Origin of the sequence: Mycolicibacterium parafortuitum, from assembly GCF_002086815.1 — a bacterium.
Lineage (GTDB): Bacteria > Actinomycetota > Actinomycetes > Mycobacteriales > Mycobacteriaceae > Mycobacterium > Mycobacterium parafortuitum.
The window spans coordinates 1-54,159 of record NZ_MVID01000037.1; the positions used below are offsets into that span (position 1 = coordinate 1).

Annotated in this window: 44 protein-coding genes; 24 read left to right on the forward strand and 20 right to left on the reverse strand. The window is 69.5% G+C overall.

From position 1 onward, the window contains the following. Positions 1–127: 127 nt before the first annotated feature. Both BST38_RS26705 and BST38_RS26710 read right to left on the reverse strand, forming a co-directional pair. A complete protein-coding gene (locus BST38_RS26705; RefSeq protein ID WP_083146549.1) occupies positions 128–1,012 on the reverse strand; it encodes a DUF4344 domain-containing metallopeptidase in 885 nt (294 codons plus the stop codon). Between the two features lie 81 nt (positions 1,013–1,093). Then, positions 1,094–1,525 (reverse strand): nitroreductase family deazaflavin-dependent oxidoreductase, encoded by a 432-nt coding sequence (locus tag BST38_RS26710; RefSeq protein ID WP_083146587.1) that lies wholly within the window; start codon positions 1,523–1,525, stop codon positions 1,094–1,096. Between the two features lie 88 nt (positions 1,526–1,613). Between BST38_RS26710 and BST38_RS26715 the strand changes: the two genes are divergently transcribed. Both BST38_RS26715 and BST38_RS26720 read left to right on the forward strand, forming a co-directional pair. Further along, on the forward strand, positions 1,614–2,627 hold the full coding sequence (locus BST38_RS26715) for an acetamidase/formamidase family protein (RefSeq protein WP_083146550.1): 1,014 nt from the start codon (positions 1,614–1,616) through the stop codon (positions 2,625–2,627). 10 nt (positions 2,628–2,637) lie between these two features. Continuing rightward, the gene (locus tag BST38_RS26720) at positions 2,638–3,399 is read left to right on the forward strand and encodes an SDR family NAD(P)-dependent oxidoreductase (RefSeq protein ID WP_083146551.1); all 762 of its coding nucleotides are present in this window, start codon (positions 2,638–2,640) and stop codon (positions 3,397–3,399) included. 6 nt (positions 3,400–3,405) lie between these two features. Here BST38_RS26720 and BST38_RS26725 read toward each other — a convergent pair whose 3' ends face one another. The 10 genes from BST38_RS26725 to BST38_RS26770 all read right to left on the reverse strand — a co-directional run bounded on the left by BST38_RS26725 (position 3,406) and on the right by BST38_RS26770 (position 16,044). After that, positions 3,406–4,749, reverse strand: coding sequence for an aminotransferase class I/II-fold pyridoxal phosphate-dependent enzyme (locus tag BST38_RS26725; protein ID WP_165761662.1), 1,344 nt, complete (start codon positions 4,747–4,749; stop codon positions 3,406–3,408). Between the two features lies 1 nt (position 4,750). Next, on the reverse strand, positions 4,751–6,049 hold the full coding sequence (locus BST38_RS26730; protein ID WP_083146553.1) for an NtaA/DmoA family FMN-dependent monooxygenase: 1,299 nt from the start codon (positions 6,047–6,049) through the stop codon (positions 4,751–4,753). Then, on the reverse strand, positions 6,046–7,404 hold the full coding sequence (locus BST38_RS26735) for an NtaA/DmoA family FMN-dependent monooxygenase (protein ID WP_083146554.1): 1,359 nt from the start codon (positions 7,402–7,404) through the stop codon (positions 6,046–6,048). The genes BST38_RS26730 and BST38_RS26735 overlap by 4 nt, the downstream gene beginning before the upstream one ends. After that, on the reverse strand, positions 7,388–8,359 hold the full coding sequence (locus BST38_RS26740) for an LLM class flavin-dependent oxidoreductase (RefSeq protein WP_083146555.1): 972 nt from the start codon (positions 8,357–8,359) through the stop codon (positions 7,388–7,390). Before BST38_RS26740 ends, BST38_RS26735 begins: the two co-directional genes overlap by 17 nt. Continuing rightward, a complete protein-coding gene (locus tag BST38_RS26745) occupies positions 8,343–10,016 on the reverse strand; it encodes an ABC transporter substrate-binding protein (RefSeq protein WP_165761663.1) in 1,674 nt (557 codons plus the stop codon). The genes BST38_RS26740 and BST38_RS26745 overlap by 17 nt, the downstream gene beginning before the upstream one ends. 138 nt (positions 10,017–10,154) lie before the next feature. After that, positions 10,155–11,807: a dipeptide ABC transporter ATP-binding protein gene (locus BST38_RS26750; protein WP_083146557.1), complete on the reverse strand. Its 1,653-nt coding sequence runs from the start codon at positions 11,805–11,807 to the stop codon at positions 10,155–10,157. Beyond that, on the reverse strand, positions 11,804–12,676 hold the full coding sequence (locus tag BST38_RS26755) for an ABC transporter permease (protein ID WP_083146558.1): 873 nt from the start codon (positions 12,674–12,676) through the stop codon (positions 11,804–11,806). Before BST38_RS26755 ends, BST38_RS26750 begins: the two co-directional genes overlap by 4 nt. After that, positions 12,676–13,713, reverse strand: a complete 1,038-nt coding sequence (locus tag BST38_RS26760; protein WP_083146559.1) for an ABC transporter permease — start codon at positions 13,711–13,713, stop codon at positions 12,676–12,678. The genes BST38_RS26755 and BST38_RS26760 overlap by 1 nt, the downstream gene beginning before the upstream one ends. Before the next feature lie 19 nt (positions 13,714–13,732). Continuing rightward, complete coding sequence (locus tag BST38_RS26765; RefSeq protein ID WP_083146560.1) at positions 13,733–15,133, reverse strand: NtaA/DmoA family FMN-dependent monooxygenase; 1,401 nt, start codon at positions 15,131–15,133, stop codon at positions 13,733–13,735. A gap of 53 nt (positions 15,134–15,186) precedes the next feature. Next, complete coding sequence (locus tag BST38_RS26770) at positions 15,187–16,044, reverse strand: sulfurtransferase (RefSeq protein WP_165761664.1); 858 nt, start codon at positions 16,042–16,044, stop codon at positions 15,187–15,189. Positions 16,045–16,266: 222 nt separating this feature from the next. On the opposite strand from BST38_RS26770, the gene BST38_RS26775 reads away from it, so the two are divergent. The 6 genes from BST38_RS26775 to BST38_RS26800 all read left to right on the forward strand — a co-directional run bounded on the left by BST38_RS26775 (position 16,267) and on the right by BST38_RS26800 (position 25,294). After that, the gene (locus tag BST38_RS26775; RefSeq protein ID WP_083146562.1) at positions 16,267–17,097 is read left to right on the forward strand and encodes a sulfurtransferase; all 831 of its coding nucleotides are present in this window, start codon (positions 16,267–16,269) and stop codon (positions 17,095–17,097) included. Further along, positions 17,094–18,392 (forward strand): MFS transporter, encoded by a 1,299-nt coding sequence (locus tag BST38_RS26780; RefSeq protein WP_165761665.1) that lies wholly within the window; start codon positions 17,094–17,096, stop codon positions 18,390–18,392. The genes BST38_RS26775 and BST38_RS26780 overlap by 4 nt, the downstream gene beginning before the upstream one ends. Before the next feature lie 73 nt (positions 18,393–18,465). Continuing rightward, positions 18,466–19,197 (forward strand): TVP38/TMEM64 family protein, encoded by a 732-nt coding sequence (locus tag BST38_RS26785; protein WP_083146564.1) that lies wholly within the window; start codon positions 18,466–18,468, stop codon positions 19,195–19,197. 81 nt (positions 19,198–19,278) lie between these two features. After that, positions 19,279–21,822: a S8/S53 family peptidase gene (locus BST38_RS26790; protein ID WP_110782012.1), complete on the forward strand. Its 2,544-nt coding sequence runs from the start codon at positions 19,279–19,281 to the stop codon at positions 21,820–21,822. A gap of 14 nt (positions 21,823–21,836) precedes the next feature. Then, on the forward strand, positions 21,837–24,170 hold the full coding sequence (locus BST38_RS26795; RefSeq protein ID WP_083146566.1) for an AAA family ATPase: 2,334 nt from the start codon (positions 21,837–21,839) through the stop codon (positions 24,168–24,170). An 80-nt stretch (positions 24,171–24,250) separates the two neighbouring features. Beyond that, positions 24,251–25,294, forward strand: coding sequence for a threonine aldolase family protein (locus BST38_RS26800; protein ID WP_083146588.1), 1,044 nt, complete (start codon positions 24,251–24,253; stop codon positions 25,292–25,294). Positions 25,295–25,315: 21 nt separating this feature from the next. On the opposite strand, the gene BST38_RS26805 is transcribed toward BST38_RS26800, so the two are convergent. Further along, the gene (locus BST38_RS26805; RefSeq protein WP_083146567.1) at positions 25,316–26,284 is read right to left on the reverse strand and encodes a prenyltransferase/squalene oxidase repeat-containing protein; all 969 of its coding nucleotides are present in this window, start codon (positions 26,282–26,284) and stop codon (positions 25,316–25,318) included. Positions 26,285–26,428: 144 nt separating this feature from the next. Between BST38_RS26805 and BST38_RS26810 the strand changes: the two genes are divergently transcribed. The 12 genes from BST38_RS26810 (at position 26,429) to BST38_RS26865 (ending at position 37,719) form a co-directional block, all read left to right on the forward strand. After that, positions 26,429–27,097: a cysteine hydrolase family protein gene (locus BST38_RS26810; protein ID WP_083146568.1), complete on the forward strand. Its 669-nt coding sequence runs from the start codon at positions 26,429–26,431 to the stop codon at positions 27,095–27,097. After that, positions 27,084–27,776, forward strand: a complete 693-nt coding sequence (locus tag BST38_RS26815) for a GntR family transcriptional regulator (RefSeq protein ID WP_083146569.1) — start codon at positions 27,084–27,086, stop codon at positions 27,774–27,776. The genes BST38_RS26810 and BST38_RS26815 overlap by 14 nt, the downstream gene beginning before the upstream one ends. Positions 27,777–27,874: 98 nt before the next feature. After that, positions 27,875–28,663 carry an ABC transporter ATP-binding protein gene (locus BST38_RS26820; protein ID WP_083146570.1) on the forward strand — a complete coding sequence of 263 codons (789 nt, stop codon included), beginning with the start codon at positions 27,875–27,877 and terminating at the stop codon, positions 28,661–28,663. Positions 28,664–28,695: 32 nt separating this feature from the next. Further along, positions 28,696–29,508 carry an ABC transporter permease gene (locus BST38_RS26825; protein ID WP_083146571.1) on the forward strand — a complete coding sequence of 271 codons (813 nt, stop codon included), beginning with the start codon at positions 28,696–28,698 and terminating at the stop codon, positions 29,506–29,508. 28 nt (positions 29,509–29,536) lie between these two features. Beyond that, the gene (locus BST38_RS26830) at positions 29,537–30,532 is read left to right on the forward strand and encodes an ABC transporter substrate-binding protein (protein WP_083146572.1); all 996 of its coding nucleotides are present in this window, start codon (positions 29,537–29,539) and stop codon (positions 30,530–30,532) included. Beyond that, positions 30,529–32,064, forward strand: coding sequence for a gamma-glutamyltransferase family protein (locus tag BST38_RS26835; protein ID WP_237160934.1), 1,536 nt, complete (start codon positions 30,529–30,531; stop codon positions 32,062–32,064). Before BST38_RS26830 ends, BST38_RS26835 begins: the two co-directional genes overlap by 4 nt. A gap of 17 nt (positions 32,065–32,081) precedes the next feature. Further along, on the forward strand, positions 32,082–33,089 hold the full coding sequence (locus BST38_RS26840; RefSeq protein WP_165761666.1) for an LLM class flavin-dependent oxidoreductase: 1,008 nt from the start codon (positions 32,082–32,084) through the stop codon (positions 33,087–33,089). Continuing rightward, positions 33,089–34,210: a M20 family metallopeptidase gene (locus tag BST38_RS26845; protein WP_083146575.1), complete on the forward strand. Its 1,122-nt coding sequence runs from the start codon at positions 33,089–33,091 to the stop codon at positions 34,208–34,210. The genes BST38_RS26840 and BST38_RS26845 overlap by 1 nt, the downstream gene beginning before the upstream one ends. A gap of 4 nt (positions 34,211–34,214) precedes the next feature. Next, entirely contained in the window at positions 34,215–34,973 is a 759-nt protein-coding gene (locus BST38_RS26850) for a sulfite exporter TauE/SafE family protein (protein ID WP_237160935.1), read from the forward strand. A gap of 173 nt (positions 34,974–35,146) precedes the next feature. Continuing rightward, entirely contained in the window at positions 35,147–36,511 is a 1,365-nt protein-coding gene (locus BST38_RS26855) for a flavin monoamine oxidase family protein (RefSeq protein WP_083146576.1), read from the forward strand. A 29-nt stretch (positions 36,512–36,540) separates the two neighbouring features. Continuing rightward, entirely contained in the window at positions 36,541–36,699 is a 159-nt protein-coding gene (locus BST38_RS29505) for a hypothetical protein (protein WP_165761667.1), read from the forward strand. 108 nt (positions 36,700–36,807) lie between these two features. Next, a complete protein-coding gene (locus BST38_RS26865; RefSeq protein ID WP_083146578.1) occupies positions 36,808–37,719 on the forward strand; it encodes a quinone oxidoreductase family protein in 912 nt (303 codons plus the stop codon). A 94-nt stretch (positions 37,720–37,813) separates the two neighbouring features. Here BST38_RS26865 and BST38_RS26870 read toward each other — a convergent pair whose 3' ends face one another. Then, positions 37,814–38,560 (reverse strand): alpha/beta fold hydrolase, encoded by a 747-nt coding sequence (locus BST38_RS26870; protein WP_083146579.1) that lies wholly within the window; start codon positions 38,558–38,560, stop codon positions 37,814–37,816. Between the two features lie 38 nt (positions 38,561–38,598). On the opposite strand from BST38_RS26870, the gene BST38_RS26875 reads away from it, so the two are divergent. The 4 genes from BST38_RS26875 to BST38_RS26890 all read left to right on the forward strand — a co-directional run bounded on the left by BST38_RS26875 (position 38,599) and on the right by BST38_RS26890 (position 45,268). After that, entirely contained in the window at positions 38,599–39,555 is a 957-nt protein-coding gene (locus tag BST38_RS26875; RefSeq protein ID WP_083146590.1) for an NAD(P)H-dependent flavin oxidoreductase, read from the forward strand. A gap of 199 nt (positions 39,556–39,754) precedes the next feature. Continuing rightward, on the forward strand, positions 39,755–41,224 hold the full coding sequence (locus tag BST38_RS26880; RefSeq protein ID WP_083146591.1) for a DUF3375 domain-containing protein: 1,470 nt from the start codon (positions 39,755–39,757) through the stop codon (positions 41,222–41,224). Next, a complete protein-coding gene (locus tag BST38_RS26885; RefSeq protein WP_083146580.1) occupies positions 41,221–41,913 on the forward strand; it encodes a DUF4194 domain-containing protein in 693 nt (230 codons plus the stop codon). The genes BST38_RS26880 and BST38_RS26885 overlap by 4 nt, the downstream gene beginning before the upstream one ends. Next, positions 41,906–45,268, forward strand: coding sequence for an ATP-binding protein (locus BST38_RS26890; RefSeq protein WP_083146581.1), 3,363 nt, complete (start codon positions 41,906–41,908; stop codon positions 45,266–45,268). Before BST38_RS26885 ends, BST38_RS26890 begins: the two co-directional genes overlap by 8 nt. Here BST38_RS26890 and BST38_RS26895 read toward each other — a convergent pair. The 6 genes from BST38_RS26895 to BST38_RS26920 all read right to left on the reverse strand — a co-directional run bounded on the left by BST38_RS26895 (position 45,265) and on the right by BST38_RS26920 (position 53,966). Next, on the reverse strand, positions 45,265–47,580 hold the full coding sequence (locus BST38_RS26895) for an esterase-like activity of phytase family protein (RefSeq protein ID WP_083146582.1): 2,316 nt from the start codon (positions 47,578–47,580) through the stop codon (positions 45,265–45,267). The genes BST38_RS26890 and BST38_RS26895 overlap by 4 nt on opposite strands. A gap of 62 nt (positions 47,581–47,642) precedes the next feature. Continuing rightward, positions 47,643–48,434: an ABC transporter ATP-binding protein gene (locus BST38_RS26900; protein WP_083146583.1), complete on the reverse strand. Its 792-nt coding sequence runs from the start codon at positions 48,432–48,434 to the stop codon at positions 47,643–47,645. Continuing rightward, positions 48,431–49,456: a FecCD family ABC transporter permease gene (locus tag BST38_RS26905; RefSeq protein ID WP_083146584.1), complete on the reverse strand. Its 1,026-nt coding sequence runs from the start codon at positions 49,454–49,456 to the stop codon at positions 48,431–48,433. The genes BST38_RS26900 and BST38_RS26905 overlap by 4 nt, the downstream gene beginning before the upstream one ends. Beyond that, positions 49,453–50,466: an ABC transporter substrate-binding protein gene (locus tag BST38_RS26910; RefSeq protein WP_083146585.1), complete on the reverse strand. Its 1,014-nt coding sequence runs from the start codon at positions 50,464–50,466 to the stop codon at positions 49,453–49,455. Before BST38_RS26910 ends, BST38_RS26905 begins: the two co-directional genes overlap by 4 nt. Next, the gene (locus tag BST38_RS26915; protein WP_083146592.1) at positions 50,463–51,449 is read right to left on the reverse strand and encodes an ABC transporter substrate-binding protein; all 987 of its coding nucleotides are present in this window, start codon (positions 51,447–51,449) and stop codon (positions 50,463–50,465) included. The genes BST38_RS26910 and BST38_RS26915 overlap by 4 nt, the downstream gene beginning before the upstream one ends. A 342-nt stretch (positions 51,450–51,791) precedes the next feature. Next, positions 51,792–53,966 (reverse strand): molybdopterin-containing oxidoreductase family protein, encoded by a 2,175-nt coding sequence (locus tag BST38_RS26920; protein WP_083146586.1) that lies wholly within the window; start codon positions 53,964–53,966, stop codon positions 51,792–51,794. Positions 53,967–54,159 lie beyond the last annotated feature (193 nt).

Consider the following 54,159-nt stretch of genomic DNA (forward strand, 5'->3'; position numbering starts at 1 on the left):
GAATGATATTTCGCGGTCAGCCCGCCCCGGCCCCCGCGGGCTGACCGCGAAATATCATTCCGGGTCCCAGATCGGGCCCCGGGCACAACCCTGGGCGATATCTCGCGGGGCGAAGGTGTCGCGCTGACTACTTGAAGTACGGGTCCAACAGAGTCGACCAGGCCTGGTCGAGCTGCTGCCATTCGTCCTGACAGCCCACCGCACGGTCCTCGGGTATGACCCCGTTGGTGACCAGGTCGGCGAAGGTGTCCGGGTTGGAGCCGTAGATCCAGCACACCAGGTTGTACACGCGCTGCATGTCCAGCGAGTGCACGTCGGCCATGGCACCGTTGTCGATCTCGGGGTTGGCCTCGCCGCTGGCGGCGAACACGCGCGCGAAATCCGTGATCGCCTGCACCGACTCCGGGTCGACCTGGCCGTCATCACCGGGGGTCAGCAGGATGTAGGCGGCCAACTGGTCGGCGACGTCCTCCTCGCGGCCCGTCACCGGGAGGTCGTAGACGGTGATCGCCATGTGTCCGACCTCGTGATAGAACGTCGCCCATTCGGCGTTGATCGCCGACGTGGTCGCGTCCGCGTCGCCTGCTTCGGTGAAGATCCGCTCGCTGTTGGAGGTGTCCTCGTAGCAGATGGTGATGGTCTTGTCGCTCGGGCTCCAGAACGCGTTGGCCTGGTCGCACTGCGCCCCCAGCAGCGGGATGTCGTAGGGCAGGTTCAGCGTCTGGTTGATGTCGTCGGCCATGTCCTCAAGCGCGTGGTCGTCCTCCAGGAGTTCCTTGCCGCGAAGCGCGTCCGGGCTCTGGGTGTCCTGGTAGCTCGCGATCATCGTGCCGCCCGCGTCCGGCGGTGCCTCCGGAACCTGCTCCGGGTCGACCTTGCCCTTCGCGGGTTCGGCCTCCGCCGACTCCGAGGCGTCCGGAGGGTCAGGGGTGTCGGCTTGCTGTTCCTGGGTGCTTGCGCATGCAACGACGAGGAGACCGGCCGCCAGCAGCGGTAACATCCGTGTACGCATAGGCTCTGCCCCTTTGCTGCGAACGCCTATTGACACGGAAGCAGATTTCTGTGGCGAGCGGCGCGACTTCGCAGTTTTCGTTCAGGACAGCACGAGCTCGAAGATCGGGATGACCCGGTCGGTGCGCTTCTCGTACTCACCGAACCCCGGTGCTCGCTCGACGATGCGCGGATAGACGCTGTCCCGCTCGTCGCGGGGCAGCTCCCGCGCGGTCGCGTTCTTCGGCGGATCCGCGCCGATCTCGACGGTGACCTCCGGGTGCGCGCGAATGTTGAACGCCCACGCCGGGTCTCGGTCCCGCCCAGCCGAGGAGCCCACGATGTAGACGTGGCCGTCGATGTCGAAATACCCGGTCGGGGTGGTCCGTGGTTGCCCGCTCTTGGCGCCGATGGCGGTCAGCAACAGCAGCGGGAATCCCTCGAACTGGCCGCCGACCTTGCCGCCGTTGGCCCGGAACTCGTCGATGGTGCGCTGGTTGAAATCCCGTTCGCCGGCCCGCGCCTCGTCAGCCATGACCTCCATGGTGCCCCCGCCGGCGGTTCCGCACCCCCAATTTCACAACCGCGCTGCGCGCCCGCCGGGTCCGGACGAGGATGGCGGGATGGAGCACGTCACCTTCATCCCGACGCCTGAGCAGTTCCGGTACACGTTCGGCGGGGCGGAGCCGGTGATGCGGATCAAACCGCAGACGGTGCTGACGCTGTGGGCCGAGGACGCCTACGGCGGACGGATCACCAGCGCGGCCGACGTCGCGTCCGCGGTGCTCGACACCCCGGACCTGAACCCGCAGACCGGTCCGTTCTATGTCGAGGGCGCCGAACCCGGCGACACCCTGGCCGTCCACCTGGTCGATCTGACACCGGCACGCACGTGGGGCGCGTCCACGCTGATCCCGTTCTTCGGCGGCCTGACCAGTGTGCCGGTCAGCCCGACGCTGCAGGACGCCCTGCCGGAACGCACCTGGATCTACGAATATGATTCCGCAGCAAAAACATTGGCGTTCAACGCGCACGGCAGCGAGTTCAGCGTCGCACTGCCGTCCAACCCGATGCTCGGCACCATCGGCGTCGCACCCGACCGGCGGGAGGTCCGTACCTCGCTGGTGCCCGACATCTTCGGCGGCAACATGGACACCCCCGAGATGGCCGCGGGCGCAACGTGTTATCTGCACGTCAACGTCCCGGGAGCGCTGTTCTCGCTCGGGGACGGGCACTACCGCCAGGGCGAGGGCGAGTCGTGCGGGACCGCGGTCGAGGGCGCGATGCACGTCACCGCGATCGTCGACCTGATCAAGGGCGGCACATCGGCGTGGCCCCGGCTGGAGACCGACACCCACCTGATGTGCATCGGCTCAGGCCGCCCGATGGAGGAGGCGTGGCGGGCGAGTCAGGTCGAGATGATCACCTGGCTCGGCGAGCTGTACGGCCTCGACCGGTACGACGCGTACCAGCTGCTGACCCAGATCTCGCTGTGCCCGATCGCCAACGTCGTCGACACCAACTACAGCACCGTCACCAAGATCGACAAGCGGCTGCTGCCGCCGGCACCCGCCTACGGCGGTCTGCACTCCGAATTGCGCTCTGCTGCAGCCGCACTGGGCACCATCAACTACTGAGGAGACAGGTATGGATCTCGGACTTGCCGGCAAGCGCTTCGTCGTCAGCGGCGGCACCCGCGGCATCGGACGCGCGATCGTCGAGGGGCTGCTCGCCGAGGGCGCCTCGGTCGCGTTCTGCGCGCGCACCCCGGAGGACGTCGAGCAGGTGCAAGCGCAGTTGAAGGCCGGCGGCGCGACCGCAGTGGGCGCCGCGGTCGATGTCGGTGACGCCGCGGCGGTGGAAGCGTGGGTGAACGCGGCGGCCGGCATGTTCAGCGGCCTCGACGGGGTGGTGTCCAACGTCAGCGCGCTGGCCATCCCGGAGACCCACGAGAACTGGCGCACCACCTTCGAGGTCGATCTGATGGGCACGGTGAGCATGGTCGACGCGGCGCTGCCCTACCTGCTGGAGTCCGATGCGGGATCGATTGTGACGGTCTCGAGTGTGTCCGGCCGCGAGGTCGACTTCGCCGCGGGTCCCTACGGCACGATGAAGGCCGCGATCATCCATTACACCCAGGGGCTGGCCTTCAAACTCGCCGCGCAGGGGGTGCGCGCCAACTCCGTCAGCCCTGGTAACACGTACTTCCCGGGCGGGGTGTGGCCGTCGATCGAGGAGAACGACCCGCAGCTGTTCGCCGCGGCGCTCGCGCTCAACCCGACCGGCCGGATGGCCACGCCCCAGGAGGTGGCCAACGCGGTGGTGTTCCTGTCCAGTTCGGCGGCCAGCTTCATCACCGGGACCAATCTGCTCGTCGACGGCGCGCTCACCCGCGGCGTGCAGTTCTAGCGAGGCTCAGTCGAAGTACTCGCGGTCGGCGGAGTGCACCGCCGCGCGTACCGCGGTGGCCAGGTCGGCGATCCGGCCGGGATCCTCGGGTAGTTGCAGGATCGAGAACCGCAGCAGCCCTTCGGTTTCGTTGACGAAGGATCTGGCACCGGCAGCGGCGACGATCCCCTGCCGCGCGAGGTTGATCAATGCCGAGGTCTCGTCGGGCACCCGGACCCAGACGACGAAGCCGTCCGGGCTGGCGGTGGCCCGCAGTCCGACGGCGGTGAACGCATCGAGCGCGGACTGCCGCCGCAGCCGGTAGCGGCTGCGGGTGCGGGCCGTCGCGAGCCCGACGTCGGGGTCGTCGATCAGGTGGGCCAACGCGTTCTGCAGGATGCGGCTGTTGGACGCCATCCCGAAGCTGCGCAGCCGTACGGTGCGTTCGATCAGGTCGGCGCTGCCGCCCAGCACGGCGGTGCGCAGGTCGATGCCGAACGCCTTGCAGTAGCTGCGGATCCGCAGCACCCGGTCGGGCAGGTGGTGTCCCAGCGTGGCCGGTTCACCGGACGCCAGCGGGCCGGCGCTGTCGTCTTCGACCACCCAGGCGCCGGTGCCGACGATCTCGGCCAGTTCCCGTGCGCGGGCCGCGGTCAGCGCACCGGTCATCGCGTAGGCGCCGCTGGGTTGCAGCACCAGCGCGGTGGCGCCGCGGCGGATCGCGGCGGAGACGGATTCCACGGTCGGGCCCTGGTCGTCGGCGCGGATGCCGAACGCCTCGATGCCGAGTTGGCGCAGGATGTCGAGATAGCCCGGGCTGACCGGTTCTTCGACGCCGACGGGCCCGCCGGACGCCGCCGCCGCGGTCGCGAGCACCACCGCTTCGGTGCCGCCGCCCACGCAGTTCCATCCCTGTGCGGCAAACGGCCAGCTGGCCTCGACGGCGCGCCGCAACCGGTCGGTGATGTACGCACGCTCGGGATTGTGCAGATCTGCTGTCGCACCCAGGCTCTCGGCCACCGCGACGGTCAGGTCGGGTTGCAGCGCCGGGTCGGGGGTCACCAGTGCGAGCTCGACGGCGGGCCAGTCCACGGGCTCGCGGCTGGGCAGTGGCCGGTTCAGGTCGGCGACGACGGTGCCGCCGCGGCGCCGGGTGTGCAGCCGCCCGCTGTCGCGGACCCGGCTCCACGCGGTCATCACGGTGCCGGGGCTGACCCCGGCGGCGCGGGCGAAGTCCCGGATCGTCGGCAGGTGGGATCCGGGGCGTAGCTCCCCTCCGTCGATGAGCCGGGTCAGCCCGTGTCCCAGGTCTTTCGACGACGTGGCCCGCAGCCGCTGTGCCAGCCAGACGGCGTCGACCTGCTCGGACACGTCAGCCCCGCTCCGGCAGAGCAAGCCTGCTGCGCAGGTCGTGGTCGGTGGCCGGTTTCCACAGCCCCCGCTCGGCGAGCAGCGGCATCACCTGGTCGGCGAACTGCGCGATCCCCGATCCGTAACCGATCATGAATCCGTCGGCGGCGCCGGCGACGAACCACCGCTCCAGTTCGTCGGCGACGGCCTGCGGTGATGCGGTCAGCGCGAAATGCCCGTGCTCCAACGCAATCCGTTCCAGCACCTCGCGCAGCGTGACACCGGGTTCGCGGGCCCAGTTCAGGTAGATCTGGGCGCGGCTTCGGCGTCCGGCCGAGGCCGCCAGGTCTGCGTCGGTCGGGAGGTGTGACGCCGGGATCGATTCGTCCAGTGCGAGGTTGGCGAACTGGAAGCGGTCAGACTCACGCAGCACGGCACGGCGGGCCTTCTCCAGCAGATCCGGGGTGACGTGGCGGGAGCGCACTCGGCGGGCGTCGGCGGCGTCGGCACCGAGGAATGCGCGGAACCCGGGCATGACCAGTACCTCGTCGGGGGCGCGACCGGCCGCGGCGACCTCGGCGCGCAGCCGCGTTGCGAAATCGATCCCCTGCTCCAGATCGGGTGCGGCGACGAACACCACGTCGGCGTTGCGCGCGGCGAACGCGATACCTTCAGGGGACGCACCTGCCTGCACCAGCACCGGTCGCCGCGCCGGCCCCGGCTTGTCCAGCGGTCCGCTGACCGAGAAGTGTTCCCCGGCATGGTCGATGGCGTGCACCCGGGACACGTCGAGGTAGCGCCCGGCGGCCTTGTCGTCGACGATCGCGGACTCCGGAAAGCTGGCCCACAGCGCGTCGACGACGTCGAGGAACTCCTGGGCCCGCGCGTACCGCTGCGTCGGCGACGGCAGCTGTTCCAGCCCGAAGTTGCCCTCCCCGGTGAACGACGTGACGACGTTCCAGGCCACCCGCCCGCCGCTGAGCCGGTCCAGTGACGCCAGCGTGCGGGCCTGGTGGAACGGCGCGCCGAAGGTGGTGGACCCGGTGGTGATGAATCCGATGTGACGGGTGCGCGCGACCAGCGCGGTGACCAGGGTCGTCGGGTCGAACGGCAGCCGCGGGCTGAGCTGGCGCACCGGGTCGAAACCGAGGAAGTCGGCATAGAACAGCGCGTCGAACCCGGCGTCCTCGGCCCAGTTCGCCCACGCGGCGTGCTGGTCGAGGTCGGCGATGTCGGCCGGGGTGACGTCCGGGTCGCGCCAGCGGGCGATCGGCCCGAACGCGTACTCACCGGACGCCACCAACCGCAGGCTTCGCGTCATCGGCTCAACACACCCGCGCCCAGCCGGTGCGGTGCGAGCCCGTAGTGCTCGCGCAGCGTAGTGCCCTCGTAGTCCTCATGGAACACACCGCGGACCTGTAGCAGCGGCACCACGTGGTCGACGAAGTCGGCGAGCACACCCGGTGAGCTGGCGACGTGCAGGTTGAACCCGTCGGCGGCGCCGGCCAGGTACCACTCGGTGATGGTGTCGGCCACCTGCTCCGGGGTGCCGATCACCGACACATGCTGGGTTCCGTTGCGGCGCAACGCCAGGACCTCGCGAGCGGTCAGGTTGTCGCGGGCCGCGGCGTCCAGCAGCCGGTCCAGCTCGCTGGCCGCGCTGCGGCTGATCTCGGCGTCGGCGATCAGGTGCAACGGTAGCGGACGATCCATGTGGAACTCCGATACCGGGATGCCGAGCTGGCGGGCGAAGAACGACAGCCGGGTCGCATCCGGGGTCGCCTCGGTCAGCTCGTGGTGCCGCCGCTGTGCGGCCGCTTCGGTGTCGCCGAGCACGACGAAGAAGCCGGGCAGCACCTTCATCGTGTCCGGATCACGACCGGCGTCGGCTGCCCTGCCGCGCAACAGGTTCCGGTAGGTGACACCGGCGCCGAGCTCGGTCTGGTGGGTGTACACCGCGTCGGCGGTGCGGGCCGCCAGCGCGGTACCGCGTTCGGATGCGCCCGCCTGCACCAGCAGCGGCCTGCCCTGCCGTGACGGTGGCACCAGCGGCTCCCCGGCGACCTGGATGCGCTCACCGGCGACTGCGGCGGGCCGGATCGCGCCCGGCCGAAGGTAGTCGCCGGTGGCTTTGTCCCCGGCGATCGGGTCCGGTTCCCACGCCTCCCACAGCGTCAGCACGGCGTCGACGAACTCCTCGGCGCGCGCGTAGCGCTCGTCCTTCGGATCCGCCTGTGCGGCAGAGAAGTTGCGGGCGGGCCGGTCCCCGGCGGTGACAACGTAGTTCCACGCTGCCCGGCCGTCGCTGACCAGGTCCAGCGATGCGACCTGGCGGGCCAGGTTGTACGGGTCGTTGTAGGACGTCGACGCGGTCCCGATCAGGCCGATCCGCTCGGTGCGCCCGGCGATCGCGGTCAGCGCGATGAACGGGGTCAGGGCCCGCCACGGGTGGTGCCAGTACGCGTCGTCCCACGCCGGGGTGTCGGCGAGGAACACCGCCTGGAACTTTCCGCGCTCGGCGAGTTGGGCGGCCTCCACGTAGTGGTGGTGCGACACGAACCACGACGGGTCGCGGTCGTCGAGCCGCCACGATCCCTTCGCCGTCCCGCCGGGAAGCAGGTTCAGGTTGAGGATCAGGCCCTGGTTGCCGAGGGCACGGTCACGAGGTCCGGGCATACTGCCGTCCCTCCCTGCGCACCGGATCCAGCACTTCCGACACCGTCAGCGACAGGCTCGATTTCCACTGCGCCAGCGTCAGCTTCGCCGGCGCGACCTGAAGCAGCACCTCGTCGACGTAGTCGAGCTCGGGATCGTTGCGCAACCGCTCACGCACCAGTTCGGGGTCGCCGAACCACGGTTCCCCGTCACCGTTACGGACATGCACGTCGATGGCGTGCTGCCCGGCCAGCTTTCGCGCCTCGGCGGTCGTCTCGGCGACGATGACCGACCGTGACGCCGCGATGCGCTGGTGCTCACCGGCCTCCGACCGGAACGCGTCGATCGCCTCGCTGTGCCGGGCCAGGTTGCCCTGGTAGTTCAGCGCTTTCGACGAGCGCAGCAACAGGTTGTCGCCGACCCGGCCGATCTCGCGGGCGTGCTCCGGATCGCTGGCCACCCGCCACAACCGCTGCGGCAGCGTCCCGGCCGGCGGATACAGCCGGCGCCCACCGCCGAGATCGACCCCGCCCAGGATCCTGCGCAGGTGCGCCACCTTGTCGGCGTACACCCGCAACCGGTCGTCCCAGTCGACGCCGAACGGCCCGAACGCCCAGTCCTCCAGCCCCGAACCCAGACCGAGCTGCAACCGGCCACCCGAGAGCGCATCGGCGATCACCGCATCCTCGGCCACCCGGATCGGGTTCTCCAGCGTGATCACGACGACGCCGGCGCCGAGCTTGATGGTGCTCGTGCGCTGGCTCGCCGCGGCGAGGAACACCAGTGGCGACGCGATGGTGCCCTTGTCGGACCGGAAGTGATGCGAGGTGATCCACGCGGTCGACAACCCCAGCTGCTCGGCGTGCTCGATCAGATCGAGCCCGTCGTGGTACTGCCGGACCGGGTCAGCGTCGGTGTCGTTGAGCCGGAAGAAGATCCCGAAGTCCGGCAACCCGCCGCTACGACGCGGTGTCATCGCCGAGCCAGGTGTCGTAGGCGTAGAAGTTCACCATGCCGCGCGGCGCGTCGAGCCACCGCTCGATCTCGTGCACCCGGCTGGTCGCCGCCGCGTTGTAGCGCTCGGTGTAGAGCGGCAGCGTGGTGACCTCGTCGATCAGCGCGAACTGGGCGACCTTGTCGTAGGCGGCCTTGCGGTCGTCCTGCTCCAGCGCGGTGCGCCCGTCGGCCAGCCAGCCGTCGACCTGCGGGTCCTCCAGCTTCGGGCCGTTGATCGCGCCGCCGGTCTCGTAGATCTTCTCCAGCACCACGCCGATGTCGACGCCGCCGACCGCGCGCGGGAACGCCTCGTAGGCATTGGTCTCACGGACCACGTCGACGGTGCCCTCGTCGCGGAACTGCAGGTCGACCTCGACGCCGGCGTTGGTGCGCAGCTCGGCCTGGTAAGCCTCCAGCACGGTGGACAGCGGCGGCTTCGGCTCGGTCGCGATGACCCGGACGGTGAGACGGTGCCCGGCGGCGTTGGTGCGGTAGCCGTCGCTGTCGCGGCCGGTCCAGCCGGCCTCGTCGAGCAGCCTGTTGGCCTCCTCGATGTTGCCGCCGTAGGCGTTCTCGAACTTGGCGTCGTAGAACGGGCTCTGCGGCCCGACGATGCTCCACGCGCGGTCCGAGCTGCCCTGCAGCACGGTGTCGATGATCGGGTTCAGGTCCACGGCCTCGCGCAGCGCACGCCGGACCCGCACATCCTTGGTGTTGTCGCCGGTGACGTTGAAGTACAGCGAGTACGGCGACACGTTGGACGGCTTCCACTCGAACTGGAAACCCTCGACACCGTCGAACTGGTCGATGTCTGCAGGCGCGACCTGTGCGATCGCATCGACCTCCCGCGAACTCAGCAGGCCCGCACGTACATTCGGCTCAGGGATGATCTTGACCACGATCTCGTCGAGGTAGGCCGGGCCGGCGTGCTTGGCCAGCGCCGACGGCCACGTGTAGTCGTCGTTGCGGGTGAACCGCAGCTCGGCGCCCTCGACCACCTCGCTCAAGACGAACGGCCCGGTGCCGGCGATGCCGACACCGCCTGCGGCGGCGTCCGGGTTCTGCAGCGACTTCGGCGAGATCTGCGCGCCCTGGATCGAGGCCAACGTGTTCAGCCAGTTCGCGGTCGGCTCGGACAGCACGGTGCGCACCGTGTACTCGTCGACGACCTCGGTGGCCACCAGGTTCTGGAAGGTGCTCTTCGCCGTCGACGGCGCGTACTCCTTCTCGGTGGTGATCTTGTCGAAGTTCGCCTTCACCGCCGCGGCGTTGAACGGCTCACCGTCGTGGAATTTCACGTCCTTGCGCAGCGTGAACGTGTAGACCAGCCCGTCGGGCGAGCGGTCCCACTTCTCGGCCAGCCACGGGTGGATCGACTCGTCGTAGTCGATCGCGACGAGGCTGTCGAACGCGTTGCGCAGCACCTGCACCTCGACGCAGCAGCCGCGCACGTGCGGGTTCAGCCCCTCTTCGGGGTACTCGCCCTGCGCGACGGTCAGGGTGCCGCCGTGCACCGGCTCACCGTTTCCGCCGCCACTCGTCGTTTCGCTGCCGCACGCGGTCAGCGCCAGCAGCGCGGCCACGGCGAGCACGACCCAGCGCAACACCGGGTTCACGGGGGTTCTCCAACGGGACATGTCCAGTTCCATTTCTGAAGGGGGCAGCACACCGTGTGCCGCCGGGTGGTCGAAGGATTCTCGAAGGGGCTGAATTGCGCTCAGGCGCAACAGGAACAGGAGTGCAGACAAGTCACTGGGGCCTCATCGTTCGCTCGCTCACAGTGTCGGCACCGCCTTGAGCAGGGCCTGCGTGTACGGGTCACGCGGGGTGTCGAACACCTCGTCGGCGGTGCCCTCCTCGACGACGCGACCGCGGTGCATCACCAGCACCCGGTCGGCGACGTGGTGCACCACACCGATGTCATGGGAGATGAACAGCAGCGCGGTGTTTCGCGCGGCACGGATCTCCAGCAGCAGGTCGAGGATCTGCGTCTGGATGGACACGTCCAGCGCGGACACCGCCTCGTCGCAGACCAGCAGGTCCGGGTCCGAGCCGAGGGCCCGTGCGATCGACACCCGTTGGCGCTGACCACCGGACAGCGAGCGGGGATGCCGGTCGATGACGCCGGCAGGCAGGTGTACCAGATCGAGAAGCTCGCGGATCCGGGCGTCGCGTTCGGCGCGGCCGTGGTGTCCGAGAGCGACTGTCTCGGCGATGATCTCGCGCACCGTGTAGCGCGGGTCGAATGAGCCGACGGAATCCTGCGCGACGAGTTGCACCGCGCCCAGGCGCGGCCCCTCGTGCCCGCGGCGGCCGGTCCAGCGCCGTCCGTCGATCTCGACGTGTCCGGCGTCGGGGGTGAGCAGCCCGGTCACGATCCGCGCGACGGTGGACTTGCCGGACCCGGATTCCCCGACCAGACCGACGATCTCGGCGCGGCGGATGGCGAACGTCACGTCGGCGGCGGCGGTGAACACGCTGCGACGCCCCTGCCGGTAGAACTTGCCGACGCCGGCGATGTCGGCGACGACCTGCGGTCCTATCGGGACGGGTTGCGGCGCGGGCGCTTCCGGATCGCTGAGCCGGCGACCGCGGGTGTCGCGGCCGGGGACGGCGGCGACCAGACGGCGGGTGTAGTCGTGCTGCGGATTCCCGATCACGTCGGCCACCTGGCCGCGTTCGACGACGCGGCCGTTGTGCATCACGATCACGTCGTCGGCGACCCGCGACACCACGGCCAGGTCGTGGCTGATCAGCAGCACCGCGCGGCCGTCGTCGGCCAGGGTGCGCAGCAGCGCGAGGATGCGGGCCTGCACGGTCACGTCCAGCGCGGTGGTCGGTTCGTCGGCGATCAGCACGTCGGGGTGCCCGGCCAGCGCCGACGCGATCAGCGCGCGCTGGCGCAGCCCGCCGGAGAGCTGATGCGGATAGTTTTTGCGCCGGTACGGCGGGTCCGGGATGCCGACCGAGTCGAGCAGTTCCTCGACGGCGGCGACGCGTTCGCGGCGCGGCACCCGCAGCGCCTCGGCCACTTCGGCCTGCACGGTGCGCAGCGGGTCCAGCGAGGTGAGCGCGTCCTGCAGCACGAAACCGATCTGCGCGCCGCGCACCCTGCGCCAGTCCTTGTCCCGGTATCCGCGGGCGTCGGCGCCGTGGATGTCCAGGGTGGTGGCCTCGATGCGGCTTCCCGCGCCGGCCAGCCCGACCAGGGTGCGCGCGGTCACCGACTTGCCGGAGCCGGACTCACCGACGATCGCGAGCACGCGGCCACGGCGCAGGGTGAAGTCGACGTCGGACACCACCGGCAGCGCGGCGCCGTCGGCGGCGCGCACACTGTCGAACGACACGGTCAGGCCGGCGACCTCGACGAGGACGTCGCCGGTGCGGCCCCGCGGCGGGGTGACGATGTCGGAGGCGGCGAGGGTCACGACTGTGCCCTCCGCTCGAAACGGCGCTGCAGGTTTCGTCCCGCGATCGACACGCTGACCACCGTGATGGTGATGAACAGACCCGGGAAGAAGCCGACCCACCAGGCGATGCGCAGATCCTGCCGGGCGTCGGAGAGCATCGAACCCCATTCCGGCAGCGGCGGAGTCGGCCCGAACCCGAGGAAGCTCAGCCCGGCCGCGCCGATGATCGCGGTCCCGATCCCGAGGGTGGCCAGCACCGGCACCGTGCCGAGCGCGTTGGGCAGCACGTGCCGGAACGTGCGCCGGGTCGCCGACGCTATCGCGAGCCGGGACTGTACGACGTAATCCGATTCGCGGACCCTCAGCGTCTCGGCGCGCACCACGCGGCCGTACCGGGGCGCCGACGCGATCGCGATGGCCGCGATGACGTTTCCGGTGCCGGGGCCGATCAGCGTGATCAGCATCAACGCGAACAGCAGATCGGGGAACGCGCCGACGGCGTCGAACACCCGCGAGATCGCCTCGTCGACGCGGCGGTGCGAGACTCCGGCGATCAGGCCGAGCAGCACACCGATCACCACCGCCAGCGCGGTGGAGGCCACCCCGATCAGGATCGAGTAGCGGGCCCCGTGCACCACCCGTGACCACACGTCGCGGCCCAGGTGGTCGGTGCCGAAGATGTGCTCGAAGCTGGGCGCGGCCAACGCGTTCGACATGTTGCTGGCCAGCGGGTCGCGCCCGGTGAACAGCCCGGGGAACAGCACCGCGATCACCAGCAGCGCCAGGATCGACGCGGCGATCAGCAGGGCGGTGTCGCGGAAACCGGCCAGACCCGAGGACAGCGAGCGGCCCGGGAATGCGGAAGTGGTTCTGGGAATCGAGGCCATCAGCGCACCCTCAGTCTCGGGTCGATCCACAGGTAGACGATGTCGACGACGGTGTTGACCGCGACGTACAGCGTGACGGCCAGCAGCGTGATGCCCAGCACCACCGGCACGTCCTGTCGGGTCACCGCGACGACGGTGGCCTGCCCGATCCCGGGCCTGCCGAACACCTGCTCGACGATCACGGTGCCGGTGAGCATGCCGCCGACCGACCAGCCGGCCAGCGTGGCCGCCGGGATCAGCGCGTGGCGCAGCCCGTGCCGGATCTTGAGCTGCCACGGGGAGATACCGCGTGCCAAAGCGGTGACGGCATAGGGCTGTTCGAGGGATTTCTCGATCCCTTCGCGCAGCACCTGGGACAGCACCGCGGCCAGCGGCAGCCCGAGTGTCAGGCTGGGCAGGATCAGGTTCTCCAGCTTCGACCCGCCGACCACCGGTAGCAGCCCCAGCTGGAACGACAGCACGGTGATGAACACGATGCCGAGCCAGAAGGTCGGGATGGACGCGAAGGTGAGCTCGCCGAGGTAGGCGATCCGCGTCCCGATACCCTTGCGGCCCGCCGTGGTCACCGACAGCGCCAGCGCGACCACGACGGCGATCAGCGTTGCGGCACCGGTGAGTTGGGCACTGGCGACCAACCGGTGGCTGAACAGGATGTCGGCGACCGGCACGCGCTGGACGTAGGACATGCCGAAGTCGCCCTGCACCAGCCGGGTCAGGAAGTCGAAGTACTGCACCAGCAGCGACTTGTCCAGGCCCCATTGCGCTTCGATGGTGGCCCGCAACTGCGGGGTGTCGAACTCACCCATCAGCAGCGTGACCGGATCGCCCGGGGACAGGTGCACCGCGACAAACGCCGTCGTGGCCGCCAGCCACAGCACCACCACCGCCGCGAACAGCTTCTCCGCGATGTAGCGGAGTTGGTAGGCGACACCGGCCCAGCGGCCGGCGTCGCGGGGCGGTGGGACGCGCGCGGCGTCCTGCGCCACCGCGGCGTCGGCGCCGGGCGGACTCGTGGGTGAGGTCTCGAGGACGGTCATCAGACGGTGTGCGTCGGCATCAGCCGAACGCTGCCTCCTGCCGTACCTTTCCCGTCCCACCCGCGGAGTGGATCCGCTTGACCGGCACATGGTCCTCGAAGCCGTCGGCCGGGCGCTCCAGGCCGAGGGTGTCGCGCAGCGTCGTGCCCGGGTACTCGGTGCGGAACAGACCCTTGCGCTGCAGCAGCGGCACCACGTGGTCGACGAATTCGACTGCGACGTCGGGGAGTTGGGCGGACATGACGTTGAAGCCGTCGGCGGCACCGGCCTGCACCCAGGTCTCGATCTGGTCGGCGACCTGCTCGGGGGTACCGATCGCGGTGACGTGGGTCAGGCCGCCGCCCTGGCGGGCCAGGATCTGGCGCACCGTGAACTTCTCCCGGCGGGCGGTGCTGATCAGCGCCGCGAAATGCCCGCCCTGCGCGCCGAGTTCACCGTCGGCGGGTACCAGGTCCCAGGGCAGTTCCTTGTCCAGCTCCAGTGCCTCGACCGGGACACCGACCTGCAGCGCCAGTGCGTTGATCGCGAAGCGCTCGGTGTGCAGTTCGCGCAGTTCGATCTCCCGCTTGCGGGCTTCGGCTTCGGTGGGCGCGACGAGGGTGATCAGGCCGGGCAACACCCGGACGGTGTCGGGATCCCGGCCCCAGTCCGCGGCACGGTCGCGGACGGTGTTGCGGAACGCGATCGCGCCCTCGATGGTCGGCTGCACGGTGTAGACGGCGTCGGCGAACCGGGACGCCAGCCCGATGCCGTCCGGGGAGGATCCGGCCTGCACCAGCACGGGATGTCCCTGTGGGGAACGCGGAAGCGGCAGCGGCCCAGCGGTGTTGACGTACTCACCGACATAGTCGACAGCCCGGATCCGCGCCTCGTCGACGTAGGTTCCGGTCTCGCGGTCGGCCACCCACGCGTCGTCGGCCCAGCCGTCCCACAAGGCGATGACGGCCTCGACGAATTCGTGGGCCCGCTGGTAGCGGGTGTCGTGGTCAAGCCCGTGCTCGCGGCCGAAGTTGCGGGCGACGTCGTCGCCGTTGGTGGCCACGATGTTCCACGCGGCGCGGCCGTTGGAGATGTGATCGAGGGTGGAGATCCGCCGGGCCAGGTTGTACGCGGAGTTGTACGAGCTCGATCCGGTCGCGACCAACCCGATGTGGCTGGTGTGCTGCGCGACGGCGGCGAACGCCAGCGTCGGGTCCAGGCCGCGGAACGGCCGGTACTCGCCGCGGTAGCGCCACACCGGGGTGTCGGCCAGGAACACCGCGTCGAACTTGCCGCGTTCGGCGACCTTCGCGCACTCGATGTAGTGCTCGAGGCTGCTGTACTGGCGGGCGTCGCCACTGCCGGCGCGCCAGGCGCCGGGAAAGACTCCGCCGGGAATCAGGTTGAGGTTCAGGGTGATCGAGTCATGCGGGAATGTCATGTCGTACCTCTTCTGTGAAGTCACTTCGCCACTACTTCGCTACTGCTTTGCTACTACTTTTCGACCGGGAAGCCGACGATGCTTCCCCATTCGGTCCAGGAGCCGTCGTAGACGCGCACGTTGTCGTAGCCGAGCACCTCCGACAACGCGATCCAGCCCAGCGTGGACCGGTGCGACAGGCGGCAGTAGTTGACGACCACCGCCTTGTCGGCCAAGGACCCTGCGCCGGCGAGCTTTTCGTCGACGATGCGTTGCAGCTCGGCGCGGTCACGCAGCCGGCCGTGCTCGTCGAGCAGGTCCCGGAAGAACAGGTGCTTCGCCCCAGGGATGCGGCCGTGCCGCTCCGCCCCGTGGTCGATCGGCGCGTTCGGGCCGCTGACGCGGGCGCCGCGGTACTCCTCGGGGGTGCGGTAGTCGAGCAGTACGACGTCGTCGCGGCCGAGCAGCGCGCGCACGTCGTCGCGGCCGATGCGCAGCCGCTCCTGCTCCTCGGTCGGTTCGGGCACCGGCAGCGGCGCGGTCGGCGCCGTGCGCTCGACCGCGGTGCCGGTGCTCAGCCCGGCTGCGTGCCAGGCTTCCAGGCCGCCGTCGAGGTAGCCGATGTCGGTATAGCCGCGCACTCGCAGCGTCCACAGCACGTACGCGGCGAACTGGGTCGGGTCACCGGCGAGCACGATCCGGGAACCCTGGCCGGCGCCGAGGTCGAACAGCCGCCGGGACAGTTCTTCTCCGGTGGCCAGTTCGCGTTCCAGCGGATGCCAGGCGAGGTCCTTCCAGTACACGGCGGCCGCGCCGGGGATCACGGGTTCGCCGGGGGTGTTGGCGTACACCTCGATCACCGCGAGGTCGGGGTCGTGCAGGCTCGCGCGGAGATCCTCGACGGAGACCACACTGGTGGTGATCAGGGTCATGTTCGTCCTTTTGTTACAAAGTGCTTTGATACAAAATGCGTTGAGGTGCAAGCACATTAAATGGGCTGCTCAGCACGAAGTCCATAATTTCTCTTGCCGCGAGAATAATTACGGCCGCGAGATATCCGAGGGTTTTCCTCAGCCGTAGTTTTACCCACGGCACCGCTGTATCCCTATGTTATGAAACATATTCCGTGAACCAACGACACAAGGGAGCACACCATGAGTGAGGCGGACCGCTCCGCCCACCTGATCGGGCCTGCGGAGTTGCAGTCGTGGCTTGCCGACCGGCCCGAGACGGTTGTGCTCGACGTCCGGCACGTGATGCCTGCCGACCACGCCGACCGCGACGCCTACCTCGCCGGGCACCTGCCCGGTGCGCAGTTCGTCGACGTCGACGCCGATCTGGCCGGCGCGAGCACCGGCCGCAACGGCAAGCGGCCGCTGCCCGGCGCCGCCGAGTTCGAGAAGACGGTGCGGCAGTGGGGCATCGGCGCCGATACCCCGGTCGTCGTCTACGGCGCGCCGCGCTCCCCCGCCCCGGCGCGGGCGTGGTGGCTGTTGACGTGGGCGGGCGTGGCCGGCGTGCGCCTGCTCGACGGTGGCGTCGCCGCATGGCCCGGCGAACTGCAGACGGGTCCGGTGGACGCGCCGGTGGAAGGTGACTTCGTCATCCGCCCCGGCGGGTTGCCGGTCGTCGAGGTCGGCGACGTGCCGTCGTTCGCCGAACGCGGCTTGCTGCTCGACGCGCGGCCCGCGGCGAAGTTCTCCCATCCGACCGACCCGGGCGCCGGGCACATCCCCGGCGCGCGCAATGTCCCGGTGGCCGAATTCTTCGACGCCGCAGGGTTTCTGCTCCCCGACGACCAGTTGCGGGAGCATTTCGCCGCGCTCGGCATCCCGGCCGGGGCCGAACCCGCGGCCTACTGTGGCACCGGGGTGGCCGCCGCGCTCGAGGTGTTCGTGCTGTCGGTTCTGGGGGTTCGGGCGCGTCTCTACGTCGGGTCCGCGTCGGAGTGGAGCGCCGATCCGTCCCGTGTGCTCGTTCGGTGACGCCGCCCACCGAACGTAAGCGCCGCCTGCTTCTCGACGTCACACCGTTTCGGACCAGCCGCGCGTTCACCCGGCTGTGGATCGGCACGGCGCTGGGCAGCATCGGGCAGGAGATGACGGTGGTCACCGTCGCGCTGCAGGTCTACGCGATCACGTCCTCGACGTTCGCGGTGTCGTTGATCGCCGGTATCGGCCTGGGCCCGATCATCATCACCGGTCTCTACGGCGGCACCCTGGCCGACCGCTTCGACCGGCGCCGCGTCGCGTGGATCGCGTCGGTGATCTCGTGGATCGCGATCGCGGTGCTGGCGGTGCATGCGCTGTTGGGCGGCACCTCACTGTGGCTGCTGTATGCCGCCGCGACGGTCAATGCGGCCGCGGGCACCGTCGGCGGCATTACCCGCCGGGCCGTCATCCCGCGGCTGCTGCCGGCTCATCTGCTACCCGCGGCCGGCGCGCTGAACGGGATCAACCTCGGGCTGATGGCGACCGTCGGCCCGATGCTGGCCGCCGGTGCGGTCAACGTCGGCGGCTTCCACACCGCCTACCTGATCGACGTGGTGCTGCACTGTGCGGCGTTCCTCGGCGTGTTCACGCTGCCCGCGTTGCGGCCTGTCGAAGCGACACAGGCGAATCCGGTGCGCGCGGTCCTCGACGGCGCCGCGTTCCTGCGGCGCGCCCGCAACGTGCGGTTCAGCCTGACCCTCGATGCGATCGCGATGGCGCTGGCGCAGCCGCGGGTGCTGTTCCCGGCGCTGGGCGCGGTGACGATGGGCGGCGGGGTCACCACGGTCGGTGTGCTGTCGGCGGCCGGTGCGGCCGGGTCGGCGCTGCTGGCGTTCTTCTCCGGCTGGACGGGCTCGATCCGCAGGCAGGGGCAGGCGATCCTGATCGTCACCTACATCTACGCGGTGATGGTCGTGCTGGCGGGCGTCGTGGTCACCGTCGCGGCGCTGCGTCCGCATCCCGACGGCACCAACGTCGCCGCGATCGCCGCGCTGGCGGTGGTGCTGGCGATCGCCGGCGCGGTCGACAACGTCGGCGCGATCTTCCGGATGGCGATGCTGCAGGCCGCGGTGCCCGACCATATCCGCGGCCGGGTGCAGAGCATGTACACGCTGATCGTCACCGGCGGGCCGCGTCTCGGCGACGTCGTCACCGGAGCGGTGGCGAGCGCGTTCTTCATCTGGAGCCCGCTGCTGGCCGGGGGTCTGCTGATGATCGTCGCGATCTGGGTGCTGGCCCGGCGCACCCCGACGTTCCGGGATTACGACAGCGACAACCCGACGCCGTAGCTCTTCGCGAACCGCAGCTTTCGCGAACCGTAGGGCTTCGCGAACCCGTCGGTAGGGCAGGATTGCGCTCGACATGTCTGAGCCCACCGGCGTCCCGGAACCCTCGAAGCGGCGTGCGCTGGCACGGTTGGCGCTGGTCGTCGGGGTGCTCGGGCTGTTGTTCTACCTCAGCGCCGTCGCGCGGGTCATCGATGTGGAGGCCGCGCGCGATGTCATCGAGTCGACCGGACCGCTGGCCCCGCTGACCTACGTGGTGGTCTCGGCGGTGCTGGGCGCACTGCTGGTGCCCGGTCCGCTACTCGCGGCGGGCAGCGGGTTTCTGTTCGGCCCGGTGCTGGGCACGTTCGTGACGCTCGGGGCGACGGTCGGCAACGCACTGATCTCCGCGTTCATCGGCAGGCGCGCGGGCAGGCAGAGCGCGCGGACACTGCTGGGCGCCGAGCGCTCGGATCGCCTCGACCGGCTCATCGACCGCGGCGGGTTGTGGGCGGTCGTCGGGCAGCGGTTCGTGCCGGGGATCTCCGACTCGCTGGCGTCCTACGCGTTCGGCGCGTTCGGTGTCCCGCTGTGGCAGATGGCCGTGGGTGCGTTCATCGGGTCCATGCCGCGCGCGTTCGTGTACACCGTGGTGGGCTCGTCGATCGGGGAGTTCTCCGCACCGCTGGCGGTCACGGCCGCGGTGGTGTGGTGCGTGACGGCGGTGGCCGGCGCGTTCGCTGCGCACCGCGGCTGGCGCCGGTGGCGGGCCGGGCGCGACCACCCGGAGCGCACTGACACCGGAGATGACCACCGGTCGCAAATCTAGGTAGCGCACTACGGTGGCGGCGGTTGACCGGCGGTGCGAGCGTCGCGGGACGGACATCCCCCGTGAAAGGTCACCCCGGTCATGGTCTCGCTCCCCCACCAGATCCCGGACGAGGTCGTGCGTCCGTACTCGTTTGCCGCGAAGGCGGCCCATCAGCGGTCGGTGAGCGGCCGCAGGCGCGCGGGCGCGGTGCACGTCGAGGGCGGCGGGTCGGCACCGGAACTGTTCGTCGAGAACGAGTTGCTGGTCAGCTCCGACTACCCCGACGGTGTCGAATACCTGGTGCGCGAGCTGGGCGGGACGCGGGTACCGGACCGCCCGCTGCCGCACCCGCCCGCCGAGCTGGGCCGTCCGCGCCGGTCCCGCCCGGCGGACGGGGTGGCGACGCGCAGCGTCAAGGTCGTGTTCCGCGAGCCCCCGCAGGTTCCGGACGCGGCCGCGGCGCTGGAGCAGATCGCGCCGGCATCCGGGCGCTTGACGTTCTCGTCCCCGATGGCCGCGGCCGTCGCCGCCGCGGCCGCGTCGCTGGAGGTGCCCCAGGGGTCGGTCGGGCTGAACCGGATGACCGACGTGTCCTCCGCGCTGCCGCGCGACCCGGGGCAGCGGAGCATGTTCGGGGGTCGCTCACGTGTCGCCGACGCGGGCCAGCTCGTGGACTCCTACCGGCTCGCCGGGTGTGACCCCGCGTTCACGACGCTGGCGATCATGGATCGCGGCTTCCGGGTCGCCGCGTCCGACGCCGGCGTGCTGGCGGTCAACGCCGCCGACGACAGCCGCGACATCGGCGGACGCGACGAGAACGGCGGCTGGCACGGCCACCACATCGCCGGTGTCGCGGCCTCGGGCGGTTCGGTGGCCCGGCCGCTGCTGATGCGGTTCGACGACATCGCGTCGGTGATGCGTGGAATCCGGGTCTGTGCCGCATGGGGTGTGGATGTGGTGAACATGAGCTTCACGGTCACCACCAGCGAGTGGTCGGAGTTCTGGTCGTTCCCGGACACCGACTGGGTCAACACGTTCCGCTTCGCCGAACGCAGCGGCGTCGTGGTGGTCGTCGCGGCGGGCAACGACGGCCGCAAACTCCCCGACGCGCGGGTCCGGCCTGCCACCCGCACCCCGGGCGTCATCACCGTCGGCGCGCTGGACTCCGATGACGAATCCGCCGCCCAGTGGTCGAATCACGGTTCCTCCGTGTCCATCTGGGCCCCGGGCACCGGGGTCCCGGTGGGCCTCGACGGGGACTCGCCGCGCGGGGCGACGGCCGACGGCACCTCGTTCTCGGCGCCGCTGGTGGCAGCGACCGCGGCGATGATGCGCGCGGTGGCGCCCGAGCTGTCGAACACCGAGGTGCGCACGCTGCTGCTGCGCACCGGGTGGCGCGGGCACGGCCGGGTCGGCACGGGACTCGACGCCTACGCCGCGGTCGAGGCCGCACTCGCCGCGCAGCTGCCCGCCCCGTCGGACGCAGGCGCCACCGCGTCCTCGGCGCGCCCGCTGGCGCAGATCCGCCCGGGTGTCTTTGCCCCACAGCCGGATACGTACTCGATTGCGCGAAGTGACCGCGGCGTCGACCACTGGTCGTTCTCGCTCGACGACTACAGCGCGGTGGCGATCACCGTTAACTTCCACGCCCGCATCGCCGATCTGGAGCTGGACCTGCTGGACTCCTGCGGGCACCGCGTCGACTTCGACGGCGCCGACAGGCTGGCGGTCATCCGGGGCGACGGTGCCCTCCGGGCGTCCGGGGTGATCCCGCAGGGCGACTACGTGATCCGGGTCTCGGCGCGTGGGTCGGCGGCCTACCGCCTGGAGGTGTCGCACACCGCGGTCCCGCTGCGCTCCGACCGGTTCGAGTCGAACAACACCTTCGACGACGCCACCGTGCTGCGGTTCGCCCGCGGCCCGCTGGACCTGTCCGTCGGGCACGGGCCCGGCACCTTCGGCCTCACGCTGCACCGGCGGGTGGTGGTCGCCCCCGTCTTCCCGAACACCGCCACGTCGGTGGTCGACAGCGACCACTTCCAGTTCCACGTTCCCGCGCACGACGGCAAGCGCATCCCGACGGTGACCATCGCGTCCGACAAGCCGCTGACCGCGGCCCTGTTCGACGAGTTCCAGCGGCCGATCCAGGTACACGAGGTCACGACCGCCGTCACCCTGACCCCGCCGGAGCGGACGCACTGTTACCTGAAGATCTCCGGCACCGAGCAGACCCGCTACCGGCTCGGGCTGCGCATGATGGCCGATCCGCGGGTCGTCGTCGCCGACCTGCCCGCCTACGAGGTGCTGCCGCCGTGGTGGGTCGACAGCGGGCCGCTGCCGTTCCCGGAACCGTTGGTGCACTTCGGTGTCGAGTTGGTCACCGAGCCCGACCCCGCGGGCACCGTGATCGGGGAGTCCGTCTCGGTCGGCGCCGCGACGGCGGCCGACCTGCCCGTCACCGCCGAACTGCTGCACCGTGACGGGCGGGTGGTCGGCGTCGGTGAGCAGAACGGGTTCGGCCGCATCGATATCGCCACCGACGGGCTGCTGCCGGGCATGTACGCGGTGCGCCTCACCCGCCCTGCCGATATCGCCATCAACGGCCTGCGCCTGCTCGCCCCGGTGGTCCGCCGCGGCGGGTAGGTAGATTGGCGGCCATGCCGATCGTCCTCACCGAGGAGTTCCGGGAGGCATTGGCTCTGCTGGAGCACGGCAGCCATGTGTTCCTCACCGGTAAGGCGGGCACCGGCAAGTCCACGCTGATCCGCCGCTTCATCGCCGACACCGACCGCAACGTGGTCGTCGTCGCGCCGACCGGCATCGCCGCGCTGAACGTCGACGGCTACACGGTCCACCGAATGTTCGGGTTCCGCTCGACCACCACGCTCGACGACATCCGCCGCGGCGAGTACCGGCCGGGCCGGTTCGCCAAGACGCTCGCGGCGCTGCAGACGCTGATCATCGACGAGGCCTCGATGGTGCGCGCCGACGTGTTCGACATGGTGGCCGCCGCGCTGGAGCGGTTCGGGCCGGCGCCGGGCACCCCGTTCGGTGGGGTGCAGATCGTGCTGGTCGGCGATCTGTACCAGCTGCCACCGGTGGTGCGTGAGGACGAGGTCGCGTACTTCTCGACGGTCTATGACACCCCGTATTTCTTCTCGGCGAAATCGTTCCGCCGCGAGGACTTCCCGACGGTGTCGTTGACGACGGTGTTCCGGCAGCTCGGCGATGACCGGATGACGGCCATTCTCAACGAGATTCGCGAAGGGGTCCTGCTCGGGCACGCGCAGGAACAGCTCAACGCCCGCGCCGACAAGGACTTCGTACCGCCCGACGACGAGTTCTGGTTGACGCTGGCCCCGACGAACCGGCTGGTCACCGCGCGCAACCGGCAGCAGCTGGAACGACTGCCCGGCGATGAGATGGTGCACCACGCGAAGGCATCCGGCGACCTGGCGATGTTCGAGGCGCCGGTGGAGGAGACGCTGCGGTTCAAGGTCGGCGCGCAGGTGATGATGCTCAACAACGACCAGGGCAATCGCTGGGTCAACGGCACCGTCGGGCGCGTCGCCGGGGTCGGCTACGACCGCTACGGCGCGGTCGTCGACGTCGAATTCCCGGACGGCACCACCGCGGAGGTGTCTCCGTTCACCTGGGAGGTGACCCGCCCGGTCGCCTCGGGTGCGTCGCTGAGCCGCGAGGTCGTCGGCACCTACACCCAGTTGCCGTTCAAGTTGGCGTGGGCGATCACGATCCACAAGAGCCAGGGGCAGACGCTGGAGCGGGTGGTCGTCGACCTGACCGGCGGGATGTTCTCGACCGGGCAACTCTATGTGGCGTTGAGCCGGTGCACGTCGCTGTCGGGGCTGGTGCTCAAACGCCCTGTGCTGCCCAAGGATCTGAAGACCGACCGGCGCATCGTGCGCTATCTGCGGTCGTCGGCGGGTGATGCCGGGACGCGGCGGTACTGCGCGATCGGGATGCTGACCGTGGGCGACGAGGGCCGGATGTCGCGGCCGCGGCCGGTGGAGCTGGCGGTGGCGTTCGACGACGGCACCGCGGTCACCACGCTGGTGAACCCGCAGCGGGACCTGGCCGACGCGCGCGCCGCGTACGGCATCACGGTGTCCGATGTGTTGCTGGCGCCGACGCTGCGCGAAGCGTGGGCGGTGATCGCGCCGATGCTGGCGGGTTGCACCCCCGTCGGGGCCGGGGTGGACGAGCAGCTCGGCCTGCTCGACTTCGAGCTCAAGCGGCTGGGTTTCGTGACGGCGATGCCGATCGGTGTCGAGCTGCGCGGGGTGCGGGTGACGGGGCGCACCGCGCTGGAGCGGGCGCGGGCCGCGCTGGCGGCGCATCGGGACACCGGGGCTGCCGACGGGTCGTCGGCGTTCGACGATCCCGAGTCCGCCGAGGTGTCAGGCCTTCTGGTGAGCCGGGACTCGTCGGTGCCGACGCCGGTCGCCGATCATCTGCCGGCACTGTCGGCGCTGCTGCGGATCAGCCGCGACGTCGGCGCCGTGCTCCTGGGCCGGGAGGCACCCGCCCGGGAGGATGTGACCGGGTGGGAGGGCGGTGCCCGGCGCTCGGTGGCCGATCAGCTGCGCGCCGCGGCGGAGCGGGTGCAGCTCACCGACGAGGTGATCGCCCGATTGCGCGCCGCCGAGGACCTGCTCGGCGTCGACATCCTGACCGGTGCCGAACTGCTGGTCCAGCACGACGTCGGCGAGGTGCTGACCGACGGCGCCCGGATCTGCTTCACCGGCACCGCGCAGGATCCGGCCGGGCGGGTGGTCGAGCGCGACGAGATGGAGCGCCTGGCGCTCGCGGCGGGCCTGACCCCGGTGAAGTCGGTGACCAAGACCCGCTGCGACGTGCTCGTCACCGCCGAGGCAGGCACGCAGTCGGGTAAGGCCCGCAAAGCGCTCGAGTACGGCAAGCCGGTGCTGTGCGCCGACGACTTCTTCGGCTGGCTCGCCACCCGCGGCTGAGTTTCGCCGAACTGGGATTCCCGGTCGCGATCTCGGCGTCGATCACAGCCCTCAGCCGAGGTTCAGCGAGCGGTGCCATCATGGGACGAGTGTCCGCCTCACCGCCCTCGACAGCCTCCGCCGCCTTTGCCTCGGACAATGCCGCGCCCGCGCACCCGGCGGTGCTCGACGCCCTGCGGCGTGTCAACGACGGCCCCGCCCCGTCCTACGGCGACGACCCGGTGACCGCGCAGGCCGCCGACGCGGTCCGGGCCGCGTTCGACTCGCCCGAGGCTGACGTGCTGTTCGCGTTCACCGGCACCGCGGCCAACACCATCGCACTGGCTGCGGCGGCCCGGCCGTGGCATGAGATCTACTGCAGCGACGTCGCGCATGTGCTCCTCGACGAGGCCGGCGGCCCGGTGCGGCTGTCGGGCGCGCAGCTGACGCGGCTGCCGAGCGTCGACGGGCTGATCGCGCCGGAGGACCTGGAGCGCCGGGTGCTGGGCCGCGGCGCGGTGCACCATTCGAGGCCGCGCATCGTGTCGATCACGCAGTCCACGGAGAACGGCCGGGTGTGGACGGCGCAGGCGGTCAAGGAGTTCGTCGAACGTGCTCACGAGCTGGGTCTGCTGGTCCACGTCGACGGTGCCCGGATCGCCAACGCCGTTGTGTCACTGGATGTGCCGCCCGCCGAGGCGATCGCCGACGCCGACATCGTCAGTGTCGGCGGCACCAAGAACGGTCTGCTGTTCGGCGACGCCGTCCTGGTGCGCCGCCCGCAGGAGTTCGACGGTATCCACTGGGTGCAGAAGCAGATCGGCCAGCTGGCCAGCAAGCACCGGTTCATCGCCGCACAGTTCGTCGCGCTGTTCAGCGACGACCTGTGGCTGCGCAACGCCGCGAACGCCAATGCGATGGCGCAGCGCCTTGTCACCGGTCTGCAGTCGCTGGGGTTGCCGTTGGCGTCTCCGGCCGAGTCGAACGAGGTGTTCGTCCGGCTCGCCCCTGACCTGCACCGCCGCCTGTCGGAGTCCTACGTCGTGCACCAACCCGACCACGGCGAGCCGGTGGTCCGGTTCGTCACGTCGTGGGCTACCAGCGAGGGCGACGTCGACGCCGCCCTAGCCGCGCTGGCAAGGTAGGTCGGGTCGCCCACGGCCCGCTCAGTGTCCGGCATCCCACCAGTCGAGTACGCGAGTCGCGCAGAGCGTCAACCATTTCGACGGTTCCCCGGTCTCGACGTCGACCGGGAACCACTCCCGCCCGCGGTGACGCGTCCCCTGCAGCCAGGTCCCGTCGGGCCGGCGGGCGGCGCGCACCATATCGATCGCCGCCTGCATCCGGGGGTCGGGCGGGCGCCCGTCCATCTGGTAGGACGACCGGAAGTAATCGAGGGCGTTGAGTGCGCTGTAGCACCACCGGAACGGATAGGTGAAGTTGCCCACCCACGGCCCCACCGGTTCGCCAGTACTCAACCGGTCCAGCAGTTTCCGCGCCAGCAGGTACTCCTCCCCCGAACGCCGCGCCGCGCGGGCGGCCGCGTCGGCGAGGCCGGCGGACTCGAACGCCAGCAACCCCTTGAGCGCGTTCAGCGTCGAGTGAAACGACGACCGCGCCGAGCCCTCCACCCACTCGCAGTTCCAGCCGCCGTCACGGAGTTGATGCTCGACGAACCAGTCGGCGATGCCGGCGACGTCGGCGCCCAGCCACACCCCGTTGGCGAGCGTCCACGCATTGATGCAGCAGTCGACCTCACCACCCCAGTACGGCAGATCGTCGTACTCCCAACGGGAATTGGCCGCCAGGAGTTCGGCGGTGCGACGATTCTGCAGCACCCCGGCATCCAGACCCCACTCCCGTAGCGCGTTCAGTGACCACGTGGTCGCCGTCCACGGCTGCCCCTCGGCCTCCACCGTGTCGAAGTCGAACCCGGACGGGAAGAACGCTCCGCCGGCCCACTGACCATCCGGATCCTGCAGTGCCAGCAGCCGCGCCCCGAATCCTTCGGTGGCGACCCGCGCACGCGTCGCCTCCCAGACGTCGGGCGCGGCGCCGGCCAGGTCACGCTCGACCTGCCAACGCAGCGCCGGATCGGAGTCCAGGAGCCAGGTGATGACGCGGTCGGCCGCCATGGTCAGACTGTAACCGGTGGGGCGCTAATACCGTTGCCGCTCGGTGATTCTCGCGAATGCCGCGGCCGAGACGCAACGGCGCACCCTGCGAGCGACCCGCACGGCTGATACGGTCTTGTATACAGTACACGCGGGGGAGGGCACGTGGTTCGGCTCAGCGAGAATGACCGCCACCTACCGGGGCATGCGGCGCTGGTCGTCGTCGACGTGCAGAACGACTTCTGCAGCGCGCAGGGCTCACTACCCACGGGATATGGGTTTGACCTGCGCTTTGTCGACGCGATGGTGCCCCGCCTGCAGCGCCTGATCGCGGCGGCCCGCGACGCCGGCATACCGGTGATCTTCGTCCGCACCGTGCACGACCCGTCCAACGACAGCCCCGCTTGGTTGGGCCGACTCGGGGACGGGGACGGCACCGAGCGCACCGGGGTCACCTGCCGCACGGGTAGCTGGGGCGCCGAGTTCTTCACTGTGACACCAGAACCCGGCGATCACGTGGTGATCAAACATCGTTTCTCCGCGTTCGTCGGCACCAACCTGGCCATCACCTTGAGGTCACTGGGCGTGAGTTCGATCCTGTTCACCGGCGTCGCCACCGAGGTGTGCGTCGAGTCCAGCCTGCGGGATGGCGTCTTCCACGATTTCTATGTCACGTTGGTGCAGGATTGCGCGGCGTCCTATTCTCGAACAGCCCACGACGCGTCGGTACAGGTCGTCGGCAAGCACTTCGGACTGGTGGCCACGGCCGACGAACTCATCGCACGATGGTCGCGGGTCCGACAAACCCAGGAGGTCGGCAATGGCGGCCAATGAGACTGCTTCACAGTCGATTCCGACCATCCAGCAGGAACCCGTCCTCCGGGAGCGGGTGTACTCCACGCTGGAGGATCTGATCGTGCGCCGGGTCCTCAAACCCGGCGAGCGGCTCCTGGAGAACGAGCTCGCGGCCCAACTCGGCGTCAGCCGTAACCCCGTTCGAGAAGCCCTGACGATGCTCGCGCGCACGGGCTGGGTCGACATCCACCCGCGTACCGGCGCGTACGTGCACGCACCGACCGCGGACGAGATCGACGACTTCTTCGACATGCGCACCCTGCTGGAGTCCTATGCCGCCGAACGTGCCGCGACCCGGGTGACGGCAGAGCAACTGGACATTCTCGAAGGCATCTGGCGCGAAGGCGTGGCCGCCGTCGAGGCAGGCGACGTCGAGGGAATCGTTTCCGCCAACTCCTCGTTCCACGACCACATCAGCGAATGGTCGGGCAGCGGCATGTTGCATTCCACCCTGTCGATGATGAAAAAGCGTGTTCGGTGGTACTTTTCGTCAGTCGCAGACGTCCGCGGCATGGCGTCCTGGGATGAGCACCGGCGCATCATCGACGCGCTTCGGGCCCGAGACGGCGCCCACGCATCGACGCTCATGCGCGCCCACACCATTGCCACCGCCGACATGTACCGCAGCCAGGCGGCGGCCGACGCCGCCAGCGCCTGACGCAACGCATATTGACGCAAACAGTAAACCCCTAGGAAATACCCAGGAAACACACCGGTGGTCCACTCCTTGTATACAACATACCGAGAGGAGTCGGCATGGCACCGACCTCCGTGGAGTCTTCCGTCGCCACAGATGCCATCTCGATTGCAGGGCTCACCAAGGTCTACGAACGCATCAGCGGCCGCGAAATCGTCCGCACCTTCGCGCTGAACGGAGTCGATCTCGCGGTCAGGCCCGAGGAGTTCGTCTCCCTGGTCGGGCCGTCCGGATGCGGAAAGACCACCGTGCTCAAGGTGATCGCAGGTCTGCTGTCGCCGTCTGAGGGTCGGGTGGAAGTCAACGGCACACCGGTCACCGGGACGGGCATCGACCGTGGCGTCGTATTTCAGCAGCCCTCCCTGTTGCCGTGGCGGACCGTGCGGCAGAACATCATCGAGTCTCTGCGCTTTGCCGGCATACCCCGGGCGCAGCGCACCACCCGCGCCGACAGATACCTCGAGCTGGTGGGCCTGGCCGGCTTCGTCGACCACTATCCCGGCGAACTGTCCGGAGGTATGCAGCAGCGCGTCGGCATCGCCCGCGCATTGGCCCTGGAACCTCAGGTATTGCTGATGGACGAGCCGTTCGGCGCACTCGACGCGATCACGCGCCAGCACATGCAGACCGAACTCATGCGGATCTGGAGCCAGGAGAAACGTTCGGTCCTGTTCGTCACGCACTCGATCGAAGAGGCCATGCTGCTCTCGGACCGGGTCGTGGTGATGGCCGACGGAAAGGTCCGCGCCGACGTCTCCGTCCCGATCGAGCGCCCCCGCTCCCGCACCGAACTGATCAACGATCCGGCGGCACGCGAACTCCGCACCCGTCTCGAAGAACTCCTGTAGACCCGCCGCCGAACACCGAACGGATACCGAATATGCCTGCCGTCATCGAGCGCGAGCACATCAGTACCGCAACCCTGTTGCGGCGCAAGCTGCTCAGTTGGGAGCGCCTGGTCCAGGTCCTGCTCATCGTGACACTGCTGACCATCTGGGAGATCACGGGACGGATCGTCGGCGACTTCTTCCTGGCGCCACCCTCCCAGCTGCCCGGGGCGTTCTGGCAGATGTGGGAGACCGGAGAACTCTGGCGCGCGCTGCTGGACAGTCTGAGCTCACTGCTCGTCGGCTTCTGCCTCGCGATCATCGTCGGCATCACGGTCGGCTTCTTCATGGGTTGGTACGGTCCGGCCGGCCGCACCCTGAACCCGTTCGTCTCGGCGCTCTACGTGGTACCGACGGCCGCCCTGGTCCCCATGTTCATCATCTGGTTCGGTCTGGGCTTCACAGCACGTACCGTCACCGTCTTCCTGTTCTGCGTCTTCGAGATTCTGATCAGCACCTACACCGGGGTACGCAACGTGGACCGCAACCTGGTCGACGCGGCGCGCGCCTTCGGCGCCAGCCGCTGGCAGTTGTTCAGCAGGGTGGTGTCCTACGCCTCGCTGCCCTACATCTTCGCAGGCCTCCGAATGGGAATCTCGCGCGCTGTCAAGGGCATGGTGGTGGCCGAATTGCTGTTCGCCGTCACCGGTCTCGGTGGACTCATCAGCACAGCGGCGAACTATTACCGCACCGACAAGGTGTTCGTCGGGGTGATCGTGCTCGCCATGCTCGGCGTCACCCTCGCGGCCGCCGTCCAGCTCCTCGAACGCCGCCTCATGCCATGGCACCGCGGCATCCACGCCTAGCCGAAATCAGTCGATCGAAGGGAAGAACATGAAATTCACACGTCTGGGCTCGGTGGTGGCCGCGGCCGCCGCCGCGCTCGCCCTCGCGGGCTGCTCGTCGAGCAGCCAAGCCCCGGAGGGAGATACGGCCGCACCCCTGCGGGTCGCGTTCGCCTCCGATCTCGACCCGGCCGACATCGCCGACTACCTCGGCGCACAGAAGGCCGGCGCCGAGATCACCGCCCTCAACGAGGACAGCGCGGTGATCGCCGGACTTCAGAACGGCAACTTCGACATCGGCAACATGGATGGCGCGTCGGCGATCAAGGCGGCGCAGAGCGGGATCGACGTCAAAATCGTCTACGTCAGCCAGGTGATCCCCGAATTCGTCCTGGTGTCGCAGTCTCAGTACAAGACTGTCAGCGACCTCGCGGGGGCGCGCGTCGCGTACCACGGGCCCGGCTCCCCCACCGAGACGCTGCCCCGCGAGCTGGCGCGGCAGGCCGGACCGGACCTCGAGAACCAGATCAACTGGAGTGTTCTCCCGGAATCCCCGAACCGGGCCGCGGCGATGCTGGGTAAGCAGATCGACGCCACCGCACTGGAGTTCGGCGACGTGCTGACCTTGCAGGGCAACGGCGAGTTCACCGTTCTCGGCGACTGGAGCGACCTCAAGGGCGAGAGCGCGAGCGCGTTCAACACCGTGTGGGTGACCTCGGGCAAGTTCCTCGAAGGCAACCGGGACCGCGTCGCGGACTTCCTGACCGACGTCCAGAGCGCCTACGACGAGTTCTATCAGGACGAGGCCGCGTGGACTGCCGCGGTCAAGGAGCAGCTGCCCGACGTCCGCGACGACTTCCTGCCCCAGATCTACCAGTACTACAACGAGGCGTCGTTCTACCCGAAGGCGGGCACCGCGCCGCTGACCGCTGAGAGCTGGAGCAGCATGGACACCTTCTTCCAGTCGCTCGGCGAGTACAACCAGCCTGCTGACCCGTCGATGGTGGACTTCGACATGATCACCGAAGTCTCCGGCGCCAAATGAGCCAAGCCACAGGCATGGTCGTCGCCAGTCACCCGCTGGCCGTCGACGCCGCGGTCGCCGTCCTCGAGGAGGGCGGCACCGCGGCCGACGCGGCGGTGACCGCCGCGGCGATGCTCACCGTCGTCGACCCGCGCTCCACGGGCGTGGGCGGGGACCTGTTCGCCCTCTACTGGGAGCCGGGAGCTGAGGAGCCGGTGGGTCTCGCCGCGGCCGGCGGTGCACCGGCGGGGATGACGGTGGAGGCGTTGCGCGCGCAGGGCTTCGATCAGATGCCGCCCGACGGACCGTGGACGGTGACGGTCCCGGGCGCGACGTGGGGATGGACCACGTTGCTCGACCGCTACGGCCGGGTCGGACGCGAGCGGATCCTGCGTCCGGCGATCGAGGCAGCCCGCAACGGGTTCGCGGTGAGCCCGATCGTCGCCGAGGAGTGGCATCTGGGCGCGGACAAGCTGCGTCGCAACCCGAACGCGGCGGCGGTGTTCCTGCCCGGCGGTCACGTGCCCGACGTCGGCGACGTGTTCGTCAACCCCGGCCTTGCCGATGCGCTGGAAAGCTTTGTCGCCGAGGGCCATGCCCCGTTCTACACGGGCGACATCGCCGCGGGCTTCGCCGACGCCGTGGAGGCGCTCGGCGGTCCGCTGCGGCGCTCCGATCTGTCCGGCTGGGCCGGCCCGGAGTGGAGCGCGCCGATCCGCGGCGGTTTCCGCGGCATCGACATCTACGAGATGCCGCCACCCGGACAGGGTGTGGTGGTGCTCGAAGCGGCGGGCCTCTATGGCGAGCTGCCGCTGACCTCGCAGGGCGAGGCCGACCACCATCTGATCGAATCGTTGAAGGCCGCATTCGCCGATGCGGCCGACAACGTCGCCGATCCGTTGTTTCATCCGGTGGCGGTCGCGGACCTTCTCGACGAGAGTCGCCTGGCGGAGGTGCGCGCGAACATCGGGCCACAAGCCTCGTATGCGAAGGGGCCGGGGGTCCCGTCGGACACGGTGTACGTCTGCGTCGTCGACCGCACGGGTGCGGCGTGCTCACTGATCCAGAGTCTCTACGAGAGCTTCGGGTCCGGGGTGATGGCGCCCGGTAGTGGTGTCCTGCTACAGAATCGCGGGAATGGCTTCACGCTGCGCGAGGGCCATCCGAACCGCCCCGAGGGTGGGAAACGGCCATATCACACCATCATTCCGGCGATGCTCGGGGACCGAACCGGTTTCCGGGGGTGCCTGGGCATCGTGGGCGGATTCATGCAGCCCCAGGGGCAGCTTCAGATCCTGCGCAATGTCTTCGACCGCGGCATGTCGGCCCAGCAGGCCATCGATGCACCCCGGTTGCGGGTGATGCCGGGGCGCACAGTCGGGCTGGAAGCGGGCTTCGACGACGTCGCCGCCGGCGAGTTGGCGCGGCGGGGTCACGAGCTGACCGCGCTGCCACGGTTCGAATGCGGTGGAGCGCAGATGATCCTGCGCACAGACGCCGGCCTCGAGGGCGGCTCGGACCGGCGCAAAGACGGTTACGTCGGCGTCTGCTGAGAACACAGAGGAGCAACATGCAGGGAATCGGACTCAGCCTTCCCAACCGCGGGATCCTGTTCGGCGCCATCACTGTCGCCGAGATGCTCGAGCTCGCCGAGTTCGCGGACCAGGGCGAGTATTTCGATTCGGTGTGGGTCGGTGACGGGCTCATCGCCAAGCCTCGAGTGGAGGCCGTCACGAGCTTGGCGGCGATCAGCGCACGCACCGAGCGGGTCAAACTCGGGGTGTGCTGTCTGGCCACCTTCCCGCTGCGTCAACCGGTCATGTTCGCCGCCCAGTGGGCCAGCCTCGACGTGCTCTCGGGCGGACGCGCACTTCTGGCGGTGTGTCTGGGCGCCACGACGGAACGTAGCGGCGGCAATGTCGTCGCCGAGCTGACCGCCACGGGTGTCACCGGGCGCGAGAGAGTCCCGCGTCTGGAAGAGGGCATCCGGTTGGTGCGCGCGTTGTGGAGCGGGTCGACGGCGTGGGACGGCCAGTTCTGGTCCTTCCCCGAGGTTTCCCTGGAACCCAAACCGATTCAGGATCCGTGCCCGATCTGGATCGCGAGCAACCCCGATCCGGCCCGGATGCCCGAGCGCCGTTACCGGGCCGCGATCGAACGTGTCGCGACCCTCGCCGACGGGTGGCAGACCGCCGTCACCACCCCCGAGGAGTTCGGCCGCAAGTGGGACGAGATCCGCACGGCCGCGGACGCCGCCGGACGGGATCCGTCGGCGATGTCCTCGTCAGCGCACCTGATGATCAATCTGGGTGCCAGCCGGGCCGAGGCGCGCGCGGAGGGCAAGCGATTCCTCGACACCTACTACTCGATGGACAGCAGCGACGAGATCCTGGACCGGTGGGGCGCTTTCGGCACCCCCGACGAGGTCCTGACCCGCATCGACGAGTACCTCGAACGTGGTCTCGACATCCCGATCCTGCGGTTCGCGTCGTTCGACCAGCCGCGGCAGATGGAGCTCGCCGAACAGACGTTGCTGCCCGAACTGCAGCGCCGACGCCGAGCGGTCCCCGCCTGTTGATGGCCGATTTCCTGGAGAACACGCTGCTGAGCCTGGTGGGCACCGACACCGCGGTGCCGGCCGGCGCCACCGAGATCCTGCCCGGCGACACACAGTTGTACGACACGGTGACCAGGTCGGTGCTGCCGTTGGTCGAAGCCCTCGGACCCGACGAGATTCTGCGGCACCCCTGTGGTGACATCGCCGCGCGGTTCGGTCCCGACACCCCCGACGGACTGCTGCTGCAGACCTACATCGTTTCACAGCACGGCAATCTGATGACCGATCCCCATCAGGCCCGCATCGTCGACGGGGCGGCGCTGAACCTCGACGGCCCGGCGGTGGTGGGTCAGGGCGCGAACCAGAACAAGGGACCGATGGCGGCGGCGCTGTCCGCCGCGCGGGAGTTGCGCTCGCTGCGGCGTGCGGTATGGCTGACGGTGAACTGCGAGGGCCGCAGCAGCCATGACGGATCACGGCGGATCTTCGGCGACCTCGGCGTCAGGGCAGCGCAGTCCATCATCGCCTTCGGGACGAATCTTCATGTGTCGTTGGGTAATCGCGGTCGGGTGGACATCCGCATCACGGTGCCGGGTGCCGCGTCGCACTCCAGCCAACCCGAGTTGGGCCGCAACCCGATTCCACCCGCGGCCGAGCTCGTGGGCAGACTGCCCGAGGTTCCGCTGCCGCCGCCGCACCCGGATCTCGGTCCGGCCACCGCGACGCCCTACCAGTTCCGGTGCGAACCGATCGCACCTCACACGCTCCCGTCACGGGTGCATGTCGTCGTGGACCGGCGGCTGCTGCCCGGCGAGGATCCCGATGCGGCGGTCGCGGCGGTGCGCCGGTATCTCGACGGGTCGTGGCCGGATGTGGAAGTCGGGGCCGGGGCATCGATGTTCCCCGCGCTGGTGGAGCCGTCCGCCCCGGTGGTCAGCGCGCTGGCCGGCTTCCCGATGATGTACAGCCGCAACGCGTTCGATGCGGGATACGGGTGCAGCCTGGGTGTTCCCACGGTGATGTTCGGTCCCGGTCGGCGCGACTTCGGTGCAGGCGTGGTTCACGCCGAGGCGGTGGCGATTTCGGACTGCCGGGTCGCAGCGGCGGCGCTTGCCGACGCCGCCCGAACTCTGTGCGGTTGAGCTCGTGTGGGAGATAGCGATCGTCATCCTGGCGGGGCTGGCGGCAGGTGGGATCAACGCCGTGGTGGGTTCGGGAACGTTGGTGACGTTTCCGGTGCTGATCGCGCTGGGTTATCCGCCGGTCGTCGCGACCATGAGCAACGCGATCGGCTTGGTCGCCGGCGGAGTCAGCGGAGCGTGGGGGTACCGCAAGGAGATCGCGGCTCAGAAGCACACCGTGATGGCCCTGCTCCCGGCCTCCGCACTGGGCGCGTTGACGGGCTCCTTCCTCCTCCTGGCGCTGCCCGACGACACGTTCGAGATCGTGGTCCCGGTACTGCTCGTCGCGGCACTGGGTCTCGTCATCGCGCAACCCCGCCTGCAGGCCTGGGTCGCGGCACGCCGAGCAGACGCGGCGACGACGATCAGCCCGGGGCTCGTGGTCGCGGTGTATCTCGTCGGGGTGTACGGCGGCTATTTCGCTGCCGCACAGGGCGTTCTGCTGATGGGTGTGCTGGGTGTGCTGCTGGCGCAGGATCTGCAGATGTCCAACGGGCTGAAGAACCTCCTCGTCGGCGTGGTCAACCTGCTCGCGGCCGCCGCCTACACCGTGATGGCGTTCGACCGGATCGCCTGGACGGTGGCCGCCTGCATCGCGCTGGGTGCGCTGGCGGGCGGCTGGCTGGGCGCGAAGTACGGCCGCCTGCTGAGCCCGGTGTGGCTGCGGGTGCTGATCGTCGTATTGGGGGTGACGGCGCTGGTCAGGATTCTGGTGAGCACCTGACGCCGGCCACGCTGGTTGCCCAGGCAAGATCACCGCCGACCGCATATTGACACCACGCACACCAGGGGCGCACGCTTTATCCGACTTCATCGCGTCACCGAATCCCGACGGCGCGCAATACTTTTGCGCCCGGCCGACGCGGCCCCGCGCCGAGAACTTGCGGGGGGCAAGTCATGGTCGACGTGGATTTCTGCGTGGTGGGTGCGGGGTTCGCCGGTTTGACCGCCGCGCTGCGGCTCAAACAGGCCGGGCACTCGGTGACCGTGCTGGAGGCCCGGGACCGTGTCGGCGGCCGCACCTACACCGAAAACCGCAGCGACGGTTCGTGGCTCGACCGTGGCGGTGCGTGGATCGGGCCGGGCCAGGACCGCATCTACGCACTGATGGACGAGTTCGGCGTCCCGAGCTACAAACAGTTCGTCGACGGGGACGCGATGATGTTCCTCGACGGCCAGACCTACAAGTACCGCGGAACCGTCCCGCTGTCGCTGAGTCCGGTCGCCGTCGCCAACCTCGGCGTCGTCTTCGCCGAGCTCACCCAGATGTGCAAGTCGATCCCGCCGGATGCGCCGTGGACCGCGCCGAAGGCGCTCAGGTGGGATCGGCTGACGTGGGCGAAGTGGTTGGACGCCAACACATTGTCGAAACCCGCGCGGCTGCTGCTGGAGTCCTCGGTCGCCGGTCTGTACACGTCGGCGGCTTCGGAGCTCTCGCTGCTGTTCTGCCTGTACCAGATGGCTGCCGCGGGCGGGCCGAGCTTCGTCCTCGGCGTCGAGGGCGCGGCCGAGGACGCCCGGCCGGTCGGTGGGATGGGCGCGATCTACCGCGCGGTGTCGGCCGAACTCGACGACGCCATCCTGCTGGCGCACCCGGTGCGCGGCATCACCCAGGACGACGCCGGGGTCACGGTGCGCTCGGACACCGCGGAGATCCGCGCGCGGCGGGTCATCGTGACCGTTCCGGTCGCGATCGCCTCCCACATCGTCTACGAGCCGATGCTGCCGGTCGACCGGGCGCTGCTGCACCAGCGGATGCCCAGCGGCGCGGTGTTCAAGATCGCGATGATCTTCGATGAGCCGTTCTGGCGGGCCGACCGGTTGTCGGGCCAGTCGTTCGCCCCGGGATCGGCGGCCACGCTGACCATCGACTCGTGCACCGAAGCAGGTACACCCGGCATCCTGACCGCGATCACCGAAGGTGCCGAAGCGCGTGCGCTGTGCCGGCTGGCCCCGGCGGATCGCCGGCAGGCCGTCCTCGCGGCGGTCGCCGAACGATTCGGGGACCGGGCCCGCTCCCCCGTCGACTACGTCGAGCACAACTGGTCCGTTGAGCGATACTCCGGCGGCGGGATGATCTCGCATGCCCCGCCGGGTGTTCTCACCGAGTTCGGGCCCGCGCTGCGCCGGCCGTGCGGGCGGATCCACTGGGCCGGCACCGAGTCGTCGGCGCAGATGTACGGCTTCATCGACGGCGCGGTGCGCAGCGGTGAGCGGGCCGCCGCCGAAGTCGTCGACCACGAGGCGCGGGCCCGGGTGTGACGCCGCACCCCGCCGGGTACGCCTCGGCCATGAAGACCGAAGCCTTGCCCCGCGCCAGCGCACCCGAGGAACCGCCGGAGCGCCTCGCCCCGACCGAGGTTCCCGAACGCCTCGTCCCCGACGACATCCCGGATTCCCCGCCCGGCCCGTCGCGCCCACCCGATCCGGGACCGCCGCAACGCACCTGAGAGTTCTGCGCACCGCGGCCCCTGCTGCGCGGCTGGCGGTTTCGCCCGCGCGGTCCCGGGTAGTCGGCAGGTGCACCGACAACGTCACCGATGACCAGGAGGGCTGCCATGCGCGCCGCGGTTCTGGAGGCTGTGGGAGGGCCGCCGACGGTCAGGGACTTCGACGAGCCGACCCGCGACGTCGTGCGGGTCAGCCTCGCCGGGTGCAATCCGGTCGACCTGGCGCTGGCGTCGGGCCAGTTGGGTGACCCCGTCATCCCCAGTGTGGTCGGCAAGGAGGGCGTCGGCCACACCGAAGACGGCACCCGGGTGTACTTCGACTCCCCGGTGCCGCCGTTCGGGTCGTGGGCCGAGCTGGCCCAGTTCGATCCAGATCTGGTTTTCGAGGTGCCCGACGCCGTCTCCGACGACATGGCCGTCGCCCTCGGCATCGCCGGTCTGGCGGCGTGGCTGCCGCTGACCCGGCACGCCGACGTATCGGCCGGGCAGTCGGTGCTGGTTCTCGGCGCCACCGGTGTCGTCGGCAACATCGCGATCCAGGCGGCCAAGATCCTTGGTGCCGGCCGGGTCGTCGGCGCCGGCCGCGACAAGGACGCGCTGCAGAAGGCGATGGACTTGGGCGCCGACGCGGTGGTCGAGCTCGGCGGTGACGACGATGCGGCTGCGCTGCGCGCCGAGGTCAAGGACGGCTACGACGTGGTCGTCGACATGGTCTACGGCGACCCGTTTTTGGCCGCGCTGGACGCGTCGGCGGTCGGGGCGACGTTGATCACCGTCGGCCAGGGCGCGGGCACACCGAAGATCCCGTTCACCAAGCTGATGGGCCGCACCCATATCGGGCACATGAACAACCTGATGCCCGCCCGGGTGATGCGCCAGGCCTACCAGGAGCTGGTCGGGCTGGCGTCGGAGAACCGCATCAGCGTCGACACCACCCGCTACAGCCTCGACAACGCCGGAAAGGCCTGGCAGGCACAGCAGGACAGCCCGCACGTGAAGATCGGGGTGAGCCCGGCGTGAGCACCTGTCCGGACTTCGCCACGATCGCGGCACGCTGACCGGCGGACCTGTTCCGCTGCGGCACAAAAGGATTGGGCGGATGCGCCCCGGTCACCTATGCGAGTGACTCCCAGAACTCCGTGAGTGCGGCCGCACCGCGCTGCGGGTCCTGAACCATCCACCAGTGTCCGAGGCCGTCGAGCACGGTGGTGCGGGCGCCGGCACGCTCGGCGGCGCGGCGGCGGTTGTCGTTCACCCCGACGTACGGATCCTCGGTGGCCAGCAGCGACAGCCCGGGCCGGGCCGCGGTGTTCTCCAGCGAGCGACCCGCGTCGGCCATCGCCGGCTGCGCCGCCGAACGGTACAGCGCGAGAATGGCTTTGCCCATGTCGTCGTTCTGGTGCTCGGCGATCGCGGCGGCGATGTCGTCCGGAATGCCAAGGGAGGACATCAATTCGGTGCGTGCCTCCAACCCGCCGCCCATCATGTCGGCGATCAGGTCCTCCCCGGCCCCCGGGGTCTGCCACACCTGCGCCATGTCGTGCCACACGTAGTCGGGGTCGAACAGGCCGATGACGTCGGTGGCCCAGCTGCGCACCAGTTCGGGCCGGTGCATCACCGCGTTGACGACGTGCCCGCCGCCCCAGTCGTGGCCGACCAGGTCGATGGGTCCGTCGATCTGTTCCAGGGCGTTCTCCAGCCAGTCCCGGTACTCCAGAAAGGTCGCGCCGAAGCCGTCGGGCAACGGCGCGCCGAACCCCGGCGGGGACAGCAGGACGACGTCGTCGCGTCCGAGCACCGCCGTCAGCGGCGCCCAGATCGCCTCGGTCTCAGGATTCCCATGCACGAACACGACCGTCATGGCCTCATCCTGGCACGGGGACGATAATGGCCCGCGACATGGACACGATATCGACCCGGTGGTCGTCGGCGATGGGGCTGGACGTCCCGATCGTCAACGCCCCGATGGGCGGCGCGGCCGGCGGCGCGCTGGCCGCGGCGGTCAGCAATGCCGGCGGCCTCGGTCTGATCGGCAACGGCAGTTCCAGCTCCGCCGCCTCGCTGGCCGCGCAGTTGGAGATCCTCGGAACCCTCAACCGTCCCTTCGGGATCGGCCTGATCGACTGGGTCATCGGCAAGGACCCGCAGATCCTGGACACCGCGCTGAACGCCCGCCCGGCGCTGCTGAGCGTCAGCTTCGGCGCGGACTACGACTGGGTGGCCCGCGCGCACGACGCCGGCTGCGTGACCGCGACTCAGGTCGCCGACGTGGACTCCGCGCTGCGCGCCGTCGACGCCGGTGTCGAGGTGCTCGTCGCCCGCGGCGCCGAGGCAGGCGGGCACGGCACCCCGGCGGTCGCGACGCTGCCGCTGCTGTCCGCGGTCCTCGACCGCGTACCGGTGCCGGTGCTGGCCGCCGGTGGCATCGCGTCGGGGCGGGCGCTGGCCGCGGTGCTGGCCGCCGGTGCGGCCGGCGCATGGATCGGGACGGCGTTCGCGGCGTGCGCCGAGTCGCTGCTGCCCGCGAAGGCCGGCGAGGCACTGGCCGCGGCCACCGCAGCCGACACCCTGAACACCCGGGTGTTCGACGCCGCACTCGGCTACCCGTGGCCCGCGCGCTTCCCCGAGCGGGTGCTGCGCAACGACTTCACCGACGCGTGGGACGGCCGCACCCCCGACGATCACGCCCGCGCGCAGCTGCGAGCCGCGATCGCCGCCGACGACTACCGGATCGCGCCGGTCAACGCCGGTCAGGGCGTCGACGACGTCACCGCCGGCGAGCCCGCGGCCGCCGTGATCGCCCGGCTGTGCGCCGACGCCCGCGCCCGTCTCGCGACACCGCCACCAGCGTCGTGATCTACGCCGCTGCGCTACCGTGGTGGCGGTCTCGCGAAACCCCACAGCGCACTGCAATCCCGCTGGTCACACAGGTCACAGCTGGGCCGGGAAACCGCGCGACACTCCCCGACCGCAGACCGGCTATGTCGACGCGGTGGCCTATGTTGGGGCCTCCGGCGACGGCACGAACCGCAGCGCACACGAGAACAGGAGCCAGGTGGACGACAACGCGACACTGTCAGCCGCCGACCTGCTCGACCTGAACCGCGACCTGCAGGGTTCCCGCGCGATCCGGCTGCTGGCCACGACCAACCTGAGCCTGTACGCGACGCTGATGGAGCGCCACCTGGCCGACGGGGTGATCCCGGAGACCGAGCTCGTCGTGCGCCTCGAACGCGACCTCGACGACCTCGGCGACCCGCAGCCGGGGCTGGCGCTGATCAAGTCGTGGGCCAGCCAGGGCTGGCTGCACCGCATCTTGGATGAACGGGGCACCGCTGGCGCCGCAGGCCGCAACGTCTGCTACCTGACCCAGGACGCCCGCCGCGCGCTGGACTTCCTGCGCGGTATGCGCCGGCAGGACACCATCGCCACCGGCGGCTCGATCAACGGCATCGCGTCGCGGCTCAAGCAGGTCGCGCTGAAGGTCGGCGGCGACCCGGCCCGCATCCGTAAGAGCATCGAGGCCGAGATCGAGGCGCTGCACCGCGAGCTCGACGAACTCGACAAGGGCGAGCGCCCGGCCCCGGATGTGACCGACGCCTACGACGAGGCCCGCGCGATCGCGATGCAGATGGAACGGCTGATCACCGACATCGGCCAGTACGGCACGATGATCGAGCAGGCCACCGCCGCGCTCGACGAGCCGATCGACAGCAACGTCGAGTACCGCGACCGGCAGCGCCAGATGTACGCCGACTACCAGGCCGCATGGGATTCACAGGGCCGCGACAGCCACCGCGCCTTCCTGCGGATGATCAACGACCCGGACCAGCGCGCCGAGTTCGAGGCGGACGTCGCCGCGGTCGCCGATGCGCTGCCCGCCCTGGACCCGGCGCTGCGCAAGGTGATGGCCGGGTTCTTCGAACTGGTCGGCCAGCAGATCGACGAGGTCGAACGCATCCAGCAGCGCTGCGCGCAGCGCGTCAAGCGGTTCACCGCGTTCGGCACGCTGGAGCAGAGCCGCGGGGTAGCACGCCAGCTCAACGAGGCGATCGGCGCGGCCCGCAATCTGCTCAAGTCCAGCCTGATCGACTCCCGGCTCGATCTCGAGCTGCCGCTGGCCCGGCATGCGATCAGCAGTGTCGGCGCGCTGAGCTTCAAGATCGGCGACCTGTCGAACCCGAAGCCCGCCAAGGCCGCCGACGGCGAGGTCGACCTGAGCACCTTCGCCGCGCTGACCACCCAGGTCGACGCGCCGGCGATGTCGGACATGCTCAACCGCGAGCTGCGCACCGGGCCGGTGCCGCTGGCCAAGGCCGTCGAAATGCTCGGCCAGTCGGGGCAGGGGGCGTACCTCGGGCACGTCATCGTGCTGTGGTCGTGGGCGCTCAAACAGCCCGGCGGCGACGCCGCGGCCGACGAGTCGGTGACGGTCCGGTTCCGCTCGCTCGACGGCACGGATCGCGAAATCGCGGTCCCCCATTTGATGTTTACCGAACCGATCAGTGTTGGAGCCTCTGCGTGACGTCCACCGAACACGACGCCGATTTCGCGGCGTTCTCCGCGCTGCCGGAGGTCGACCAGACCGCCCGTCCGCCGCACCACCGCCGACCGCGCTTCGACGGCGACGTCTCCGAGCTGCCCGACCGGGCCTGCTGGGCGTTGCAGCACCTGCTGACGCGGCGCTACATCAGCGCCGAGTCCGACGCCGACCTGTATTCGTGGGTGCTGGAGTACCGCAACGAGCTGTCGGTGCGGCTCTCCGAGCTCGACCTGATCCTGCGCGTGGTCGACGGCACTGAGGTCGCGTTCGTCGAGCAGGCCCGCTACGAATCCGCCAGGGGCGTCAAGCTTCTGCGCCGCGAGCCGCTCGGCACCTACGATTCGATCCTGGCGCTGCACCTGGCGCAGATGATGCGCGCCGCCGGCGGGCAGAGCGTGCTGATCTCCCGCGAGGAGATGCACAACCTGTTCTCCGGGGTGCTCAACGACACCGACCGTGACGCGGTCACGTTCACCGGCCGCATCGACGCCGCGATCGCGCGGCTGACCGGCCTGGAGATCCTGCGCCGCAGCCGCGACGACGAGGACAGCTACACCATTTCCCCCGTGATCACCGCGGTGATGACGGCCAGCGTGATCACCGAGTTGCAGCAGCAGTTCGAACTGCTGCTGGGCGGCACCACCCCGGAAGCAGAGACCGAACTTGACTGAGCAATTCCACCTGTCGCGGCTGCAGGTCATCAACTGGGGCGTGTTCGACGGCTACCACGACATCCCGTTCAGCGAGGGTGGCGCGCTGATCGCCGGCGCCTCGGGCAGCGGTAAATCGTCACTGCTGGATGCGATCTCGCTCGGCTTCCTGCCGTTCAACCGGCGCAACTTCAACGCCTCGGGAGACAACACCGCCGCCGGGTCCAGCGCCGGGCGGCGCACCGTCGACAAGTACGTGCGCGGCGCGTGGGGGCAGCGCAGCGACGGCGGCACCAGCCGGGTGATGTACCTGCGCGGCGACGGCACTGCGTGGTCGGCGGTCGCGGTCACCTACACCAGCGACACCGGCCGCACGGTGACGGGTCTGGTGCTCAAGTGGCTGACCGGGGAGTCGCGCAACGACTCGTCGAGCCGGTTCGTCATCGGTGACGGCAACCTCGACATCGAGGATGTCTGCAACCGTTGGGCCGCAGGGCGTTTCGATACCGGCGTGTTCAAAGAGGACGGCTGGCGGTTCAGCACCAAGGTCGAATCACAGTACCTCGCGCAGCTGTACGCGACCATCGGTATCCGTGCCTCGGATGCGGCCCAGCAGCTGCTCGGCAAGGCGAAGTCGCTGAAAAGCGTGGGCGGGCTGGAGCAGTTCGTCCGGGAGTTCATGCTCGACGAGCCGGAGAGCCTGACCCGGCTGCCGGAGGCGCTCAAGCAGATCGACCCGCTGGTGGAGGCCCGCGAACTGCTGGCCGTCGCGCAGAAGAAGCGCAAGATCCTCGGCGACATCGAGAAGATCCAGCAGCGCTACGCATCGGAGTCCACCGATCTGGGGATCATCGACCTGGTCGACCTGCCGATGGTGCGCGCCTACACCGACCACGTCCGGTTGGCGCAGTGCCCGGCCCAGGTCGAGCAGCTCGACACCACGATCGACCAGCTCGACAACGAGTACGAGGACGTCACCCGCAGCCTGAATCTCGCCAAGGCGGAAGCGGATTCACTCAACGCCCAGATCAGCGGATCCAGTGCCAGCATCGCGCCGCTGCAGTCGCAGGTGACCGCCGCCGAGACCGAGGCCGAGCAGGTGTCGCGGCGGCGCAACGCTTACGAGGACATGCTCACCGCGCAGGACCTGAAGGTGCCCGAAACCGCGGAAGCCTTCTGGAATCTGCGCGAGGATCTGCTGGCGCAGGCCACCGAGCTGCTGGCGAAGGTGGAACGTAACCGGGAGGCCTCCACCGACGCCGAGTACGCGCAGAAGTCCGCGCGGCTCGCGCGTGACGAGGCCGCCAAGGAGCTCAAACGCGTCGAGCACGTCGGCTCGGCGCTGCCCGAGTTCGCGTTGACGATGCGCGACCAGATCTGCGCGGCCGTCGGTGTGCACCCTTCCGAGCTGCCGTATGTCGCCGAGCTGATGGACCTCAGAGCCGACCAGACGCGGTGGCGCACCGCGGTGGAGAAGGTGCTGCGCGGGGTCGGATTGCGGTTGATGGTGCCCGACCAGCACTGGTCGGAGGTGCTGCGCTTCGTCAACGAGACGAACATGCGCGGCCGCCTGCAGCTGCACCACGTGCGGGCCAAGTTCCTCGGCGCCGAGCCCGTCGATCCGGAGCCGAACACGTTGGCGGGCAAGCTGTTCGCGGTCGACCCGAAGCATCCGTGTGCGGCCGAGGCCGTCGACGTGATCTCTTCTGCCGGTGACCACATCTGCGTCGACTCCCCCGACGTGTTCGCCCGGTTCCGCCGCGCGGTCACCGACACCGGCCTGTACAAGGACTCCGACCGGCTCGCGATCAAGGACGACCGGCGACCGCTGAAGCAATCCGAGTACCTGTACCAGGGTGACGTGTCGGCGAAGATCAACGCACTCACCGTCGATCTCGCCGCCGCCGAGGAGGCCTATCAGAAGGCGCGGCGCACCGCCGACGACATCGCGGCGCAGCGTCAGCAGTGGCGCGACCGGGCCGCGGCGTGCAAGGCGATCTGCGAGCAGTTCCCGCAGTGGAGCCAGATCGACATCGAGACCGCCGACGGGCACGCCGACCGGCTGCGCGAGCAGTACGAGCTGCTGCTGGCCGAGCACCCCGACATCGAGGCGCTCAACGCGCGCGCCGACGAATGCTGGTCGCAGATCCAGAAATTGATGACGCGCCGCGGCGCGATCCAGACCCGCCGCGACGCGCTCGACGACCGGCGCACCCGGCTGTTGGAGCTCCAGGAGCGGCTACAGCCGGCGTTCGTGTCCGAGCCGCTGACCGAGCTGCTGAACCGCTACGCCGGGCAACTCCCGGTGAGCCTGGACATGCTCGAACCCGAGCCGCACCGCGACGCGCTGTTCGCGGCGATCAAGAAGGAACGCGAGCAGCTGCGCGAGAGCCGGCGCCGGTCCTACGACGAACTGGCCCGCATTTTGAACACGTTCGACACGTCGTTCCCGGACGCGATCCCGAACGACTCCGACGATTTCGACGAGCGGGTGCACGACTACGTCGCGCTGTGCCGCCATATCGACGAACGTGAGCTGCCCGAGGCCTACGAGCGGATGATGCGGCTGGTGACCGAGCAGGCGCCGGATGCGATCCTGACGTTGCACCGGGTCGCCGAGCAGGAGGCCCGCCGGATCAGCGACCAGATCGACCGTGTCAACACGGGTTTGGGTGCGGTGGAGTTCAATCGCGGTACCCGCCTGACGCTGCGCGCGACGCCGCGGTCGTTGACCGCGGTTTCGGAGCTGACCGAGATCGTGCGGGCGATCTCCCGGCGCATCGCCGAGGTCGGGCTCGGCGACAAGCAGGCGATCCTGGACCAGTACGCCGACATCCTGCGGCTGCGCAACCGGCTCGCGTCCACGGCGCCGGAGGACAAGGCATGGACACGCGACGCGCTGGACGTGCGCAACCGGTTCACGTTCGACTGCGCGGAGTGGGATGTCGCGACCGACGAGCTGATCCGCACCCACAGCAACGCCGGCGACAACTCCGGCGGTGAGCAGGAGAAGCTGATGGCGTTCTGCCTGGCGGGCGCGTTGAGCTTCAACCTGGCCAGTCCCGAAAGTTCGGATAACCGGCCGGTTTTCGCGCAGCTGATGCTCGACGAGGCGTTCTCGAAGTCCGATCCGCAGTTCGCCCAACAGGCGCTTCAGGCGTTCCGCAAGTTCGGTTTCCAGCTGGTGATCGTCGCGACCGTGCAGAACGCGACGACCATCCAGCCCTACATCGACAGTGTGGTGATGGTGTCCAAGACCGAGCCGAGCGGCCGCAACGCGCGCCCGGTGGCGACGGTCGCGACCCGCACCATCTCCGAGTTCACCGAGCTGCGGCGCGAGATGCGCCGCAACGACAAGGTCCCGGCCGGGGTCTAGGCGCCCTGCAGCGCATCGGCCGCCGGTCCGAGGTCGAGGAACACCGTCTCGCCGTTCGCGTCGTCGAGCCCGTCGTTGTCGGTCACCACGTAGAGCCGGCCGTTGCCGGCGACGGCGAAGCCCTCGACCTTCTCCTGGGTGTACCCGCGGCCGGTCTGCAGGTCGGGAAGTAGGTTGCGCGCCAGCGTCTTCGGCAACACCGGGAGCGTCCCGGTCTCTGCTGCCCGGTCGGGCATCGCGACCCGGTAGATCGCCTTCACGCGGGCGTCGGGCCCGTTGAGTTTGTCGCGCTCGAGCACCAGCAGCGCCCCGTCGTGCACCTGGATCTCGGACAACCCGATCCAGTCACCGTCGACGCCGGTCGACTCCAGCGGATAGCCGAACCACTCCCAGGTATCGGCCGCAGGGTTGTAGCGACCCAGGCGGGCCACCCCGGCGGGGTCGGTCTTCACCTCACGCTGCAGGGCGACCCACACCGCGTCCCCGTCCACCGCGACGCCTTCCAGCCCCTGGCCACCGAGCCCGGACGCGACGTCAGGCGGCAGCGATACCCGTCGTTCGACAGCACCGTCCGTGTTGACGAAGACCAGTTCATTGCCCGGGCCGTCCTCCCCCTCGACCGCGAGCACGAACCCGCCGCCGGGCCGCGCGGCGACACCCTCGACGTCGAGGGCCACGGGTCGGCCATCGTCGGTGACGGGCACCTCGGTGTCGATCAGTGCGGGGGTCTGGGTGAGGTCGATGCCGAGGATCCGCGCCGGCCCGTAGGCGACGTCGGTCGCGGTGTAGAGCCGGTTCTCGTCGGCGGGGTCGGCGGCCAGCGCGCCGAGCGCACCCCATCCGATCGGAGTGCCGTCCACATCACCGGAGACAAGAGACGGGAACACCGACGATCCGGCGTAACGGTCACCGAAGCCGTAGACGTTGACCGCCGCACGAACCCCCGATTCCGCGTCGTCGGTCTCCGACGAGACGACGACCAGCCCGCGCGCCGGGATCGGCAGGATCCCCTCCGGACCGGGAGTGGTCGGCAGGATCTGCCGGAACTGCGGCGCGGCAGGATCGTTGACGTCGTAGACGGCGACGAAGTTGCTGCGCTCCGACGCGACGAGCGCGACAGGACGGCCACCGATCTCGGTGATCGCTAGCCCTTCGGGTTCGGGTCCCTTGGCCTCGGAACGGCTTTCGTTGTGCAGGCCGGTGCGGACCGCCAGCTGTTCGATACTGTTGCCGGCGTCCCACACCACCTCACCGGTGCCGGTGTCGAAGACGCTCCAGCCGCGGGTGCCGCCCTTCCAGTCCCCTTCGTTGGCGGAGGCGACGTGGGTGTCGTCGATCCAGCCGATCGCGTCAGGTTCGCGCGGGATGTCGGTGATCGATCCGGTCTGGTCGATGCGACCGTCCTCGGCGGTGTCGATCCCGGTGACCGATTTCGTTCCGGCACTGAAGATCTTCTGCACGTCGCCGCTGCGGCCGTCGATGATCGCGATGCCATTGTTCTCCTGCAGCGTGACCGCGACCTGGCCGCGGGCGTTGACGCTGACGTACTCGGGCTCGAGGTCGTCGGGCGTGTCCAGGCCTGCCGCGCGGGCGGCGTCGACGTCGAAGTCGACGCGACGAGGCGTCCAGGTCTGCGGCGCGCCGGTGAGGTCGAGCAGCTGGACGAACCCGCTGGGAGGCTGCGGCAGGTCGCCTTCGTCGCCGCCGGGCGGGGTGAACTCCTCGTCGCGCTGGTTCTCGATCGCGATCGCGGCGAAGGACCCGTCCGGGGCGACCGCGATCGAGTCGGGTTGACCGCCGAGATCGATGCTGTGCACGCGTGTCCGGTCGGCCACGCGTACGACGTCGACACGGCCGGACGGGGTGGCGAAGTTCCCGCCGGTGGTGTCGACGACGACCATCACGTACTCGCCGACGGTGGCCACCGAGGTGGGTTGGTCGTCGGCGTGGCCCAGCTCGGACAGCGAGAGTGTGCCCAGCCCAACGGGATCAGCGGGGTCGCGCAGGTCGAGGAACCCGACGCGCTTGCCTGCGGCGTCGGTGTAGATCACGGTGTTGCCGTCGGGGGTGACGGTGGAGATCTCGGCGACGGTCTCGGCGTCGACGGGATCGGCGGCGGGCTTGTTCAGGTGCACCGGATAGGTCGCGGTGCGGTGGTAGCGCTGCGCGTCGGGCAGGTCGAAGTCGATGGCCGCGGTCGCACGCAGGGTACCGGGCTCGGCGGGAGCCTCGCCGGGATCGCGAGAGCAACCCGCCACTGTCAGTACTGCGATCACCGCGGCGGCCGTCACGCGGCCCAGGGGGAAAGCCATCCGTCACCCTCTTCAGTTGCGGTCGTGGGACGGCTGAGCTTGGCGTGCCCAGGTGAGCGGATTCAGATCAACGGGTGAACACGCGGTGACGGATCGGTGGCCGGCGCCTCGAACCGGACTACGGGCCGGTCCCGACGCGTGTCGACCTCACAGGCCACGCCGTACACCGTGGCGATCAGTTCCTCGGTGAGCACCGTGACGGGTGTACCCGAGGCGACAACGCGGCCGCCGGCCAGCACGACGAGTTCGTCGCAGAACATCGCTGCCAGGTTCAGATCGTGCAGCGCGATCACCGCTGTGACACCCAATCGTCCGATCAGGGACAGGATTTCCAGTTGGTGGGCGATATCGAGGTGGTTGGTGGGTTCGTCGAGCAGCAGCTCGGTGGGCCGCTGGGCCAACGCGCGGGCGATCTGGGCGCGTTGCCGTTCGCCACCGGACAGGCTGTGCCAAAGCCGCTTTCGCATGTCGGACAGGCCGGCGGCGCGTAACGCGTCGGCGACTGCCGTCTCGGCGTCCGGGTCGGCGCCGTACAGCGGCCGGTGCGGAAGCCGGCCCAGCCGCACCACGTCCTCGACGCGGATGTCCAGTTCGGTGTCGGCGTGTTGGCCGACCATGGCCACGCTTCGGGCCACCTCTCTGCGGCGCACTCCGGTGATCGGCCGGCCGTCCAGTTCGACCCGACCGGCGTCCGGGGTGTCCAGGCCGGCGAGCAGCCGCAGCAGCGAGGACTTCCCGGATCCGTTGGGCCCCAATAGTCCGACGACCGAGCCGGGCCGCGGCTCGACGGTGACGCCCTCGAGCACGACCCTGCCCGATCGGCGCCACGACACATCGAGCGCACGCAGGGTCATCCGGCCGTTCCTCGTCTCCGGAACAGGATCAGGGCGAACGCCGGAACCCCCACCAGCGCGGTGACCACGCCGGTGGGCAGTTCCTGGGGGGCGAACGCGGTGCGCGCCACCGCGTCCACCCACACCATGAAGATCGCGCCGAGCAGTGCCACGGTCGGCAGCAGGCGGGCGTGTCCCGGTCCGACGAGGAACCGGGCCGCGTGGGGAAGTACCAAGCCGACGAAGCCGATCGCTCCGGCCGCGGCGACCACCGTCGCGGTCATCAGTGCGGTGAGCACCAGCAGTATCGCGCGAGTACGCCCCACCGACACCCCGAGCGTGGCCGCGGCGTCCTGGCCGAACGCGAACGCGTCCATCGTCGGGGCCAGCAGCAGGCAGCACACCAGCCCGAAGCCGATGACCACGGCGCAAAACCGCACGTCGGTCCAGGACGCCCCGGACAGCGATCCCAGCAGCCAGAACAGCACTCCCCGGGTCTGCTCGGCGTTGGCCGATGACAGCACGACGAACGAGGTGAGCGCTGAGAACAGCTGAGTGCCGGCCACCCCGGCGAGCACCACTCGGTCGGTACCCCCGCCGGCGAAGTAGGCCAGAGTCAGCACCAGCCCGAACGACACCACCGCGCCGAGGAACGCACCGCTCGACAACGTCAGCACCCCGCCGCCGACGCCCAGCACCGCGACGAGTACCGCGCCGGTGGACGCACCCGACGACACCCCGAGCACGAACGGGTCGGCGAGCGGGTTGCGCAGCAGGGACTGCAGGATCGCCCCGCACAACGCCAGCCCGGCGCCGCACAGCGCAGCCAGCACGGCTCGCGGCAGCCGGAGCTGCCAGACGATCCCGTCCTGCAGCCGGGACACCCCGGATTCGGGCCCGCCCAGGTGATGCAGGACGACCGCGTAGACGTCGGCGACCGAGATCGCCGCAGGCCCGATGGTGATCGCGACGGCTGCCGACAGGATCAACAGAGCACCCGCGGACACCCACAGCGCGGGCAGCAGCCACGGCCTGACGGTCACCTGGGGGCCGAGAATCCGAACCGGTTCAGCCCCTCGGCCACTTTCTCCACCCCGTCGACGGTGCGGATCGATGGGTTCAGATCGGCGCCGTTGACCACGACATACCGCCGCTCCCGCACCGCGTCGAGTTGGCTGGTCACGGGATTCGATTCCAGGAACTGGATTTTCGACTCCAGCGCGTCCCCTTCGATGGTGCGCCGGCTCAGGTCGGCCAGCACCAGCACGTCGGGGTCACGCTCGGCGAGCGTCTCCCAGCTGACCTGCGGCCACTCCTCCTGGGTGTCGTCGAACACGTTGCGCAGCCCCGTGTGTGCGGCGATGACACCCGGTGAGCCGCAACAACCGGCCATGTAGGGGGTACGGGTGTCGGAGAACCAGAACGCCGCGTCCACGCCGGGCGCAACCTGGGAGACGTCGTCGAGGCGCTGCCGCAGCTCGGCGACCAGGTCGGCACCGCGCTCGGGGACGTCGAAAATCGTCGCCAGGTCGGTGATCTCCCGGTAGATCAGGTCCATGGTCAGCGGGGTGGACCGGGCACCGTCCTCGCTGGTGGCGATCTTGCCCTCGCAGTCGCTCGGCGACATGTAGGTGGGCACACCGAGGGTGTGCAGGGCTTCGCGGTCGGCCACGCCTCCGGTGCCCAACGTGCCGACGAACGACGCGGTCACCAGGTCCGGGTCGACGTCCAGCACCGTTTCGAGTGCCGGCTTGTTGTCGGCCAGCCGTGGCACCGTCGCGTTGTCAGCGGCGAGGTTCTCGCGGACCGGGTCGGTCCAGGTGGCGGTGCCGACCATCCGATCGGCCAGGCCCAGCGACAGCAAAATCTCGGTGGAGCTCTGGTTCAGCGACACCGCCCGTTGTGGTGGCGCGTCGACGACCACGTCGTGTCCGCAGTTGTACACGGTGCGGGGGTAGCCGGCCGTGGCGGCGGCGCCGTCCTGCGCGGTGTCCGCGGTGCTGCAGCCCACGGCCGACAGCACGACCGCGACCGCCAGAAGTGCCGCTCTCATCGCTGCTGTTCCAGCCCGGCAGCGAGCTTCTCGACGGCGTCGATCTCGCGGATCCCCGGGTCGAGCTCGGAGCCGGTGAGCACCACGTAGCGCTGTTCGCGGACCGCCTTCATGTTGCGGGTGACCGGATTGTTCTGCAGGAACGCCTTCTTGGTCTCCAGCGAGTCACCCTCGATGCGTTTACGGCTCAGATCGGCCAGCACCAGCACGTCGGGGTCGCGGTCGGCGACGGCCTCCCAGCTCACCTCCGGCCAGTCCTCCCGGGAGTCGGCGAAGACGTTGGCGGCGTCGACCATCTCGGCGTACATGCCTGGCGCAGAACAGCATCCGGCCATGTAGGGCGCCTTCACCCCGGAGAACCAGAACGCGACCGTAGGCTGCGCGTCGCCGCTGCCTTCCGGGATCACCGCGTCCAGCCGCTGCTGCAACCCGGCGACCAGATCGGCGCCGCGTTGCTGGACGTCGAAAATCTTTGCCAGCTCGGTGATCTCCTGGAACAGGGTGTCGATGCGCAGCGGTTCGATGCGGGTGACCTGTTCGCCGTTGACCTCGGCGCCCACGCACACCGACGGCGACTGGTAGGTGGGGATGCCGAGTTCGGCGAAGCGGCTGCGCTCGGCGACCACGGCAGGGGTGAACGTGTGTGCGCTGGCCGAGGTCACCAGGTCCGGGTCGGCGTCGAGCACGGTCTCCAGAGACGGGTCGTTGTCGGCCAGTCGGGGCACCGTGTCGTTCTCGGCGGCCAGCTGCGGCAGCACCGGATCGAACCACGTCGACGTGCCGACCATCCGATCGGCCAGGCCGAGGGACAACAGGATCTCGGTGGAGGCCTGATACAGCGACACCGCACGCTGCGGGGGTCCGTCGAAGACGACCTGCACCCCACAGTTGTCCAGGGTCAGCGGGTAGACCGTGCGGCCCGGTTCCGCGGCGGCCGCCGCACCCGAAGTAGGCGCGAGGCCGTCGTCGCGGGCGCACGCCACGCACGAGAACAACAGGATCAATAACGCGGCAACACAGCGCACGGTGCGGTTCCTTCGGTGCCAGGCCCATTCGCGGGGCCAGCCGACATGGTCCGAGGTGCCGGCGGTCGGACTCGAGCCGAGGTGGCCCATACCGTTGCGCGTCAGTCCCGGATTCACACCGGATTCCCGTCAACCTCGCTGCGCACTGTAGCAAAGCGTCCGCGGGTGTCGGACGTCTCGCCGAGCGGTTCCGAGTCGAGTATCGAGGCTTGGCCTCGGCTGCACCGCCAACCGTGGGCGACGCCCGAGGAACGGGGACACCGCGTTCGTGGGGTTGGCCGCGGGGGCCCGGGAGCAGTGCTAGCTGGCCACCGCCTCCTCGGCGATCTTCTCCACCTCGACGAGGTTGTCACCGTAGACGCCGGCGTTGCCGAGTCCGCAGTGCCGGTCGGCGGTGATCGCGTTGACGGTGGTGCCCGACGACTTGCCCTGCCAGTGCCCGACGTTGGCCATCACCAGGCCGGGGATCAGTCCGTCGTCGAAGGCGGCCGGGCCCTGGAACGCGCCGCGGTCATTGAAGACGCGCACCATGTCGCCCTCGGCGATGCCGCGTTCGGCGGCGTCGGCGGGATGGATGAAGACCCGCTGACCCCCCTGCACCTTCTGCTTGTCGGCCGCGTTGCCGTACTGGCTGTTGAGGAACGCATGCGGTTTCGGCGAGATGATCGACAGCGGATAGCGTTGCGCCAGCTCCGGGTTGGATTGCGGCGACTCGAACGGCGGCACGTAGTCCGGGACCGGGTCGACGTATCCGCCGGGCTGCATGCCCTCGTACATCGACCGCCACACCGGAACCACGAAGTTCCCGCCTTCGGCGAGGCTGGACTTGAACTCACACTTGCCCGACGGCGTCGGGAAGTTGCCCTCCGCGTGGGGCGCTCGCACGTCGGGAGTCCCGACGGCCAGCCGCATCCAGCCGACCTCTTCGAGCTTCTCGTAGGTGATGCCCTCCAGCGCCGGGGCGTCCCAGTCGTGGAAGTCGATCAGCATCTCGCGGTCGGTGCGATTCCAGTACGCCATGGATTCGTCGTCGAACTCCATGGCTCTGGCCAATCGCCGGAACAGCTCCACGTTGGGCACGCACTCCCCGGGCGGCTCGATCGCGGGCTGGTTCAGCGATATGTAGAGGTGGCCCCAGGTGACCATGATGTCGAGTTGTTCGGCCTGCATGGTCGCGGGCAGCAGGATGTCGGCGAATTTCGCTGTGTCGGTGACGAAGTGCTCGCTCACGACGGTGAACAGGTCCTCGCGCATCAGGCCGCGCATGGTCTTCTCCTGCGCGGGACCTTGCGACACCGGGTTCGAGTTGTACACGAACAGCGACTTGATCGGTGGGTCGAGCTCCATTTCGCCGGTCAGCGCCATGCCGAGGTCGAGCTCGTTGACCACCCGGGTGCCCTCGGGGATCCACTCGGGTTTGCAGATCGCGTCGAACTTGGTCGGGAACTCCCAGATCGGCATCTCCATGGTGCCGCCGCCGACGTGGCGCCACGCGCCGACCAGCGCGGGCAGGCAGGTGATGGCCCGGATCGCCTGCCCGCCACCGCGGCTGCGCTCCAGCGCCACACCCTGACGGATCGCGGCGGGCTGGCTGGTGGCGTATTCGTAGGCCAGTGTGCGGATGTCGTCGGCGGGGATGCCGGTGATCTCCTCGACGCGTTCGGGCGGGTAGTTCGCGGCGCGCTCGGCGAGTTCGTCGTAGCCGACGGTGTAGCGCTCGACGTAATCGGTGTCGACGAGGCCCTGGGTGATGATCTCGTTGATCATGCCCATCGCCAGCGCACCATCGGTGCCGGGCCGGATCGGGATGTGCCAATCGGCTTGGCGCGCTGTGCGATTACGGACGGGATCGATGACGACGATCTTGGCGCCGTTGTTCTTGCGGGCCTCCAGCAGGAACGGCCAGCCGTGCAGGTTCGTACTGGTCATGTTCATGCCCCAGACGATGATGTACTTCGAGTACGCCATCGACTCGACGTCCAGGCCGCCGCTGCCGCCGACGGTCATGTGCCACGCGGTCGAGGACCCGGACTCGCAGTAGGTCTTCTCCGCGACCGTCGAACCCAGCCGGTTGAAGAACGCGTCGCCGGAGGTCAACCCGTTCAGCACGCCCTGATGGCCGAGGTAGGCGTGCGGCATGATCGCCTGGCTGCCGTACTCGCCGATGATCTCGGTCCACCGGGACTTGATCTCGGCCAGCGCCTCGTCCCAGGTGATGCGCTCGAACTCGCCGACGCCCTTCGCGCCGACGCGGCGCATCGGATACAGCAGCCGGTCGGGCTGGTAGTGGTGCTCGTGGAAGTTCTTGACCTTGACGCACAGGCCGCCGCGGGTCATCGGATGGTTCGGGTCACCTTGGACGTCAACGAGTTTGCCGTCCTCGACGTGGTAGAGCATGGCGCAGGTGTCGGGGCAGTCGTGCGGGCAGGCTCCCCGCACGATCGTGAGCTGCTTGGTGGTGGCGTCGATGGTCATGGGGGGCTGTCCTTTTCGACCGCGGCGGAGGGTGCACCCAGTGAACGACACGGGTGTGGCATCGCAATTGCACGGTCATTAACGTGATGTGACGCCGTCCACTCACGCCCAGATTGCGTCTACGCAGAGAAAGTGCGACTTGGATTCAAGCGGTGGCTGCAACGAATGTGGACGGGTCTGACAGTAGTCGGTC

Coding starts and splice junctions, on each gene's coding strand:
- BST38_RS26895 (WP_083146582.1), bottom strand. CDS start 47,580: ATGGCTTTCCCCCTGGGCCGCGTGACGGCCGCCGCGGTGATCGCAGTA.
- BST38_RS26740 (WP_083146555.1), bottom strand. CDS start 8,359: ATGACACCGCGTCGTAGCGGCGGGTTGCCGGACTTCGGGATCTTCTTC.
- BST38_RS26770 (WP_165761664.1), bottom strand. CDS start 16,044: ATGACCCTGATCACCACCAGTGTGGTCTCCGTCGAGGATCTCCGCGCG.
- BST38_RS26865 (WP_083146578.1), top strand. CDS start 36,808: ATGCGCGCCGCGGTTCTGGAGGCTGTGGGAGGGCCGCCGACGGTCAGG.
- BST38_RS29505 (WP_165761667.1), top strand. CDS start 36,541: ATGAAGACCGAAGCCTTGCCCCGCGCCAGCGCACCCGAGGAACCGCCG.
- BST38_RS26900 (WP_083146583.1), bottom strand. CDS start 48,434: ATGACCCTGCGTGCGCTCGATGTGTCGTGGCGCCGATCGGGCAGGGTC.
- BST38_RS26805 (WP_083146567.1), bottom strand. CDS start 26,284: ATGGCGGCCGACCGCGTCATCACCTGGCTCCTGGACTCCGATCCGGCG.
- BST38_RS26785 (WP_083146564.1), top strand. CDS start 18,466: ATGTCTGAGCCCACCGGCGTCCCGGAACCCTCGAAGCGGCGTGCGCTG.
- BST38_RS26875 (WP_083146590.1), top strand. CDS start 38,599: ATGGACACGATATCGACCCGGTGGTCGTCGGCGATGGGGCTGGACGTC.
- BST38_RS26775 (WP_083146562.1), top strand. CDS start 16,267: ATGAGTGAGGCGGACCGCTCCGCCCACCTGATCGGGCCTGCGGAGTTG.
- BST38_RS26745 (WP_165761663.1), bottom strand. CDS start 10,016: ATGTCCCGTTGGAGAACCCCCGTGAACCCGGTGTTGCGCTGGGTCGTG.
- BST38_RS26820 (WP_083146570.1), top strand. CDS start 27,875: ATGGCACCGACCTCCGTGGAGTCTTCCGTCGCCACAGATGCCATCTCG.
- BST38_RS26840 (WP_165761666.1), top strand. CDS start 32,082: ATGCAGGGAATCGGACTCAGCCTTCCCAACCGCGGGATCCTGTTCGGC.
- BST38_RS26910 (WP_083146585.1), bottom strand. CDS start 50,466: ATGAGAGCGGCACTTCTGGCGGTCGCGGTCGTGCTGTCGGCCGTGGGC.
- BST38_RS26735 (WP_083146554.1), bottom strand. CDS start 7,404: ATGCCCGGACCTCGTGACCGTGCCCTCGGCAACCAGGGCCTGATCCTC.
- BST38_RS26815 (WP_083146569.1), top strand. CDS start 27,084: ATGGCGGCCAATGAGACTGCTTCACAGTCGATTCCGACCATCCAGCAG.
- BST38_RS26845 (WP_083146575.1), top strand. CDS start 33,089: ATGGCCGATTTCCTGGAGAACACGCTGCTGAGCCTGGTGGGCACCGAC.
- BST38_RS26765 (WP_083146560.1), bottom strand. CDS start 15,133: ATGACATTCCCGCATGACTCGATCACCCTGAACCTCAACCTGATTCCC.
- BST38_RS26705 (WP_083146549.1), bottom strand. CDS start 1,012: ATGCGTACACGGATGTTACCGCTGCTGGCGGCCGGTCTCCTCGTCGTT.
- BST38_RS26730 (WP_083146553.1), bottom strand. CDS start 6,049: ATGACGCGAAGCCTGCGGTTGGTGGCGTCCGGTGAGTACGCGTTCGGG.
- BST38_RS26830 (WP_083146572.1), top strand. CDS start 29,537: ATGAAATTCACACGTCTGGGCTCGGTGGTGGCCGCGGCCGCCGCCGCG.
- BST38_RS26825 (WP_083146571.1), top strand. CDS start 28,696: ATGCCTGCCGTCATCGAGCGCGAGCACATCAGTACCGCAACCCTGTTG.
- BST38_RS26920 (WP_083146586.1), bottom strand. CDS start 53,966: ATGACCATCGACGCCACCACCAAGCAGCTCACGATCGTGCGGGGAGCC.
- BST38_RS26720 (WP_083146551.1), top strand. CDS start 2,638: ATGGATCTCGGACTTGCCGGCAAGCGCTTCGTCGTCAGCGGCGGCACC.
- BST38_RS26760 (WP_083146559.1), bottom strand. CDS start 13,713: ATGACCGTCCTCGAGACCTCACCCACGAGTCCGCCCGGCGCCGACGCC.
- BST38_RS26800 (WP_083146588.1), top strand. CDS start 24,251: ATGGGACGAGTGTCCGCCTCACCGCCCTCGACAGCCTCCGCCGCCTTT.
- BST38_RS26855 (WP_083146576.1), top strand. CDS start 35,147: ATGGTCGACGTGGATTTCTGCGTGGTGGGTGCGGGGTTCGCCGGTTTG.
- BST38_RS26715 (WP_083146550.1), top strand. CDS start 1,614: ATGGAGCACGTCACCTTCATCCCGACGCCTGAGCAGTTCCGGTACACG.
- BST38_RS26755 (WP_083146558.1), bottom strand. CDS start 12,676: ATGGCCTCGATTCCCAGAACCACTTCCGCATTCCCGGGCCGCTCGCTG.
- BST38_RS26790 (WP_110782012.1), top strand. CDS start 19,279: ATGGTCTCGCTCCCCCACCAGATCCCGGACGAGGTCGTGCGTCCGTAC.
- BST38_RS26870 (WP_083146579.1), bottom strand. CDS start 38,560: ATGACGGTCGTGTTCGTGCATGGGAATCCTGAGACCGAGGCGATCTGG.
- BST38_RS26710 (WP_083146587.1), bottom strand. CDS start 1,525: ATGGCTGACGAGGCGCGGGCCGGCGAACGGGATTTCAACCAGCGCACC.
- BST38_RS26835 (WP_237160934.1), top strand. CDS start 30,529: ATGAGCCAAGCCACAGGCATGGTCGTCGCCAGTCACCCGCTGGCCGTC.
- BST38_RS26795 (WP_083146566.1), top strand. CDS start 21,837: ATGCCGATCGTCCTCACCGAGGAGTTCCGGGAGGCATTGGCTCTGCTG.